Origin of the sequence: Candidatus Tisiphia endosymbiont of Stenodema calcarata, assembly GCF_964030695.1 — a bacterium.
GTDB lineage: Bacteria > Pseudomonadota > Alphaproteobacteria > Rickettsiales > Rickettsiaceae > Tisiphia.
The window spans coordinates 519042-576712 of record NZ_OZ034911.1 but is presented as its reverse complement, the minus strand read 5'-3'; the positions used below and the strand labels follow the sequence as shown (position 1 = coordinate 576712).

Annotated in this window: 45 protein-coding genes and 8 pseudogenes (2 of these 53 cut by a window edge); 26 read left to right on the top strand and 27 right to left on the bottom strand. The window is 32.7% G+C overall.

Features of this window, described 5'->3' with window-relative positions; genetic code table 11:
• The 3 genes in view from infB to ACQH1W_RS02635 are tightly spaced (at most 7 nt apart) and all read left to right on the top strand, a layout consistent with a single transcriptional unit that may run on beyond the window.
• Positions 1-1148, top strand: partial view of a translation initiation factor IF-2 gene (infB, locus tag ACQH1W_RS02645; protein WP_425361144.1) — the 3' portion only. Its footprint begins 1351 nt before the window's first position; only the last 1148 of its 2499 coding nucleotides appear in the window; its start codon lies off the left edge, out of view; its stop codon occupies positions 1146-1148.
• Positions 1149-1544, top strand: coding sequence for a 30S ribosome-binding factor RbfA (gene rbfA, locus ACQH1W_RS02640; RefSeq protein WP_341763196.1), 396 nt, complete (start codon positions 1149-1151; stop codon positions 1542-1544).
• Positions 1545-1551: 7 nt separating this feature from the next.
• A complete protein-coding gene (locus ACQH1W_RS02635) occupies positions 1552-2022 on the top strand; it encodes a GNAT family N-acetyltransferase (RefSeq protein ID WP_425361143.1) in 471 nt (156 codons plus the stop codon).
• Positions 2023-2043: 21 nt separating this feature from the next.
• On the opposite strand, the gene ACQH1W_RS02630 is transcribed toward ACQH1W_RS02635, so the two are convergent.
• On the bottom strand, positions 2044-3222 hold the full coding sequence (locus ACQH1W_RS02630; RefSeq protein ID WP_375332966.1) for an ATP-binding protein: 1179 nt from the start codon (positions 3220-3222) through the stop codon (positions 2044-2046).
• 242 nt (positions 3223-3464) lie between these two features.
• Here ACQH1W_RS02630 and ACQH1W_RS02625 point away from each other — a divergent pair.
• Positions 3465-3664, top strand: a pseudogene (locus ACQH1W_RS02625) (DDE-type integrase/transposase/recombinase); the annotation flags it as partial.
• 87 nt (positions 3665-3751) lie between these two features.
• On the opposite strand, the gene ACQH1W_RS02620 reads toward ACQH1W_RS02625, so the two are convergent.
• The gene (locus ACQH1W_RS02620) at positions 3752-4105 is read right to left on the bottom strand and encodes a hypothetical protein (RefSeq protein ID WP_341763193.1); all 354 of its coding nucleotides are present in this window, start codon (positions 4103-4105) and stop codon (positions 3752-3754) included.
• Between the two features lie 335 nt (positions 4106-4440).
• Here ACQH1W_RS02620 and ACQH1W_RS02615 point away from each other — a divergent pair, with 335 nt between their 5' ends.
• From ACQH1W_RS02615 to ACQH1W_RS02605, 3 genes are read left to right on the top strand one after another with little or no spacing between them, the layout of a single operon-like run.
• Complete coding sequence (locus ACQH1W_RS02615) at positions 4441-5202, top strand: hypothetical protein (protein WP_341763192.1); 762 nt, start codon at positions 4441-4443, stop codon at positions 5200-5202.
• 43 nt (positions 5203-5245) lie between these two features.
• Complete coding sequence (locus ACQH1W_RS02610) at positions 5246-5977, top strand: LuxR C-terminal-related transcriptional regulator (RefSeq protein WP_375332964.1); 732 nt, start codon at positions 5246-5248, stop codon at positions 5975-5977.
• A 31-nt stretch (positions 5978-6008) separates the two neighbouring features.
• Positions 6009-7250, top strand: coding sequence for an MFS transporter (locus ACQH1W_RS02605; protein WP_341763190.1), 1242 nt, complete (start codon positions 6009-6011; stop codon positions 7248-7250).
• Between the two features lie 313 nt (positions 7251-7563).
• Here ACQH1W_RS02605 and ACQH1W_RS02600 read toward each other — a convergent pair.
• Positions 7564-7829: pseudogene (locus ACQH1W_RS02600) on the bottom strand (transposase); the annotation flags it as partial.
• A gap of 451 nt (positions 7830-8280) precedes the next feature.
• Positions 8281-8535 (bottom strand): RC1041 family protein, encoded by a 255-nt coding sequence (locus ACQH1W_RS02595; RefSeq protein WP_341762142.1) that lies wholly within the window; start codon positions 8533-8535, stop codon positions 8281-8283.
• 228 nt (positions 8536-8763) lie between these two features.
• Between ACQH1W_RS02595 and ACQH1W_RS02590 the strand changes: the two genes are divergently transcribed.
• The gene (locus tag ACQH1W_RS02590; protein ID WP_425361142.1) at positions 8764-9471 is read left to right on the top strand and encodes an HD domain-containing protein; all 708 of its coding nucleotides are present in this window, start codon (positions 8764-8766) and stop codon (positions 9469-9471) included.
• Here ACQH1W_RS02590 and ACQH1W_RS02585 read toward each other — a convergent pair.
• From ACQH1W_RS02585 to ACQH1W_RS02560, 6 genes are all read right to left on the bottom strand, one after another.
• Entirely contained in the window at positions 9431-10759 is a 1329-nt protein-coding gene (locus tag ACQH1W_RS02585; protein WP_375332962.1) for an MFS transporter, read from the bottom strand. The two genes, ACQH1W_RS02590 and ACQH1W_RS02585, sit on opposite strands and share 41 nt — an antisense overlap.
• Positions 10760-10806: 47 nt before the next feature.
• Positions 10807-11751, bottom strand: coding sequence for an MFS transporter (locus ACQH1W_RS02580; RefSeq protein WP_425361141.1), 945 nt, complete (start codon positions 11749-11751; stop codon positions 10807-10809).
• Entirely contained in the window at positions 11714-12169 is a 456-nt protein-coding gene (locus ACQH1W_RS02575; protein ID WP_425361140.1) for an MFS transporter, read from the bottom strand. Before ACQH1W_RS02575 ends, ACQH1W_RS02580 begins: the two co-directional genes overlap by 38 nt.
• A 46-nt stretch (positions 12170-12215) precedes the next feature.
• On the bottom strand, positions 12216-13577 hold the full coding sequence (locus tag ACQH1W_RS02570) for an MFS transporter (RefSeq protein WP_425361139.1): 1362 nt from the start codon (positions 13575-13577) through the stop codon (positions 12216-12218).
• 575 nt (positions 13578-14152) lie between these two features.
• Entirely contained in the window at positions 14153-14869 is a 717-nt protein-coding gene (locus tag ACQH1W_RS02565; protein ID WP_375332960.1) for a hypothetical protein, read from the bottom strand.
• A 23-nt stretch (positions 14870-14892) separates the two neighbouring features.
• The gene (locus ACQH1W_RS02560; protein ID WP_425361138.1) at positions 14893-16221 is read right to left on the bottom strand and encodes a hypothetical protein; all 1329 of its coding nucleotides are present in this window, start codon (positions 16219-16221) and stop codon (positions 14893-14895) included.
• A gap of 338 nt (positions 16222-16559) precedes the next feature.
• Here ACQH1W_RS02560 and ACQH1W_RS02555 point away from each other — a divergent pair, with 338 nt between their 5' ends.
• Positions 16560-17894, top strand: coding sequence for an MFS transporter (locus ACQH1W_RS02555; RefSeq protein WP_425361137.1), 1335 nt, complete (start codon positions 16560-16562; stop codon positions 17892-17894).
• On the opposite strand, the gene ACQH1W_RS02550 is transcribed toward ACQH1W_RS02555, so the two are convergent.
• Positions 17788-18525 (bottom strand): HD domain-containing protein, encoded by a 738-nt coding sequence (locus ACQH1W_RS02550; RefSeq protein WP_375332957.1) that lies wholly within the window; start codon positions 18523-18525, stop codon positions 17788-17790. The genes ACQH1W_RS02555 and ACQH1W_RS02550 overlap by 107 nt on opposite strands.
• Before the next feature lie 417 nt (positions 18526-18942).
• On the opposite strand from ACQH1W_RS02550, the gene ACQH1W_RS02545 reads away from it, so the two are divergent.
• The gene (locus ACQH1W_RS02545) at positions 18943-22083 is read left to right on the top strand and encodes an N-6 DNA methylase (RefSeq protein ID WP_375332956.1); all 3141 of its coding nucleotides are present in this window, start codon (positions 18943-18945) and stop codon (positions 22081-22083) included.
• A 204-nt stretch (positions 22084-22287) separates the two neighbouring features.
• On the opposite strand, the gene ACQH1W_RS02540 is transcribed toward ACQH1W_RS02545, so the two are convergent.
• The 6 genes and pseudogenes from ACQH1W_RS02540 to ACQH1W_RS02515 form a co-directional block, all read right to left on the bottom strand.
• Positions 22288-23238 carry an IS110 family transposase gene (locus ACQH1W_RS02540; protein ID WP_425360965.1) on the bottom strand — a complete coding sequence of 317 codons (951 nt, stop codon included), beginning with the start codon at positions 23236-23238 and terminating at the stop codon, positions 22288-22290.
• Between the two features lie 195 nt (positions 23239-23433).
• Positions 23434-23532 (bottom strand): annotated as a pseudogene (locus tag ACQH1W_RS02535) (IS5/IS1182 family transposase); the annotation flags it as partial.
• 29 nt (positions 23533-23561) lie between these two features.
• Positions 23562-24650: pseudogene (locus tag ACQH1W_RS02530) on the bottom strand (IS481 family transposase).
• A 290-nt stretch (positions 24651-24940) separates the two neighbouring features.
• Entirely contained in the window at positions 24941-25150 is a 210-nt protein-coding gene (locus ACQH1W_RS02525) for a type II toxin-antitoxin system VapC family toxin (protein WP_341763178.1), read from the bottom strand.
• A 201-nt stretch (positions 25151-25351) separates the two neighbouring features.
• Positions 25352-25492, bottom strand: a pseudogene (locus ACQH1W_RS02520) (type II toxin-antitoxin system VapC family toxin); the annotation flags it as partial.
• A 2-nt stretch (positions 25493-25494) separates the two neighbouring features.
• Positions 25495-25749, bottom strand: coding sequence for a type II toxin-antitoxin system Phd/YefM family antitoxin (locus ACQH1W_RS02515; RefSeq protein ID WP_341763177.1), 255 nt, complete (start codon positions 25747-25749; stop codon positions 25495-25497).
• Positions 25750-26165: 416 nt separating this feature from the next.
• On the opposite strand from ACQH1W_RS02515, the gene ACQH1W_RS02510 reads away from it, so the two are divergent.
• On the top strand, positions 26166-26315 hold the full coding sequence (locus tag ACQH1W_RS02510) for an Rpn family recombination-promoting nuclease/putative transposase (protein ID WP_375332954.1): 150 nt from the start codon (positions 26166-26168) through the stop codon (positions 26313-26315).
• 229 nt (positions 26316-26544) lie between these two features.
• Here the strand turns inward: ACQH1W_RS02510 and ACQH1W_RS02505 are convergent, their stop codons facing one another.
• The 3 genes from ACQH1W_RS02505 to ACQH1W_RS02495 form a co-directional block, all read right to left on the bottom strand.
• Positions 26545-27471, bottom strand: coding sequence for a S49 family peptidase (locus tag ACQH1W_RS02505; protein ID WP_341761233.1), 927 nt, complete (start codon positions 27469-27471; stop codon positions 26545-26547).
• A 3-nt stretch (positions 27472-27474) separates the two neighbouring features.
• The gene (locus tag ACQH1W_RS02500; RefSeq protein ID WP_341763174.1) at positions 27475-28182 is read right to left on the bottom strand and encodes a TlpA family protein disulfide reductase; all 708 of its coding nucleotides are present in this window, start codon (positions 28180-28182) and stop codon (positions 27475-27477) included.
• A gap of 183 nt (positions 28183-28365) precedes the next feature.
• Entirely contained in the window at positions 28366-28992 is a 627-nt protein-coding gene (locus ACQH1W_RS02495) for a dioxygenase (RefSeq protein ID WP_375332953.1), read from the bottom strand.
• Between the two features lie 209 nt (positions 28993-29201).
• On the opposite strand from ACQH1W_RS02495, the gene ACQH1W_RS02490 reads away from it, so the two are divergent.
• The 9 genes and pseudogenes from ACQH1W_RS02490 to ACQH1W_RS02450 all read left to right on the top strand — a co-directional run bounded on the left by ACQH1W_RS02490 (position 29202) and on the right by ACQH1W_RS02450 (position 39065).
• Positions 29202-29726: a DUF3576 domain-containing protein gene (locus ACQH1W_RS02490; protein WP_375332952.1), complete on the top strand. Its 525-nt coding sequence runs from the start codon at positions 29202-29204 to the stop codon at positions 29724-29726.
• A 38-nt stretch (positions 29727-29764) separates the two neighbouring features.
• Positions 29765-32275, top strand: coding sequence for a leucine--tRNA ligase (gene leuS / locus ACQH1W_RS02485; RefSeq protein WP_375332951.1), 2511 nt, complete (start codon positions 29765-29767; stop codon positions 32273-32275).
• 6 nt (positions 32276-32281) lie between these two features.
• Positions 32282-33310, top strand: coding sequence for a DNA cytosine methyltransferase (locus ACQH1W_RS02480; RefSeq protein ID WP_425361136.1), 1029 nt, complete (start codon positions 32282-32284; stop codon positions 33308-33310).
• Positions 33311-34231: a HaeIII family restriction endonuclease gene (locus ACQH1W_RS02475; RefSeq protein ID WP_425361135.1), complete on the top strand. Its 921-nt coding sequence runs from the start codon at positions 33311-33313 to the stop codon at positions 34229-34231.
• 18 nt (positions 34232-34249) lie between these two features.
• Complete coding sequence (locus ACQH1W_RS02470) at positions 34250-34783, top strand: NUDIX domain-containing protein (RefSeq protein ID WP_375332948.1); 534 nt, start codon at positions 34250-34252, stop codon at positions 34781-34783.
• Positions 34784-34948: 165 nt separating this feature from the next.
• Positions 34949-35287, top strand: coding sequence for a hypothetical protein (locus tag ACQH1W_RS02465; RefSeq protein ID WP_425361134.1), 339 nt, complete (start codon positions 34949-34951; stop codon positions 35285-35287).
• Between the two features lie 921 nt (positions 35288-36208).
• Positions 36209-36322, top strand: a pseudogene (locus tag ACQH1W_RS02460) (AAA family ATPase); the annotation flags it as partial.
• A gap of 951 nt (positions 36323-37273) precedes the next feature.
• Positions 37274-38284 carry a DEAD/DEAH box helicase gene (locus ACQH1W_RS02455; protein ID WP_410521125.1) on the top strand — a complete coding sequence of 337 codons (1011 nt, stop codon included), beginning with the start codon at positions 37274-37276 and terminating at the stop codon, positions 38282-38284.
• 529 nt (positions 38285-38813) lie between these two features.
• Positions 38814-39065, top strand: coding sequence for a hypothetical protein (locus tag ACQH1W_RS02450; protein ID WP_425361133.1), 252 nt, complete (start codon positions 38814-38816; stop codon positions 39063-39065).
• A 67-nt stretch (positions 39066-39132) separates the two neighbouring features.
• On the opposite strand, the pseudogene ACQH1W_RS02445 reads toward ACQH1W_RS02450, so the two are convergent.
• The 3 genes and pseudogenes from ACQH1W_RS02445 to mutS all read right to left on the bottom strand — a co-directional run.
• A pseudogene (locus ACQH1W_RS02445) lies at positions 39133-40409 on the bottom strand (class I SAM-dependent methyltransferase); the annotation flags it as partial.
• A 141-nt stretch (positions 40410-40550) separates the two neighbouring features.
• A pseudogene (gene recJ / locus ACQH1W_RS02440) lies at positions 40551-42425 on the bottom strand (single-stranded-DNA-specific exonuclease RecJ); the annotation flags it as partial.
• A 27-nt stretch (positions 42426-42452) separates the two neighbouring features.
• Positions 42453-45116 carry a DNA mismatch repair protein MutS gene (gene mutS, locus ACQH1W_RS02435; protein WP_425361132.1) on the bottom strand — a complete coding sequence of 888 codons (2664 nt, stop codon included), beginning with the start codon at positions 45114-45116 and terminating at the stop codon, positions 42453-42455.
• A gap of 435 nt (positions 45117-45551) precedes the next feature.
• Between mutS and recF the strand changes: the two genes are divergently transcribed.
• Entirely contained in the window at positions 45552-46634 is a 1083-nt protein-coding gene (gene recF / locus ACQH1W_RS02430) for a DNA replication/repair protein RecF (protein ID WP_375332943.1), read from the top strand.
• A 13-nt stretch (positions 46635-46647) separates the two neighbouring features.
• Here recF and ACQH1W_RS02425 read toward each other — a convergent pair whose 3' ends face one another.
• Positions 46648-47688 carry a hypothetical protein gene (locus tag ACQH1W_RS02425; protein ID WP_375332942.1) on the bottom strand — a complete coding sequence of 347 codons (1041 nt, stop codon included), beginning with the start codon at positions 47686-47688 and terminating at the stop codon, positions 46648-46650.
• 31 nt (positions 47689-47719) lie between these two features.
• Complete coding sequence (locus ACQH1W_RS02420; RefSeq protein WP_375333203.1) at positions 47720-49168, bottom strand: UDP-N-acetylmuramoyl-L-alanyl-D-glutamate--2,6-diaminopimelate ligase; 1449 nt, start codon at positions 49166-49168, stop codon at positions 47720-47722.
• A gap of 189 nt (positions 49169-49357) precedes the next feature.
• Here ACQH1W_RS02420 and ACQH1W_RS02415 point away from each other — a divergent pair, with 189 nt between their 5' ends.
• The 4 genes from ACQH1W_RS02415 (at position 49358) to ACQH1W_RS02400 (ending at position 54628) form a co-directional block, all read left to right on the top strand.
• The gene (locus ACQH1W_RS02415; RefSeq protein ID WP_425361131.1) at positions 49358-50551 is read left to right on the top strand and encodes an MFS transporter; all 1194 of its coding nucleotides are present in this window, start codon (positions 49358-49360) and stop codon (positions 50549-50551) included.
• Positions 50552-50573: 22 nt separating this feature from the next.
• Positions 50574-51827 carry an MFS transporter gene (locus tag ACQH1W_RS02410; RefSeq protein WP_341761247.1) on the top strand — a complete coding sequence of 418 codons (1254 nt, stop codon included), beginning with the start codon at positions 50574-50576 and terminating at the stop codon, positions 51825-51827.
• A gap of 166 nt (positions 51828-51993) precedes the next feature.
• Positions 51994-53766 carry an ABC transporter ATP-binding protein gene (locus tag ACQH1W_RS02405; RefSeq protein ID WP_375332940.1) on the top strand — a complete coding sequence of 591 codons (1773 nt, stop codon included), beginning with the start codon at positions 51994-51996 and terminating at the stop codon, positions 53764-53766.
• A 142-nt stretch (positions 53767-53908) separates the two neighbouring features.
• Complete coding sequence (locus tag ACQH1W_RS02400; protein ID WP_341763158.1) at positions 53909-54628, top strand: HD domain-containing protein; 720 nt, start codon at positions 53909-53911, stop codon at positions 54626-54628.
• Here ACQH1W_RS02400 and ACQH1W_RS02395 read toward each other — a convergent pair.
• Together ACQH1W_RS02395 and ACQH1W_RS02390 are read right to left on the bottom strand one after the other, a co-directional pair.
• Positions 54555-55886 (bottom strand): MFS transporter, encoded by a 1332-nt coding sequence (locus ACQH1W_RS02395; protein ID WP_341763157.1) that lies wholly within the window; start codon positions 55884-55886, stop codon positions 54555-54557. The genes ACQH1W_RS02400 and ACQH1W_RS02395 overlap by 74 nt on opposite strands.
• 107 nt (positions 55887-55993) lie before the next feature.
• Positions 55994-56281, bottom strand: a complete 288-nt coding sequence (locus ACQH1W_RS02390) for a hypothetical protein (RefSeq protein ID WP_341763156.1) — start codon at positions 56279-56281, stop codon at positions 55994-55996.
• Between the two features lie 649 nt (positions 56282-56930).
• On the opposite strand from ACQH1W_RS02390, the gene ACQH1W_RS02385 reads away from it, so the two are divergent.
• Positions 56931-57671, top strand: the 5' portion of a protein-coding gene (locus tag ACQH1W_RS02385) for an MFS transporter (RefSeq protein ID WP_375332937.1). 585 nt of this gene lie beyond the right edge of the window; only the first 741 of its 1326 coding nucleotides appear in the window; the start codon lies at positions 56931-56933; its stop codon lies beyond the right edge, outside the window.

The following is a 57671-nucleotide window of genomic DNA, read 5'->3' as shown; positions in this document are numbered from 1 at the left end:
AAAATGATCTATTAATTTATGATTTAGTTAGTGAAGAGTTGGGAGGTGATACTATAATTGTACCAATTTCAGCTTTAAAGAAAACTAATTTAGATAAGTTAGAAGAGGCTATATTATTGGTTGCAGAAATGCAGGATCTTAAGGCTAACTTTAGCGGACTCACTGCTGGGGTAGTCATAGAGGCAAGAGTTGATAAAGGTAAAGGAGCGGTTGCTACTATATTGGTACAACGTGGTATTCTAAGAAATGGAGATATAGTAGTTGCTGGAACGAAATATGGTAGAATTAAGAGGATGAATAATGATAAAGGATTAGATCTTACCGAGGCAGAACCAACTTTACCAGTAGAGATTTATGGTTTAAATGAAGTTCCGCGAGCAGGAGATCAGTTTAATGTAGTGCAGAATGAAAAGCAGGCTAGAGATATTGTAGAGTATCGTGAACGCCTTGCAAAAGAAAAGAAAATTTCTGTTACCCAAAGATCAACTCTAGAAGAATTATTCCTAAAAGCCTCCGGTAATAGCGGTATGATAAAAGAGTTACCGATAATTGTTAAAGGTGATGTGCAAGGTTCAATTGAAGCAATTATCACTAGTCTATTAAAGTTGCCAAATGATGAAGTTCGTTTAAAGATTTTACATCATGCAGTAGGTGGAATATTGGAGTCAGATGTTACTTTAGCTAAAGCATCCAACGCTATTATTGTTGGTTTTAACGTTAGAACTAATAATAATGCTTTGGCTATGGCAGAAAAAGAAAAAGTGGATATTAGATATTATTCCATTATCTATAATTTGTTAGATGATATTAAATCAATAATGAGTGGTATGCTTTCACCAATTATTCGTGAACAATATATTGGTACAGCAGAGATTAGACAGCTATTCACTGTCTCAAAAGTTGGTAAAGTTGCAGGTAGTTATGTTACCAAGGGTACTATTAAAAGAGGTGTTGGAGTTCGCTTGTTACGAGATAATATTGTTATTCACGAAGGAAAACTTAAGACTCTAAAACGTTTTAAAGATGATGTCAAAGAAGTTCACGAGAATTTTGAATGTGGTATCGCTTTTGAAAATTATGATGATATAAAAGAAGGTGATATAGTAGAAGTCTTCGAAATTATTGAAGAAAAAAAACAGTTATTGTAAATGCAAAAACTTTCTGATAAAGACAAGTCACAAAATAGGTCACAAAGGCAAAAAAAAGTGGCAATATTAATAAATGAAGCATTAGTGGAAGTACTAAGGCGTGGTAAGATGTTAGATGAACGTCTGATTAATTGTCCAGTAACTATTACTAAAGTCTTAGTTACTTCTGATTTAAAAGTAGCAGATTGTTACTTTTTACCATTTAATACTACTTTTAATGAGATACAACTTACTGAGTCTTTAAATAATTCGAAATATGCTATAAGAAACTTTATAACTGCTAAAATTAATTTAAAATATTCACCAGAAATTCGTTTTCATTATGATCACGGATTTGATAATGCTTACAAAGTTGAGGAGTTATTGAAGCAAGTTGAAACTAATCGAGTGAACTAGGATTACAATGAATCAAAACCTTACCCATCGCAAAGCCACAATTGCTGATTTAAGAACAATTTTTAACCTTCTTTTAGAAGATGAACTTGGACAAACAAGAGAACAGTTTTCAGCAGAATTGGATCAAGCTTATATTGATGCGTTCTACAAGATAGATAGTGATCCAAATCAATATTTGATGATAGTTGAAATGAATAAAGAAATAGTTGGCACTTGCCATTTGACTATCATGCCATCGCTAACTTTCATAGGTTCAACTAGGATGCAAATTGAAGCTGTTCGTATCTCAGAAAAGTATAGAGGACAACATTTTGGTGAATGGATGATGAGTATTGCAATGAAATATGGCAAATCAAAAGGTGTCTCCATTGTTCAGCTTACAACTAATAAAAAACGTCCAAGAGCCAAACAGTTCTATGAAAGACTTGGTTTTGAAGCAACACATGAAGGGATGAAATTATATAACTCTAATGAATAATAGTGTTATTATTTTAAATATTCACTTAAAAATCTCATGATTCCATAATTTTTTTAAAAACTCTTCTATTGGCAGTATATTTATTTCTCGATTATCTAGGCATATTTTCCTTGAATTATCTTCTAAGCAAACTACATATCCTTGATCCACTTGATGCTCTTCCATAAAAGATTTTATACTTTTTATTTCAGTTTTATGAACATTCGAAGATATTTTTACTTCAATTGGTAATGGCTTACCAGTAATAGTGCTAATTATAAAATCCACTTCTACGCCTGTCTTAGTACGCCAATAATTTATACGATGATCTAAATCATTTAGGTTTATATATGCTTGTAACTCAGTAAACACGTAATGTTCTAAAGCCCTTCCTGCTTCTGATCCTTTGGTATTATTAAAATGATTTTGCCTAATACTACTTGCAACGCCTACATCAAAAAAATAAAATTTAGGATTAGATGATATAATTTCTCTACTAATTTTTTTTTGATAGGGATAAACTAAATATCCTACCAAACTATCAACCAATATTTGGTAATATTCTTTAACTGTTTTAGCATCAATAGAACAATCGCGAGCTATGTTAGAATAATTCACTAGTTCGCCAGAGGAGAAAGCCGTGCTATCTATAAATCTACTAAACGCTGTAATATTTCTTACCAGTCCCTCAGCCCGAATCTCATTAGTTAAATAATCCTCAACATATGCTTTTAGTAATTTACGAGGATTATTACTGATAAAATGCGATGGAATTAAGCCATTATTAAATATTTTTAAAAGATCAAAATCCTCCTTCACCTCAGGGTATACTAATGGAAAAAAATTATATTTTATTGCTCTACCGCCTAATAAATTTGTACCATATGCTCTTAATTTTCTACTACTTGAACCACATAAAATAAAATAACTATCAGTATTTTCTATGAGCCAATGTATTTCATCAAGTAACGCTGGAACTTTTTGTATTTCATCTACTATTATAGGAAGATCAAGCTTAGCTGAGTGTAGTGCTAATACTTCTTCTCTAAAATTTGATGGTTGTTTTAGATACTTAAAATATAAGTCAGTTTTTAATAGATCATAATATATTGAATTAGGGTATAGGTTTTTTAAGTAAGTTGATTTTCCTACTTTTCTAGCTCCCCATAAGAAAGCTGTTTGCTTGTGATTTAAGTTTAATTTGAAATATCTTGTATACATATAGGTTTACTATTTAGGATTTTATTCCTAAATAGTAAACCCATTTAGGAGTAAAGTCCATATTTATTGATCAATCTTAATTTCTCTAATCTTTTATATCTTCCATTCTTGCAACTATACTCAAATGATTTGAAGAATTGGATTTGAAAATGAATGGTGAGAAGGCATAGCGTACATATGGTATAGTTACGCATGCGAATCCATGATATTTTCAAAAAACAATTCGTAGGAGCAGAAGAGTATATCTGAATAATATAGTTGAACAAGACCACCGCTTTATCAAGAAACGAGCTAAACCAATGCTTGGTTTAAAATTTTTTGTTCTGCTGCGGTTACTATCACTGATATAGAAAATATTCGTATGATTCAAAAAAGACAAATTACTGAAGCTAATAATAATTTTTCTACTTTTGAAAATTTTGTTATGCTCATGGCATCATAATGTCCAAAATCTGAGGTTTTACGATTCTCGCTAGACCACGATTTACAGATGCGACAGAATCAACTGGGATTAGTTAGTTAATGTTAATTATTTTTGTTCCTTGGTCTGTGACGTAGTATTGCTAGAGCTAGTAAATACTTTACACTCGTCAAGTAGTGTTTTAAGATTGACATTTATGTCTTCTAACTGAAAGGTAGCATGTAATATATGATGTTCTTTCTTAACTGTACTATTAGCTAGCTCTGTACTCTTTTGATATAGAGCTACTATTTCATCTTGTGCTTTGATGTAGACGTTAGAAAAATTATTGCAAATAACCTTGATGTCACTACAGGTTGATCTGATTTGATTAAGCCATTTGACCGAGAGTAGTATTAATAATATCTGTCCGATGATTAGGCTAAATACTCCAATGACCAAGGCTAATATTTGGTAATTCATGTTCTACTTCCTTTATTTGCTAATGTTATGTTTGTCCGCATAGCCTGTTGTAAGCCTAGATAAGGTCGGCTGATTGATTGCTACTATAAATATTTATTTTAATCATTTAGTAAATCCTATTTATTACTTTACTTAATATTAGAAAAAATATTATTATAACTTTATAATCATAATTTCACGGTAAATAATAGTCTGATTTTTTACTGTGGAGTTATATACTGATGTATTAATTACTACAGTATTTTTTACGGTATTGATTTGAGTTGATTTTTTACATATTATTTATGTATAAAGTTAGTCATCCGATAATTAAAAAATAATTTTGAGGTATAATTATGGAATTTCAAGTACAGGATTTATTAGGAAAATGCTCTATGTCATATGCAACTGTTAGGAGTTTAATTAAAAAGTCATTCTTCTTTTTTGTTATAGTTTGGCTTGTACTTGCTTATAGTAGTGGAACATTAGCAGCAGGAAAAAATAATAATATAAAAGAATATGGGATTGTTATATTACCAGAAGAAAAATGTGTAAGAGTAGCTGAAAAACTAAATCAGGATATTGCAAAAATATTAAGTCATTTAAATAATGTTAAAAATTATTGGCATGTTACCTTATATCACGGAGCATATGAAACAAAAGATTTACAACAAATATATGACAAAATTAAAGGACTAAAACTCCAACCTTTTACCTTAAACTTTAGTAAAATTTACTCTACTGCAGATAGGTGGATAGACTTAGGGGCAGAAAAAACTAAATATCTTCAGGAATTACACGCATCAATCGTTCATTTAGCTAGCCCTTTCCACAAACATCCGTTAGCTCGCTCTAAAGATGTTTATAAAGATATGTCAAATGTTCAACGTGAACAAGTCGATAATTATGGCGTTAGTGGAGTTTTGGAGTTATATAATCCTCATATGACGTTGTTTTACCAATACCCACCAAGGCTTGAATTACAGGATACTGCAAAGAGAGTAGCAGTCTCTTTCAAAGAAAATATGGTATGTAAAGCCTCCAAGATTATTATAGGAGAACTAGGATATAATGGTAATATTGAAAAAATAGTTTATAGTGTAGAGGTGTCCAACTAAGTGTCCAGCTAATTATAACAACAAAATATTCGTGTAACAAATTATGTTGAAGCCTGTCCAAGATAAAAGCTCAGTACAAAATACATCAATAATTTGTAGTAAACAAAACGATTTAAAATCTGAATTTGCTTCTATAGTAAATGTACCTGGCTTTGTTATCGCTAAAGACATCAATTCTAAGTATTCCGTTATTAGTAAAGATTATTCTCTACTACTGGGTTGGAAGAGTCCAGACCACTGCGTTGATTTAACAGATTTTGACATACCTTGTGAAGCCGTAAAAGCAGCTGAGCAATTTATAACCCTTGATCAGAAAGTTATCGAGACTGCTAAGGCAATATTAAGCGTATATATTTGCAATTATTCATCTGGCTGGAAAACCTTAATGAGTCATAAGATCCCCATACAACAAGAAGATGGGAAAATCACTGGGATATTTGGTCAAGTTATGGACATATCTAACACTAATATGTTTAATTGGTATCTAGCATTAAATCAATTTGATAAAAAATTTATAAATTCGCAGGATAAACCTATAATTTATATTTTAAATCAGGAGCATTCTCCTCTTCCTTTAAGCAAAAAACAACAAGAATGTGTATTCTTATTGTTACGTGGTAAATCCATGAAAGAAATCGCCACTATATTAAACCTGTCAGTACGTACTGTGGAATCATACTTTGCGATAATCAAATTAAAGTTAGGGTGCAGTAATAAATCTCAACTTATAGAAAAAGCAATTAATAGTGGTTTCCTACATTACATTCCAAATTAGTATTATTCTTGTGTCTAAAAAATAAGTTTCTATGAAAAAAATTGTTTTAACCTGTATGATTGGCAACGCATTGGAATGGTATGATTTTATTTTATATGCTCAGTTTGCTTATATACTAAAACAAAAATTTTTGCCAGATAGTTCTATTAGTGAAATACTGACTTTTGCAATATTTGCAGCTGGGTTTGTGGTAAGACCGCTTGGAGGAATTATTTTTGGTAATATTGGTGACAAATTTGGGAGACGTATTTCCTTGGTTATAGGTATTTTGACAATGGTAGTTCCCACTACCATAATAGGATTACTACCTAGTTATAATTCAATTGGTTTAGTTGCTCCAATAATTTTAACTATAGTACGGTTAGTTCAGGGATTTTCATTAGGTGGGGAATTTAGTGGTTGCGTTATTTACCTTACAGAACATGCACCAGCAAATAACAGGGGTATAATTGGAAGTATTGTATATATTAGTCAATGCTTAGGAATGTTGTTAGGGATAATAATTGCTTATTTACTCAGTTCCTTGTTATCAAAAGAAGATTTATGGTCTTTTGGGTGGCGATTACCTTTTATTAGTAGTTTTTTTGTTGGTATGATAGGAATGTACATAAGAAATAGCATTTCAGAAACCCCAATATATGCCAAGGTAAGAGATTGTGGACTAGTCTTACAATACCCTTTGCGAGAACTACTATTAAACTATAAGAAAAAACTTTGGTTAGCAATAGGTCTTTATATTAATGTTACAGCACCTTTCTATGCTGCAACTATTTTCATTCCAAACTACATGTTGTCCCTTGGATATAGCCAAACTGAATGCTCAACATTAGGAAGCTTAACTTTAGTTACCATGATCATTACTTTTCCTATTACTGCCTACATCTCAGATAAGATAGGACGCAAACCTGTAATTCTTTTTAGTTGCCTAGCACTTATAATACTCACCTACCCAATTTTTCTCATGATAAATACTAAATCTTATTATCTTGCAACTACAGCACAAATTTTATTTGCTGTAATAGTAGCATTTCATATGGGTGCAATACCAACGATTCTAGTAGAACTATTTCCAACTAGTGTTCGTTTTACAGGAGTAGCACTATCATGCAACATAAGTGCAGCAATATTTGGAGGGACAGTCCCTATGATTGGTGCTTGGATATATCAGGTTACAGGAGATAGATTAGCGATGTCTTATTATTTAACCTTCCTAGCTATTTTAGCTATTTTTATAATATTTTTTTACAAAGAAACATATAAAAATATAATATAAGTTTTAACGATACCGTCAAGTTAACTGAAAAACGCCAATTTTAACAAAATTTTCGGTCTGTAAGCAGCATAGTATCGTTCACAAAATACTCATTTTTTGTTAAATTCAAGTTAACTTGACGGTGGGTTCTGATACTGTCTTAAGAGTCAAGGGCTAAAATAGGATTAAAGATAGAATTATTTTTAATTATTCCAAAGACAATAGACTTCTTTCGAAACTCGCTTATGCTGAGGGATTTGAAGGAGACGCGGAACGCAGAACCGCAGCGTACTCTAATGTACGTGAGGATTCGAGTACCGCATCGACGTACAAATCACCAGCAAAAGTAGAGTTTCGAAAGAAGTCTAATATGTAATAATTTACGCATAATAGCAACAATAATAACCTTAGTAGGTTTACCCTTACTAGATAGCTTTTGGGTAAATTGTTTAAATATAGGGTTATGATTTTTAGCTACTATAGCAGGAAAGTATAGTGCTTTACGTAGTTTAGCTGAACCAATCTTTGATATAGCACTTTTCCAGATACTCTATGTTTAGGTGTAAGTCCTGCATAAGTAGCAAACTCCCTAGTACTATCTAATTCTTTACTTTCATGAATTCTCACTAATAAATGATCATCAGGTATCATGCACCTTAAGCTAACTCTATCACATCTCACACCTTCTTGATCAGATTTATAATCCTGCATCTTTACACCTGCATTTAAGCATAAAAATACATCTTATTCCTTATCTTAACTTTCTTCCACTTCTTCTTATGACTTTTTCAACAGCCCGGAGTTTAATCTTACATATTACTAACCATCATACCCTAAAACTAGACTAAAACGTTCTATGGATGGATCATCTATGGAATAGTTAGCGTTCTTGGTAACTTTGCAATTTTTACTTTTTTCCTAAAAATACCATCTGATTTAAAGCGTTTCTAAAGTAACAAATTTTAAATCCATATAACAACTGTATCACTTCTTAAAACAGCCTTATGTTATGCCTTTCAACCAATAAACTAATTTTTTTAGCCAAATCCACCTATTTTGCTGAGCTATTTGGTGTTGATATATTTTGACTTGTTTGTTCTTTTAGTAGTTTACTTTTTTCTTCTATTGAATTAAGAAAGAAATAAGTGAAGGTTAGGAAAGCAACTAAAAGAGGTATAAATACAAAGAGAATTGCCTTTAGTTTCCTAGCTGATTCTTCACGATCCAGTCGTTTTTCTCTTTCTTCTTCTGTTTCAACAAATTTACTATCGGTATTTCTGCCAGTATCTAAATTATCTTTTGACATTTCTATAATCTAAAAATCGCATTAGTTGTCTAGTATTATAACATAGTAGCATAATATTATTATTTCTCAAAATGTTTTCTACATTTTTTTTTGTTTATCCTAAAAAGCTGATAATATTTGTCTAGTCACTTATAGTTTACACTTTTTCAAAAAAATATAATAAATTCCTAGTAATATTCTAATTTTTAGTTTAACTTATATATTTAAAATATAGAGTATGGTTTTTTTATGGAAGAAGAAGAGATCAATTATTGGGACAACTCAAAGTATGCACCTTGTCAATATGCTACTAGGTTACTGGACAAATTACGTAAGATGAATGAGGAAGTAAACAGGCCAATAGATATTGATGAGGTTAGAAAGGCTATTTATTACGCCAAGAAATATCATGGCAGCCAAATGAGGCAGTCAGGTGAGCCTTATTACTCCCATCCACTAGAGGTGGCTTATATGATTTCTGATTATCTTTTCCGCACTGACATTATTGTTACCAGCATACTGCATGACACCATCGAGGATACAGAACTTACCGAAAAGATGATTGCTTATATTTTTGGGGAGCAGGTTGCTAGTCAAGTAGAAGACTTAAGCAGGAACAAGCCTCATGGCAAGATTAGCTCGGCGGAGATGATGGAATCGCTATATAGACAAAAGAAATATGATACCTTAATTATTAAGATATTTGATAGGCTTCACAATATTGAGACTCTAGAAGCTAAGTCTCCAGAAAAAGCGAAGAAGATAATTGAAGAAACTTTAAAGTATTCTTTAATTTTATGTGAAGTAGTAGAGCTACCATGGCTTTGCGATATCCTATATGAGAAATGTCATAAGCATAACATAAGATTGGGAGTTATAAAAAATAACGCTGATATTTTTACTAAACTATCTCAAGTTATTGCTTCTCCATTTTCTCAAAATAAGACACTCCTATAAAAAATCCTATGCCCACAGGTACTAGAATTAAAAATAATCCCCAATAACCTAAGTATTCTGTAGTGAATACTAAACCAAACGATGTTATAAAATAAGTGAGTAATTTGGCTATGGCACTTAACATGCTAGTATATGTAAATCTTTTGAAGATAGGAAAATATTTATAAAATATTGGTGATGCAGGTACATGATCAAACACAAATAAAGCAGCTAAACATTGAAAAATAAAAATATAATTCGAGTTTAGGCTATAGGATAACACCAAGGGAAATAAAATAATTGAAGCAAAAAATAAATAGAGCTTTGCTTTAAGTATCTTTAAAGGATGGATTATATAACTAAGATAAGCTAGCATAACTATTCCAAATAAGTCTACTAAAGATACCCAAAAATTTTGATTTATAACCTCATTAGGCGAAAAACCACATTTTTGTTTTAATATGTCCCCACAATATATATAAACGAAATAAAAGCAAGGAGGTCTAGCACATTGAATCAAAAAATATGCGATTGAAGTTGAAATTGGCACTGGTTGGTTGATAATTTCTTCATTCAGCTTGTTAAATTCAATTTTATTGTCTATAAACCTATTTTTTAACATTTTTTTCTTATTCATGAATTCATTGGCTTCTTTTAAACTGGTTCTAGCAACAGAACCAATTAACGCAATGCCAGCCCCAACCCAAAAAGCTGTACGCCAGCTGAATGCATTCTGATAAATATGTGTACTAGTAAAAATTGAAGCAACTCCAAGTGCTGCTGTAGTTCCTATGGCTGAAAACACAGTTATTAAGGTAACTAATGAATATTGAATAGGCGGGCTTGAACTTTCAGTTAAATAAATTTCTGCTCCTCGTGCTTCAGCAGTTGCTGCCAAACCTTGTATCATACGACAAGTTACAAGTATCCAAGACGCAGTAATCCCTATTTGAGCATAAGTCGGTATAGTTGCAATAATAACACACGAAATACCCATCAAAAAAGTAGTTATAATCACGACAGTCTTTCTACCTAAATAATCGCCAATATAACCAAACAATAACGCTCCAAAAGGCCTTAATATGTAAGTGGAAGAAAAGGCAGCAGCCGAAAGCAATGAAGTGGTAAAAGGATCATATTTGGGAAAGAATAATTCATTTAGTAATACTGCTAAATGTACATATAACATCAGATCAAAATACTCTAGGAACGTCCCGATCGACAGCAACCCAACAGCTTGTTTTTGTTCTCTAGTAAGGCTGGTCTGAGTATATATAACCCTGCCATCTGCTTGGATAAATTTGCTCATATTAGTATTTAAACCCTTACTTTATGTTATCAATATTTACCTATATATTATCCAGCCTTTGCTGCCAATTTAACATTTGGCTGAGGATAATTCCCAGCCATTTTCTCCAACTTTTCAAAATGTAATAGCCCGTATGCGAAACCCACAATTGTAGGGATCATAATAACCCATAATCCCCAATAGCCAAAATGGTTAACAAGATAAGTAAAGCCAAAAGCAGTAATAACATACATCAAAGCTCGAGATATAGCGAATATCATACTAGCATAGGTAAAACGTTTAAATACCGGAAAGTTTTTGTAAAAAATTGGCATAGCAGGACCTAAACAGTCCTCCAATAAAATTATAATAAATTGAATCAAAAATAACTCGTAAGGAGAATGAAGATTATTCAGCCAATACGGACAAAATACTATAAAAACAGAACATATTATGAGTATAATTCTCACGGTTAATAACGGATACACTTTTAAACTTAAACGAGATAATATTAATACTGTCAAAAACTCTATTATACAGATAATAAAATTATGATGAATAACCTCGGATATTGTATAACCAAAGCTAGCTTGTAAAATATTACCACAATATACATAGACAAAATAAAAACATACCGGGGGAACACATCGTAATGAAAAGAAAGCTAGTACTGTTTTTTTATTAACCTTTTCTGTCCAAATAGGATGGTTTTCTAAAGTACTGGTATCTGTATTAGTTTTTGCAAAAACTTTTTTTAGTTGACGTTTGGCATCAGCAAATTCTGGTGTTTCTCGTAGCCTCGTTCTTGCAACAGAACCAATCAATGCCACTATTGCACCTAGCCAAAATGCTGCACGCCAATTAAAATCATAAGCAATAACAAGTGAAGCAACTCCTAAAGCCCCTACCTCTCCTAAAGAAGAGAAAGCCCACATCAATCCCACACCTACATATTGGGCTGGTGGGTTAATCGTTTCAGTTATATAAAGCTGTGCTCCTGTTATTTCTCCCATAGAAGATATGCCTCATAATACGGCAGATGGTCAATATCCAAGCTGCCATACTGCCTATCTGAGCATAGGTAGGGAGATTAGCCATAACAAGACAGGATGCAGCCATCATGAAAGTTGTGATGATCACTGTTGATTTACGTCCTATATTATCGCCTAACCAACCAAATATTAACGCACCAACTGGTCGAAAAACAAATGTGGAGCAAAAGGCAAAAGACATCATTAAAGAGCTAGAATGAGGATCAGTCGGTTCAAAAAATAACTCATTAAGAAAAGCCGCCATATGTACATAAAGCATCAGATCAAAATACTCTAAGAATGTTCCTATTGACAGCAACCCAACAGCTTGTTTTTGTTCTCTAGTGAGACTGGTCTGAGTATATATAACTCTGCCGTCATCTCGTACAAATTTGCTCATATTAGTGCTTAAACCCTTACTTTATGTTATCAATATTTACCTATTATTACCTAACCTTTGCTGCCAAATCAATTTTTGGTTGAAAATAATTTTCTCTCTCCTTCTCCAACTTTTCAAAATGTAATAGACCGTATGCGGAAGCTATAATTGCAGGAATCATAATAAACCATAATCCCCAATTGCCAAAATGGTCAGTAAAATAGACAAAACCAAAAGAGGTAATAACAAACATTAAGGCTCTAGATACAGCAAATGTAATGCTAGCACAGGTAAAACGTTTAAATACCGGGAAACTTTCATAACAAACGGGAAGAACAGGAGCTAAACATTCACATAAAAGTATAACAAATTGCATCAAAAATAATTGATAAGGAGCATTAACATTATTCAATAAATACGGACAAAATATCATAAAAATAAAAGATATGATCAGTATAATTTTCATTGTTAATAATGGATATATTTTTAAACTTAAATAACACAATGTTAATATGGTTACGAACTCCATTATACAGACAATAAAATTATGATGAATAACCTCAACCGTTGTATAACCAAAGCTAGTTTTTAAAATATTACCACAATGTACATAAATAAAATAAAAACTTATCGGTCCAAAACATTGTAAAAAAAAGAAAGCTAATATTGTTTTTTTATTAACCTTTTCTGCCCAAATAGGATTTTTTTCTAAAGTATTGGTATCTGTATTAGTTTTTGCAAAAACTTTTTTTAGTTGACGTTTGGCATCAGCAAATTCTGGTGTTTCTCTAAGTGTTGTTCTAGCAATAGAACCGATTAATGCCACTATTGCACCTAGCCAAAATGCTAGACGCCAATTAAAACCATGCGAAGTTACAAGTGACGCAATGCCTAAAGCACCTATGCCCCCTAAGGCAGCAAAAGCTCCTAATGATCCCACAGTTGCATATTGGATTGGTGGCTTAAGCGTTTCCGTTAAATAAAGTTCTGCCCCTGTCACCTCTCCCATAGAAGATATACCTTGTATGATACGACAGATGGTTACTATCCAAGTAGCTGTTACTCCTATCTGAGCATAAGTAGGTAGATTAGCCATGACAAGACATGAGGCAGCCATCATAAGAGTTGTGATGATCACTGTTGACTTACGTCCTATATTATCGCCTAACCAACCAAATATTACTGCCCCAACAGGTCGGAAAACATAAGTGGAACAAAAAGCAAAAGACATCATTAAAGCGGTTGTCTGAGGATCAGATGGTTCAAAAAATAACTCATTAAGAACCCCTGCCATATGGACATATAGCAGCAGATCAAAATATTCTAGGAACGTCCCGATCGACAGCAACCCAACAGCTTGTTTTTGTTCTTTAGTGAGACTGGTCTGAGTATATATAACTCTGCCGTCATCTCGTACAAATTTGCTCATATTAGTGTTTAAACCCTTAAGTTATATTGTCTAGAGTTGTATATAATTAATTGCTTACAAACTCACCTTACGCATAACCCCCACAACTGTCGAAAGTTCAAAAATCGTCATTGCTAAGTGCTGTTGTAAGACTTAAATCGTCTATTAGCGAGCGAACGTACGTGAGCGTGGCAATCCATGAAGTTTGTCATATGGATTGCTTCGTCGGCCTTACAGCCTCCTCGCAATGACGTTTGTTGAACTTTCAACAGTTGTGCACATAACCCCCACAACTGTCGAAAGTTTACAAATACCTATACCACAGCGTCTATTAGCGAGCGTAAGCGAAGCAATCTAGGAAACAATCTATAGATAAATGATGTTACTGGATTGCTTCGCCACCAAAGTGGCTTCTTGCAATGACTCTAGGCTATTCTCCCTATGGCTTTTAAATGCCATGCGTAAGGTGAGTTACAAAGTAAAAACGATGTCGTTCCTGCTTCAGTGCGGAATCTAGAAGGTTTAAAGCACCCTTTCTGTCTGTTTCTTTAGATTCCGCACTGAAGCAGGAATGACATCATCTTTACCATTACAACCTATGATATAACACAACCACAACAAGAATGGGAACTAGAATCTTCCTGCCCTAGTGCTGCAACATCTAGAGGCACATCTTCACCTACTCCAAGCAAACTGGGATACAGACTCTCTGCTGGTTCTACTAGTGCGACAAAGTCAGCATAACCTTTTATCTCACCCTCTTGAATATTGTCTGCAAATGTTGGTTTAGCATTAGCAGACAATATTTTATCAACTAGTTTACCGTAGCCTATAGCTTCTTCATAGGTAATTTTTTTACTTCCTACTTCTCTTGCGTTTTTGTTAATCTGTACTACACACTTGTCTGCTAACTGCTTAGCATCCTGTGGGATAGGCTCATTACCAGCCAGTTTAATTGATTTCTTGTCACCTAGTTTAATACCTATTGCCATAGATAAATAAGCTAAGAATTCATCTTTTGTTGTACCAAATACCTCCCAAAAACTTGATGCCAAATAAAAAGCTGCTTCTTTTACCCCTATTGATAAATATAAAAAGAACTCCCATGCAATATCTTTATCACTTGATATTGTTAATTCTCGTAAGTGAACATTAGTATTATATGCTTCCGTTTCTTCTGTCTTTCTATGTTGCTCATACAACTTTTGTGAGGTAGTAAACATTCCCTCTTTATTATAGGTATCCGTCAAGTAATTATCTATTGTCTTCCTTTCCCCTGCATTATCAGGTAAATTTACTCTTTTAGTTTTCATAATAATCTCCTTAATTTATGTTATTATCTACCACCATGTTCTGCCATCATGGCTTTTCGTCGTTGTGCAAACTTAGCACTAGCACTTTGGGTTTCCCCTTTGGCTTGTGTGTGGTTTACATTTCCCGCTGAGCTAACTTTTTTGGATGATGCTTGGTGTTTTAAACTTTCTTTGATAGCTAGGGCATGTTCTATAGGATTTTTGGCAACTGGATGCTTGATAGGTTTAGGCTTATTCTTCACCGAAGAATCTTTTGTATTTTGAGGAGTTGCAACTAATTGTTCAACGGAATGCTTGATAGGTTCAGGCTTATTCTTCACCGAAGAATCTTTTGTATTTTGAGCAGTTGCAACTAGTTGTTCCTGTACCGGATATTTCGGTTTAGGTAACCCTAATTTTTCATGACCACCTAAATTCATAATCATTGAGTGCAGCTCATGATATCCTTGGTGTTTTGGATCTTGTTGCCTTGCTTCATTATATTCTTTCCCATGACGATTATGATGCTTTTTTACCTCTTCTATCGCTAATTCAGGTTGGCTGCTATTGACTAATGTAAGAATTGCCTCTCTACGTTTTTCTCTTTCTTGTTCTTTTGGCGCAAGAACCTTTAAATTTTCTTCATGTTCTTTGATTTTTTGATTATGTACTGCATTATCTTGACGAGCCTTATCTTTTTCTGATTCAGGAACATCAGAACGGTTAATTATTGCCTCATTAACTTTAATTTGGTCTTTTCTATAATTGATGGATTTATTAGCTTTATCTTTAATAGCGTAATGCTTTCCCCAATACTGGCTTATTTCTTGTTGTTTCTTTTCAGCCTTTTCTTTTTCTTTTTCACTTGCATATTGCCCCATTAATTTGGCTTTTTCTTGAGTAGTTAAAGACTTCGGATCATTTGCTGCTTTTTTTACAAGATCATCCTCTTCCTTTAATAGTTCATCAAACTTGTCTTGAAATGCTTTATATTCATCAAAGTGTTGCTTTAACTCTGCCTCTCGTTTTTCGTTTGCTGCTTCTTCTAAACGTGCTATGGATTCTTGTAACTTAGCTTCTTCTGCTGCTTCTCTGCTTTTTTCCTCTTGACCGTAAAGCATATACTGTTCAGCACGTTCTTTCCTTTCGTTCACAATAGCTTGTATTGTTTTCAAGCTCTCTAGTATCTTTTCCGGGATGTTACCAGTTAAAAAACTATCTATATCACGACTGAGCCTCTCTAACTCAGCTGGGTTAGTGGAATGCATTTGAGATTTGATATTATTAATAATATTCTCAAGTTGAGCTGAACCTGCCACCTCTTCTTTGCCTTTATCCCCGTCATCAAAATCATCAGCCATGTTATTTTTCATTTGTATTAATAAGTTTATTTATATTACCATAATTTAATTAGAATCAATTCTAAAATATTAGTCAACTTATTTTTAATGAAAATTAATTATTTTTTATAATATAAACAATATCCAATATTCTACTCACATAACTATATTAGTCCTGATATTTAACATCCTTTGATCTCAGCCTATATTCTTACCAATCTCTCTTTTTCCCCTTCTAATTTGTTTATAGAATTGTGATATTGTTACAACCAAGATTTATTATTTCAATTTTCTATATTATTTTTTCTTGCTATCGTTCAACCAAATCATCAATATCTAATTAGTATTAATAAATATATTAAGGTGAGTAAATGATAGGATATCAGCAGGAACAAAGAAGCCTAACGAAAGAACAAAAATCAGCTATTGGATTGCTTTCAATTGGTACATTCCTAGAGTATTTTGATCTATTCCTCTACGTACATATGGCTGTACTGTTAAATGAGTTGTTTTTTCCAAAATCTGACCCTCATACTACCGCTCTTTATTCAGCTACAGCTTTTTGCTCTACCTTTGTTTTTAGGCCTATTGGTGCAGTAATATTTGGATGGTTAGGTGATAATATAGGGCGTAAGACTACCGTTATCATCATGGCTTTATCATGTATTACCATGGCTAATCTCCCTACTTATGCCCAAATAGGTATTACAGCCTCTTGGTTAATCACCATATGCCGTATACTACAAGGAATATCCTCTATGGGAGAGGCAGTAGGAGCAAAACTTTATTTAACTGAATCTACAAATCCACCAATCCAATATCCAACTGTTTCATCAGTTGCGATTTTTTGTACTTTAGGAGGAGTTGTTGCTTTAGGCATAGCATCTTTAGTGACCTCCTATGGATTTAATTGGCGTATAGCATTTTGGATGGGAGCAGGCGTAGCATTGATCGGCACAGCAGCTCGAAAGAGTCTTAGAGAAACGCCGGAATTTGCTGATGCCAAACGTCAACTAAAAAAAACTTTTGAGCAGCCTTCAAATGTTGGCAGCATAGATCTCAAAAAACTAGAAAATAATCCAATATGGAAGGAAAAAGCTAATAAAACAACAATTTTAGCATTGTTTTTAATAGAATGTATGTGTCCCGTATGTTTTTATTTTGCTTATATTTATTGCGGAAATATGTTAAAAACTTCTTTTGGCTATAGTGCTGAACAAGTCATCCATCAAAATTTCATTATCTCCATATTTTCCTTCTTAAGCACTTTGGTATTAACATATTTAAGTTATAGGATATATCCGTTAAAAATTGCAAAAACCTTGTTATTAATATTTTGTCTATTTGCTTTAGCTTGCCCTTATTTATTAAATAATATTAATAACTCATTTGATATATTTTTAATGCAATTATTCGTTATGTTATTTGTACCTACCGGTCCTGATATAGGACATCCAATCTTTTATAAACATTTTCCTGTCTTTAAACGTTTTAGCTGTGCTAGCCTTACATTTGCCATATCTCGTGCCTTAATGCATGTAGTTACCTCTTTTTCAATTGTTTACTTAACTGAATATTGGCATCATTGGGGGATAATGATTATATTGCTTCCAGTTTGCATAGGTTTTGCATTCGGACTATTTCATTTTGAAAAGTTGGAGAAAGAGGTCGGGAATTATCCACAAAAGCCTTATGTAGAGGTATAGATAAATGTTGACAACATAATGTAATAATTCGTTTTGTTACTGTTGGTATTTTTAAATGCATAGCTAAAGTTAAAAAATGTATTACAGTTTCTTCTACTATCTTTTTAGCTTTTTCCAGCGATTTAGCTCCTAGCGTTTCTAAATTGTGAATTCTATCAAAAAGTTTAATCAATGCTACATCATATTTTTTTTGTTGAATTAATAAATCTAGTGTTTCCGCCGAGCTAATCTTGCCATGAGGCTTGACCCTAGTCAAGTCTTGCACTTGACTAGCCACTTGACTGCCAAAAATATAGGCAATCATCTTTTCGGTAAGTTGTGTATCTTCAATGGTGTCGTGTAGTAACGCAGTCACAATCATGTCGGTTCTAAACAATCGTGGAATTTCTAGGGCTGTGTACTGGGCAAGCATATAAGCCACCTCTATTGGGTGTGAGTAATATGGCTCACCAGACTGCCTCATTTGACTGCCATGATATTTTTTAGCATAGTAGATGCCCTTTTTGACTTCATACATGTTTATTGGTTGCTTTACTTTTTCATTTAGCAAAATTAACTCCTTAAGCAACCTCTCAGCATATGCACAATACTGGTATTTTGAATTATCCCAATAGTTATTAACATCTTCCATAAGAAACCATGATATTTTAATTATAAAGTTATTATAAACTAAAATTTTGACTATTTAAAGCATTTATTGCTTTTTATTTTTAAAAAGATGCATATTTTCTAACCTATGTTGTATAAATTACAGTTTACCCGAATTCGCGTTATTGGACAATTTCATAAGATTAGTAAAAAATATCTTAAATATCTATTGTCGATGAGTTTTGTTTTGGATATAATAAGGGACAATAATACTACTTTTGATTTGTTATTAGACCTCTTGCGTAATTCTACTTCTGCTGGTAATTTGTGCGTGATACCGGTACTCAAATCCTCACGTACACTAGAAGTACACTGCGGTTTTCCGTTCCGTGTCTCCTACAAATTCCCTAACAGAAGCGAATTTCGCAAGAGGTCTATTGAATAATTGTGTGATTTAATTATGAGCGAAGAACTTCTGCAACGAGATTTTATCAAGAATCCTCAAAAAATAGGGACTTGGAATTTTTATAATATTGGTGCAACAACTATTAGTGCTTTAAAACAAGCTGATATAATAAGAAGTATAGATTATGGGGATATATCAAACAAGAGAGTTGATGCCATTATCACAAAACAAAAAGAAGTTATTGCTATTGTGGAATTTAAACTACCTGAAAACTTTAATACCAAGGATAAAAAAAATAATGCCATTTTGCAAGAAATTGAGGTTGCCAAAAAACTAAAAACAAAATTAATTATTGCAACTGATACCCAAGAAACGGTATGGATTAATGTTGCTACTGGTAATAACGTAAAAAACGAAAAAGGTGATGATTTTAAGTATCTTTTTAACTCCACAGATACAAACTTGCAAAAAGTTATCAATGAAATAGTACAATCAATAAATGAAAAAAATGATAAAATCTTACCAAAAAAACTAATCAATCCAACCGACTTAGCAAAACAAATATGGCAAGATGTTTGGAGTGTTAGTGGTGCAACCCCTGAGAATTGCTTATACACATTTGTTGAATTATTTATATTCAAATATCTAAGTGATTTAAAAATATTGCAAGGTACTTATAATTTTTATACTTTACTCAGGATGTATGAAGAAGGCAATGAAACTAACACAGTTTTGCAACATTACGCAAATATTATCAGACCACAGATAAAAGAACTGTTTCCTGAAAATGCCTTAGACAAGACCACCATAATAAATGGTAGCATATTTATCAGTAAAGAACAAAAAGCTGTAGATGGTTACGGAACAGTCTTTAAAAAAGTTTTACAAAAATTTAGAGATTATGGAAAACTTGAGCATGTTGACCATGATTTTAAAAGCAAGCTTTTTGAAAGTTTTTTGAAAGAAAGTATCAGTAAGAAGAATTGGGGGCAATTTTTTACTCCAATTAAAGTTGTTCGTGCTATCAACGAAATGGCAGAAGGTGAACTAAAAGATGGGATGACTATTTGTGATCCAGCATGCGGAGTAGGTAAATTTCCATTAGAATTTATAAAAGACAATCTTTATAAGCTGTTTAAAGTTGAAAACAATAAAATAATACAAAAAGTTAAAATAGTTGGCTTTGATAAAGGTTTTGATAAAGATGAACAAAAAACCATCATTTTAGCAAAAGCCAATATGCTTATTTATTTTTGTGAACTGATAAAAGATAATATTGGACTAACTAGAGAATTTGCCAAAATATTTAATGAGAGTTTTATTTTAAAAACAAACTCAATACTTGGTACTCTTTCTGATGTTGCAGAAGAGAAATATGACTTAATTTTAACAAATCCTCCTTATGTTACTAGTGGGAGTAGTAATTTAAAAAAAGAAATATCTAAGAATCTTACTTTAAAAAATCACTATAAAATCAATGCCATGGGTATTGAAGGGCTTTTTATGGAGTGGATCATTAAAGCTCTAAAAAAAGGTGGCAAGGCTTTTATAGTTGTACCTGACGGTATCTTTAATAGACAGAATGATAAAAATTTAAGGCAATATATTTTAGATAGTTGTTATATTGACGCAATTATTTCTTTGCCATTAAAGACATTTTTTACAACACAAAAAAAGACCTATATTTTAGCAATTACAAAAAAATCTGATATTTCTGATATTCAAACTGATCCTGTATTCACTTATTTGGTCAGTGAAATAGGTGAAAGTAGAGATATCTACAGATTTGATATTGAGCAAGATGACTTAAAAGAAGCTGTTAATTTATATAATGCTTTTAAGGGCAATAAGAAGTATTTTGCAACTCTTAATCATGATAAGAGGTGTAAGATAGTTTCGATAAATGAATTTGACAGTGATAAAAATTGGTCTGTAGAAAGATGGTGGAGTAAAGAAGAAAAAATTGAATTAGGCATTGAAGGAATAGACCAAGTAGTTTCAATTAGTGAGTTTAGTGATATAATTAGCGATTTAGTAACGAGCTGTAATGAGTTTACTACATCTTTGCAAGATATTGGATTTCATAAAATTAATGACGAAATTAAATATTGCCAAAATGTAAAAATAGAGGATATTTTTAATATAAAAAAAGGAATGGCAAAATACACTAAGACTTATATAAAGGAACATAAAGGTTTGTATCCTATCTACTCAGCAAATACAAAACAAGATGGTGTTTTAGGTTATATAAATCATTTTGATCATGATGTTGAATCTATCCAGATTACTACCAATGGATATTATGCTGGCACAATTTTTTATAGGTTAAAACATAAATTTAGCATAAATGGAGATGCAAGATTGTATATCCCAAAATGTGATAATCTTGATTGTTTATATCTATCGTTTGAATTACAAAAAGTATTAGATAAAAATAACTTTAACTGGGAATATAAGCCAACCATAGAAAGAACAAGAAATATTGAAGTCAAAATCCCAATTACTGCAACAGGTGAATTTGATTTACAAAAGCAAAAGGAGATAGCAGAGAAATATCAAGTAATCTCTGGAATTAAGCAAGAAGTTGAGGAATATAAACATAAAATAGATCAACTTGTTATCAAAATTGATAATGAAACCGAATATTGCCAAAGTATCACAATAGATAATCTTTTTGATTTATCTCAAAAAACAAATAGCAGTAAATTTACAAAATCCTTTATTAAAAAAAATAAGGGCAATATTCCTGTGTATAGTGCTTCAAAAGATGAAAATGCTATTGATTATGGTTATATTAAAGATAATCTAAAAGGGGTAAAATATTTTGAAGATTGTCTAACTTGGAATATTGATGGTTCAATTGGTAAAATCTTTCTAAGATTAAATAGATTTTCTTTGTCCGAAAAAGTTATACCTCTAATTTTACGAGATAAATTTAAAGATTGTAATAAACTATACTTAAAATATACCATAGAGAATGAATTGACTACTAAGAATTTTGGATTTGCAAATAAAGCCGGAAAAAGCAAAATTAAAAATATTGAAATCAAAATCCCAATTACTGTAACAGGTGAATTTGATTTACTAAAACAAAAGGAGATAGCAGAAAAATATCGTAAAATCGAAGAAATAAAAAATAATATAAAAAGAGAACTTGAAAAAATAGAAAATATAAAAGTTGATATTGGTTTATAATTTTAATCTATACTCAAATGATTTAAAGAATTGGAACGAAAAACAAGGAGTGAGCAAGCTCAAGAAGTGCAATGAACTACGCAAGCATACCAATTATTCGTGCAAATATTTGCAGAGTCAATTTGAGGGGGCAGAGGATTGCTGTTAGGCTGTGAACAGCAATTATCTTTTATCTAAATTTTCAAAAAAATAAAAAATATTTATCTAAATAACAAAACAACGTTTTTGTTGAATAAGTTTATGGCACACTTCAAGTAGTTTACGCATGCACGCAACTATAGCAACCTTTTTAGGTTTAAAATTGTTAACAAGCCTATCATATAAAGCTTTTAAATATTGAAAACTATTTTTGACACCATTTTTCCCCGCCAATACCACCATGTATAAAGCATCTCGTGGTATTTTCCTGCCACCTCTAATAAATCTTCGTCCTTGCTTATTACCACTATCACGAGCATAAGGAGCTATCCCCACAATTGCTGACAATTCGTTACTACTATAATTTTTATTTCCTAATTCAGGTAAAAAACTAATTAGTTTTTTAGCTACGCATTTACCAATACCAGGCACACTCTCTAATATTTTTACCTTCTCTTTCAACTCTTCTGATTCATCTATTACCTCATTTAATTTCTTATCAAGCTCAGCTATTTCATTCTGTAAAAATTTAATGAGTTTTTCTATACTCTCTTTATCAATGCCATCAATACTATGATGTAGCCTCTTCTTTTCATTGCTAAGCATTAATACTAAATCTTCTCGCCTTTGCTGATATCTCTTCAAAGTCTCTGATTCAACTTGATATAAATAATTAGCTGTAAGTTGCATCTTATCGCCATAATATGCTAATTTAAATGCGTCCTTCTTATCAGTTTTACACAAATTCACCGATTTACTAAATGAATTAAAACTATAGGTATTGACCTTATGTATTTGTTGCTTATTATTATACAATTCTTGGCAAATCTCTGCTTCATAACCTCCAGTAGGCTCACATACTATTATCTTAATTTCTTGCTCTTTTATTAATTTTATCAGTTCTTCATGCCCTAACTTATCATTGGAAAAACGATTATATATCGGTTTATTGTTAGACTCATATAAACATATATCTAACCATTTTTTACTTACATCTAGACCTATTATTTTACTCATGATATAATCTCCTTCATCTTATTGTGCAAGGCTGCTGCTTCCAGCACCTTCTGCAATTTGTTCAAAGCAAACCTTGTAAGAGGGTACTTATTCTGTGCACGATTATTTCAATCAAGAACCTATCAAGTCACCCTCTTACAATTACTTATATCATAATTTAAAGATATAAGAACCTAGGTTCTGTTGACAAAAATTTTAACGTAACCATATTAAAGTTCCAACGAAATTTAGAAAAGCTAAAAAAGTGGCTGGGGCTTTATCAAATCTAGAAAATATACGCCTAAAATGTACTAGTTACGACTTAATCTGACAATAAGTAATAATCAGGCAGCTTGATAAGTAATAGCCAAGTTGTCTGATATTCTCTCTATATTACTAATATTTTTATCTTTAGCAATATAAAGTGAATCTCTAAAAGTTTGCATTGGTGTTTTACCAAAACAATGTTTACCTGAATGAGACCTTTCGTTATTATAATTTGTAAGCCAAGTATCTATATCAGCTTGTAACTCATCTAATGTATTATAGAGCTTTTTACGGAATAGAATGTGATAGCACTCTTCCTGCATAGTTTTGTGAAAACGCTCACATATACCATTAGTTTGAGGGCTATATGCTTTAGTTCTAGAATGATCTATATTCTCAATACCAAGATATAGTTGATAAGCATGATTCTCAGGTTTACCACAATATTACGTGCCTCTATCTGTAAGTATTCGAAGCAAAGGGATATTATACTTTTCAAAAAATGGAATAACCCTATCATTCAAATGGTCTGCTGTAGTAATAGCTGTTTTCTCGGTATAAAGCTTACAAATAGCTACCCTAGAATAAGTGTCTACAAAGGTTTGTTGGTAGATACGTCCTATGCCTTTAATGTTTCCAACATAATAGGTATCTTGAGAGCCAAGGTAACCAGGATGCATGGTTTCAATCTCACCAGTTGCTTCACGTTTATTCTTGATTTTCTCAAGTGCAACAAGTTGTGCATCACTCAAAATAATACCAGCATTTGCAACTTTAGCATCCAATGCTTTTAGACGTTTTTTGAAATTCTCTAGATCATGACGTAGCCAAACAGACCTTACTCCACCTCCAAAGATAACGATACCTCTCCTACGTAATTCATTAGCAGTACGTTCCTGACCATAAGCAGGAAATTCAACAGCTATATTAACTACTGCATCCTCGATATTAGATGGAACACGATTCTTCAAACATGGCTTCTTTCTAGTCATCTCAAACAAAGATTCTGCTCCACCTTGTTCATGCAGTTCCTTATAGGTTGCACGGTAAAATGTATCTCTGCTATAGCCCATTACTTTACAAGCTTGCTATACGTTTCCTAGTTGTTCTGCTAATTGTAATAAACCAATTCTTGGTTTTATGATTTTTTCTTGATATGTTGTCATCTGACAGTCTCCTTAATAAGAGGTTGTTAAAATTTGCTGGGTACGATTTTATTCCATATTTTCGTACCCAACAACTCCAAACTGTCAGATCAAGTCTTTACTTTTACAATTTTTTCTGCTACCTCGCTTTGAGTCATATTAGCCTTTACTCTTGCTAATATCAAAGCATAAGCTACCTCATACTCCAAAGCTGATGCTTCATATTCCTTCTGTACTTCAGGATTTAAGAGTAATTTTTTCTTAAAGATTCATATTTTATCATAATCTATATGTAATAGCTTTATGGTAGCCTATATAATAACAATTCCTCTAGCTTGACTAGCACGCTTTAGTAAGTTATCAGAGGTCGCTAGTGGTAAGTTATAATGTAATGCTAATTCTAAATAACTAGCGTCATACAATGTTAATCCATGATACTCTGCTAATTCCATTGTTTCAAACCAAGCATGTTCTAACCTTGTTTGATCAACTTTTATTGGAAGATCTTTTAAAATATACATTGCTTGTTTACGTTGAGTTACAGTAATACGCTTAGCACGCTCCGCACATAATAGACTTCTTTCGAAACTCTACTTCTGCTGGTGATTTGTACGTCGATGCGGTACTCGAATCCTCACGTACATTAGAGTACGCTGCGGTTCTGCGTTCCGCGTCTCCTTCAAATCCCTCAGCATAAGCGAGTTTCGAAAGAAGTCTAATAAAACATTACCTATTTCAAGTAACCAAATAGTTGGAACAATTGCACCTTCTTTCACAGTTTTTTTTAATAAATCTAAAGAGGCTGTCTCGTTAGGCATAAACCACGAAAGGGTAGTTGAAGAATCTAAAACAAAAGATGTCATAGTTACTTTTTTCCTACATCTCTATATTTTTTCCATTCTTCTAAGTCAGATGGTTGTAAATTAATTTCTTTAGCAAGTTTTCTAAGTCTTACAGCTGCCATTTCTGCAATTTCAATATCTTGTATAGTATTAATTGGGACAATCTTTGCAGCAGCTTTTCCTCTCCTTGTAACCAATATTTCCTCACCCTTGCTAGCTCGGTCTAATATTTTAGAAAAATGAGTTTTAGCATCAAAAGCTGTAATTGAATTTTGCATAAAAGGAATTACCTAGTTTATTGTCTAGTTTTATTATAATTAGTACTTTAAAAAAATGCTATAATACATGTACGAAATTAGAGAATATTATTTTTATAGTCAGCAAAGTACATCAATATGAAAAGCTGCTATATCATTTTCACTTAGCTTATTAATAATATCGGCTATTTTACGTAAATCGTTAGTATCTTGAGATTGCATATTTGCTATTTTAGTTCAGTTGTAATGGATTTGTTTTTTAAATAATATTATGGTAGTCTTTAATGCTAACAAATAACAATAAGCTTGTCAATTGCTAGTAAATCATATATTGAATAAGTAATAGGCAATTATACCTACTGAAAGTAAACATATACAACCTAATTTGTTTGGTACTCAAGCATAGCAAACAAAAAAACTAATAATAAATTATCATAATGGTCTCAAAGAAATCCAAAAAATCAAAGAAGCCGAAGCATGATGAAATTGTTAAAGTAGCAATGGAAAATCCTAGAGTAGCTTATGATTTTCTTAAAACTCATTTGCCTAAGGATGTGCTGGCTATAATTGATATTTCTTCTTTATAAAGTAGAAAACGCAAGCTTTATTGAACCAAAGCTTACTCGCAATGACGGTTTTTTGGCTGAAACCTTTCCAGTTTAGCTATATGACAAGCTTCATGGATTGCCACGCTCACGTATGTTCGCTTGCAATGACATGTAGATAAGGTGTATTTACTAATATTAAAGCCAATTAGGGATAAGAATTAACTAATTCTTATCCCTAACTCGGTGAAATTCAGGTTAACTTTAAAAGTTACCGTATATTAAACCTATCATAAGTAATCTTATTCTCTACCGATTCAATCAATGTATCAGAGAATTCTTGCACAAAATCTTGCCTTACCATACCCAACCTCTTCTTAAGCCACGATTGTTTAGCAGATATATATTTAATAGTTACATCACCATATTTCTGTTTTATGAAACTATACATATCATCTATACCATCAATTAAACCAAAATCAATAGCAGTTTCCCCGGACCAAAATGCTCCATTAAATAAAATATCATCTTCTTGTGTTAACTTACCAATACGACGCTCTTTAACATAATCTATAAAATGCCCGTGAATCTGTTTTTGTATATGCTTAATAATTTTAATATCCTCCTCTTGCACTGGTTGAAATGGATCGAGAATAGATTTATTTTTACCTTCTGCATAAACCCTCCTTTCTACTCCAAGCTTATTGATAGCAACAGGAAAACCAAAACCAGCCGAAACTACCCCTATACTACCAATAATTGAACTCTTAGATGCATATATTTGGTCACCAATGCAAGCAAGCCAATATCCACCAGATGCTGCTACATCTTCTACAAAACTATAAATTGGTATTTTCTTTTCCCCAGCTAATGACCTTATACGTTTGCTAATCAGTTCAGATTGTACAGGTGAACCACCTGGAGAATTGATAGTTAAACACAAAGCTTTAAGATTTTTGATCTCAAAAGCTTTGTCAATTAACTCATGTAGCGATTCTATGCTAAGCCCTGATTTTACTGAGCTTACTTTACCTATAACCCCACTAAGGCGAAGAACAGCAATTACCGGCTTTGATGCCTTAGAACCTACTCCAGGTAGCAATGAAAGTAATTGCTCTAACTTACCTATTTGACGTTTAGCAATTACCTGATCAAATTTTGCCTCAGCAATTGAATTTTTATTATGTTCTATGTGCATTAGTTACTCCTTATTATCGTTTTTAGAAGCATTATTAGAAACATTATTTTCCTCATTATTCTGTTGTATTTTTGGTTTTTCATCTTTGTTTTCCTGCTCTTCAGGCTTTAACTGTTTATTAACCGGTTGATTAAGGGTTTGTTCCCGGTAACTATTTTTAGGTTCTGGGTGGTTTCCAGGAATATTTGACAAAATAATATTGCGAATTTCTTCATCATACCAATTAATAGTACCAACAAAACTTACTAACATTTTTCCATCTGGATTAATTAGAATAGCAGTTGGTAAACCAACTATTGAAAAAGCTTTAAATAGTTGATTCTTAAAATCATGGTAAATTGGCAAATATCTTATATCATAATCTTTATAATATTTTTGGATAATTTCTATTCCTTGGTAGTCTTGTGATACAGGAATTATCGCAAATGGCAACTTTCTAAAATCTTTTTGCAATACATCCAAATCCGGCATTTCTTTAATACAAGATGCACACCATGTCGCCCAAAATACCAATAATATCGTTTTTCCTTCAAAATTATCAAGAGAATATTTTTCTCCTTTATCATCAAAGAAAACTACCGTATCAGGAACACTAGATAAATCAAGCATTTTAACACCTGATTTGATCTGATCTAATGCAAAACTATTAGTGCTGATCAACAAGTATGTTACAATCAAAAAAAATCGTTTACTATATTTTTTAATATGCATATAAATAACAAATATATTTCCAATTAATTTATTGATCATCATGAAAAACAATATTTTTTTATCTCTAATATTACTAAGCTGCTTAATCTTAACTTCTTGTGGATTAAAAAAACCATTAGAAAACCCACCTTCAGGAAATCCAGTTGCAGAAGATTGTTGCGGAGGGTGTGAAAACTCAAAACATTAATATCTTTTGAAAGTTCGTCCCGACATTACTACGTCAAATTCATACGTTTTAATGCCATCTAGTGCAGTGGACAAAGCATGACTAACTTCTCCGCAATTTTCTAAATTAACCCTTGAATTAGATAAATATAGCTTTGTTTGTAGCTGTCCAAGATATAGGTGGTCAACTCTAATGTTTACATTAGGCGTTTCACGCGAAACTCTACTAGGATATATAGTAATAAAATAAAATTCTCCTTTATTATTAGTAGTAGCGATGCCAGATCCGGTAAAACTTGATTTACTTACAAGGTTTAGCATTTTTTTATTGATACGAGTACGAAGTGGTATGTATGGATATTTTCCGTCACTTCCAACCTGCCATAAATATATTTTTGCATCTGCTACTGGAACGCAATCTTGGTCTAATAATCTACCCTTTACTATAATTTTTGTACCACGATAGACTGCTTGTTGTCCTGTCTTTCTAAGTAAGTTATTGGATAATTGGAATTCTTCCGGTTCGTAATCATTCATTGCACTCTTAGTGATCTTACAACAATTAAGCTTATTAGGGTAAAACTTAGATTCACTGGCTATAGCAATAGTGGAATACAAACAGATTAAAAATAACAAATTTTTCATTTTTTACCATTTTATGTTTAATAACTTCTATTAGAAGATGGATATTCCACATTTTCTTATAGAGATTTAAATTATCGTATCCTTTATTCTTTTACAACTATATTATATTTATTTTATTAATTAAAGAACGGGGCTATCCTTTACATCACGTGGTTCTTATGGTACACTAAAGCTAAACTACTTGAAATAGTAAAAAAATAAAATCATTTATGAAAACACACTTAAAAAAAACTATTATTGGCACAATGTTAGCTTTATTTCTTTTTCCAACTTCCACAATTGCAAGGAATGGAGACTATCCCAAAACTGTGCAAGAAAAAAAGATGGATGAAATGGGGTCGATAGTTGGAGGAGAAGGTTTGGTGTTTAGACCAAGTAGAATCAAAAATGAATCTACCAAAACTGTAGGCTGTAACGTTAATAAATATTTATGGCAAGCTTCTATAGAAACTTTAAGTTTTGCACCTCTTGCTTCAACCGATTCAGTCGGTGGAGTCATTATTACTGAATGGTATAGTCCAAAAGGACAAACAAATTTTCGATTTAAAATAAATATTTTTATTAAAGATAACGTTATTAGCCCGGATGCAATCCAAGTAAAAATATTTGAACAAACACTTAAAAATGGTAATTGGCTAGACAATCATACTACTTCGGACCTAGCTAATAGCATAGAAGATAAAATTTTAAGAAAATCTAGAGAATTATATATTAGTGCTGAAAGAAAAGAATGATATACTTGCTACAATAAGGATAGTTTACAATACAAATTATGAGAGATATTGAAAAGAAATGGCAAAAAATTTGGCTTGAAGAAAAAGCTTTTGCTGCAACAAACGATAGCGACAAGCCTAAATATTACGTACTTGAAATGTTACCCTACCCTTCTGGGAAAATTCATGTCGGACATTTACGTAACTATTCTATCGGAGATTGCATAGCCCGTTTTATGAAATCACAGGGCTATAACGTATTACACCCTATGGGTTGGGATGCTTTCGGCTTGCCAGCAGAGAATGCTGCCATCAATAATAACTCTAACCCTAAGGACTGGACTTACTCAAATATCACAACTATGCGAGATCAGCTAAAATTAATTGGTTTTTCATATGATTGGTCGAGAGAAATAACAACTTGTGATCTGGATTATTATAAGCATGAACAGAAATTTTTTTTAGAACTTTATGAGAGAGGCTTAGTATATCAAAAAGAATCTTTAGTCAATTGGGATCCTGTAGATAACACTGTTTTAGCTAACGAACAAGTAGTAGATGGTCATGGATGGCGTTCGGGTGCTTTAATCGAAAAACGACAGCTAAAACAATGGTTTTTAAAAATCACTAATTATGCTGAAGAATTGTTAAATGAAATTGCAAAACTAGGCTCTTGGCCTGATTCTGTTAAATCTATGCAGGAAAAATGGATAGGCAAATCGGAAGGAGTAAATTTTAGTTTTAAAATACAGGATCATGATGCCAATATTGAAGTGTTTTCTACTAGACCAGAAACTATCTTTGGAGCAAGCTTTGTTGCGATAGCCTATAACCACCCAATAATTGAGCAATTAGTAGATAAAAATGACGCTATAATATCTTTCATTGAGAAATGTTCGCAATTAGACAGTAATGTTGTAGTAGATAAAGCTGAAAAAGAAGGGGTATGTACTAACCTTTTGGCCATTCATCCATTTGATCCTAGCATTATTATCCCTGTTATAATAACAAATTTCGTACTAATGGATTACGGTACTGGAGCGGTCTTTGGATGCCCAGCACATGATGAAAGAGATCATGAATTAGCCAAACAAATGGCATTACCAATAAAGCAGGTAGTAATTAATGAGGATGTTCAGGTGAACGTATATTTAGAACCTTATACAGGTGATGGTATCATGATCAATTCAGACTTTCTGAATGGTCTTGCTGTCCAAGATGCTAAGCAAAAATCTATAAAAGAACTTGAGAAACGTGGTTTAGGCAAACGTACCATTAACTACCGACTAAAAGACTGGGGAGTGTCTAGGCAAAGATTTTGGGGCTGCCCTATTCCAATAATCTATTGTTTAACTTGTGGAATCACACCAGTACCTAAAGAACAATTGCCGATAATCCTACCAAACGATGTTACATTTGATGGGCATGGCAATCCTCTTGATTCACACCCTACTTGGAAACATACTAATTGCCCAAAATGTCAGAAACCAGCTATTCGTGAAACTGACACGTTAGATACATTTTTTGAGTCTTCTTGGTATTTCACCCGCTATTGTAATGTAGATACAAAAGATATGACTGACAAACAAGCCTGTGATTATTGGTTACCTGTTGATCAGTATATTGGTGGAATTGAACATGCAGTAATGCATCTTCTTTATGCAAGGTTTTTCACTAAAGTAATGAACGAACAAGGCTATCTTAGTATTCGTGAACCCTTTACTAGTTTGCTGACTCAAGGTATGGTATTACATGCTACCTATAAAGATACCAATAATAATTGGTTGTACCCAAATGAGATAACAAAACAATCTAATAAGTGGGTTCATAAAAATACAGGGGAAGAAGTATTTCAAGGACGAATAGAAAAAATGAGTAAATCCAAAAAGAATGTCGTGGATTTAGAATCAATATTAGCAAACCATGGTGCAGATGCTATCCGGCTATTTGTACTCTCTGATAGCCCACCGGAGAAAGATTGTGAATGGTCGGCAAATGGTCTTGAAGGGTGCAGCCGTTTTATTAGTAAGTTAGAAAATATGGCTGAGATACTAATTAATAGTGAAATAACAGAGACTCCTAGAAATAAACTAACAAAGCTTACTCATCACACTATTAAGCATGTTACCAATGAGATAAGGGAATTTAAGCTAAATAAAGCCATAGCAAGGATGCGGGAACTATTTAATGCGTTGTCAGATGAAATATCTAAGGGCAAGGAAGGTGGTATTGATAGCATTAAAGAGGGTTTCAGCATCTTGATTATATTACTTAACCCATTTATTCCACATATTACAGAGGAAATTTGGCAAAAATTAGGTAAAAAGCAAAGATTATATCAAACCCCTTGGCCTTCTTTCAACGAATCATTCTTAGAACTAGAATCTTATACTATGGCCATCCAAGTTAATGGTAGGCTGAGAGCTACGCATGAATTTGCTGTTGTGGCTAGCAATATTGAAATTCAGAACACAGTAATGCAATTACCCGAGGTGCAAAAATACCTAAGTGGCAAAGAACCCAAAAGAATTATCATAATACCCTCGAAAATAGTAAATATTGTGGTGTGAATAAGGATGAAAGACAATGTCAATAAAAATGCTACAGTTAAAACAGCAAAACAAAAAGAATCTGCCTCAAACATTACTCTTATTTCATTATTTGCCGGTGCAGGTGGTATGGATATTGGTTTTGAACAAGCTGGATTCAAGACAATTTGGGCAAACGAGTATGATAAAACAATTGCCCCTTCTTATCAAAACTACTTTCCTGAATCAAAGTTTGATGGGCGTTCTATTTTGGATATTCCAAATGAAGATATTCCACTTGGTGCAACAGGTGTTATTGGTGGACCGCCATGTCAATCATGGTCAGAAGCTGGTGCTAGGCGTGGACTTGATGACTTAAGAGGTCAATTATTCCACGAATATATCAGGGTTATTAGGCATGTACAGCCAAAGTTTTGTGTTGCAGAAAATGTTCATGGAATAATCCATTCAAGAAATATTGAATCCTTTATGAATATCATAGATATGTTCAAAAAAGAAGACTATGAGGTTAGTTGGAAATTGTTAAAAGCAAGTGACTACGGTGTAGCCCAAGATCGCGAGCGAGTTTTTATAATTGGTTATCACAAATCTTTGAGCAAAAAATTTGAATTTCCTAAACCTTTGGAAACCAAAATCACTTTAAAACAAGCGATAGGTAACCTAGCTAATCTAAAAGTTGGAACAACTATAAAAGTTAAAAATCATGAGCTAATTGATTCAGGCTATTCCCCAATTTTTATGTCGAGAAATCGAGTGCGAGGTTGGGATGAACAATCATTTACTATTTTAGCAACAGATAGACATATTCCATTTCATCCACAAGCTCCTAAAATGATAAAAGTTGATGGACAAGAGTTAAGAAAATTCGCTCCTGGTCATGAAAACAAATATCGAAGATTAACAGTCCGAGAATGTGCACGAATTCAGACGTTTCCAGATGATTATGAGTTCATTTATACCAATATCAGAAACGGCTATAAAATGATTGGTAATGCTGTACCAGTAAATTTGGCGTACTGGGTAGCCAAATCAATTAGAAAAGACTTGGGGGTATAAATGGCTACGCAAACAAATAATGGCAGAGCTTTTGAGTGGGCGGTAGGCTTAGCACTTAAATTACAAACAAATATGTCAATTGAAGAAAATGCCTATTCAGAAATTAATGAGAAAGCATTTTATGAAATAGCAAATAGGGACAAATCTGATTTCCTGAATGCAGCTACTATAGCCATCGAACATATTATGTTGAAAGAAAAGGGCTTCTTTGAATCCGGTAACAATGGATTAATTTCATTTAACAGTGATACTGCAGGTAAGCAGGGTGATGTACGAGATGTGTTGATAACAATAAATGGCAAAACATTCGGCATATCTTGTAAAAATAATCACAAAGCCTTAAAACATCCAAGGTTATCAAGAACAGCTAACTTTATTAAAGAATGGAGTATTGATGACTTTGGCTGTAGTGATGAATATTGGCTCATTGTCACAACAATCTTTGATGAGTTAACTAAAATTAAAAATGATTCTAATGGAACTGCATTATGGAGGGATGTTATTGATAAACCATCTCGCTTTTATTGGCCGATATTGGATGCGTGGAGCAATGAAATAAGTAGAGTGTGTGCCATCAGCGAGATAAAAGAGATTGAACTTTGCAAGACAATTATATCTTTTATCGTTGGACGTTTTGATTTTTACAAAATCATTAGAGAAGGAAAAAAACGGGTTATTGTACAAGGGCTTAATTTAAATAATACCTTATCTATCAAACGTACAAAGCACCCAACATGTATTAATGCAATAAACAATAAGAATGGTGGTCAATATTCAAAAACCATCATATTTAACCGTGGTTATAGCATCAACTTTAGAATCCACAATGCAGAAAGCAAAGTAACTCCATCTCTTAAATTTGATATAACTGCTATAGGTTTACCAGCAAATGAAATTTACCAGCAAACCTTTGATTTATAATTATATTACAGGAGAACTTTGGCAAAAAGGAAAGATTATCATAATACCCTCGAAAATAGTAAATATTGTAGTATAATGCTTAGTGCAGGTAAAATTTATGTTATAGTTAGAGCTTATATAAGAGAGGGAGATTATGTATTAGTAGCAAATAGTGGTAGCCATCTCTTTCTCCTAGGAGGACATGTTAGATATCAGGAAACGGTTTATCAAGCATTATCACGAGAACTAGCAGAAGAAATTGAAATATCTAACCCTATAATCGACGATTTTATAGGAGTGATAGAAAATCTTTGGGATAATAATGGGAAACCATTTCATGAACAGTCTTTTGTATTTAAAGTACATTCACATAGCCTATCTAAAAATAAAGAAGTAATATCAAAGGAACAACATTTAACTTTCCATTGGGAGAAATTTAGCAACCTAGCACATAAAAATTTTCTGCCAATCGGTATGTATGATTTCTTAAAGGAATACGAGGAACAAAAACAACCAAAGTTTTTTTCCCTTATAAAGGATCAATTTACTACCAAATTATTAAGCAATTTGTAATTGAGACTATTTTGTAACAAAAAAAGCTCTCCTTAACGTTTTCTACTAATATTCCTCCCAAAAACTTGAAAAATAACTTAGTGATCTCAGGTTTTAGTAATACACTAAGAATGGACTGTGTAATATAAGAAGTTTAATACAGAAACTTGGAAAGCGATTAGAGAGATGAGTGAAAAAGTTCAAGAAATTGTAAATGCTGCTTTCCAGTATATCTTATTTTTCATATTTGAAGTGTGGCAAGTAGTCAAATATTTTATACGACGACTATATATTTGGCATATATTTTCCGTACGCAATAGGTGGTATCTTAGTAGAAATGGAAATTACTATAACCCAATACTAGAAGCTACCGTTTATCCATGGTCACCAGGATGGAATATAGCAAGATTTGGTATCCACTACCAAGGATATACCTCTAAAATACATGCTCAAGAATCTGCATTTAAAATGTGGATGAAAGAACGATTTCATAAAAACAACTCAACAAGCTTCTTAGAACATTAAATTGCTAATAAAATGAAAAAATTAACTACGCAAGAAGCATGTGACGTTTTATCAGCTTGGACTGTCTTGGAAATATTAACACCTCAATCATTTAATAAACCAGAAGACCTAGTAGGAGGAAATAAAGAATTAGTTGTTTTATTAGATAATACACTACCTTGGGAGAATGGCGGCGAAAAATTGCCTCCTTATCGCCAATTATTCTATCAAATAATAATAGGTTCAATTAATCTTAAGAATGTATTTTCCGCTCTAACTAAAAAGTATGGTGACACAAATGTAGAAGCAAAATATGTATCAGGGGAAGCCATTATGGGGGTAATTATTGTAGATCAATATGGTCATCTTATTAAAAACGATAGTTCTGTTAATATTTCAAGTTTTGCATGGGGTGCTCCTCAAGCTTTAAAAGGAAATCTTAAAAACTTAGGTAAATGGTCATCAACTGAAAAAGATACCGAAATAGCTCTTGAAGCAATCTTGTGTAAAAGAGATAAAAATGGTCAAAAGCTTCCCTTGAATAAAATAGTAATAGATGAGGCTCATAATTACCTTACTAATACTTTTGAGATACCAGCAGAAATGCTAATAAATAAACAATTTGCTATCAAAACTTATGAATCAAGTAAAAAAGATACCCCTACTAAAACTTTACTACTTAACAGCTTTTACCTAAATGATCTAATTAAAGCTAGTAATTTAATTCAAAAGCCAAATGTTCAAACAAACCTCTTGCAGTATTTAGGTGTGAATATCCCATTAAAGCGTTATAATATCCTAGATCCTTCTGTTTTACAAAGTATTCTTTCTCCCAAAAACATTCCTACAGCAAGATGGCCTGGATTAGGACGACATCCTTTAGTATTACTTCAACAAGCTGTAGTTAATTTATCCATGACTGAACTAAAAGACAGTGGAATTCTTGCAATTAATGGACCACCAGGAACAGGAAAAACAACTTTATTACGTGATATTGTTGCAAAATTAGTTACAGAGCGAGCAGAAGCGTTACTGAAGTTTGCTGATCCTGAAAAAGCTTTTACCGATTCAGGACACAAAATAAAAGCGGGACAGAGTTGGTTAAATCTTTATAAATTAGATAAGAGTCTAAAAGGTTTTGAAATATTAATTGCATCCTCTAACAATAAGGCTGTTGAAAATATTAGTGCTGAATTACCTAGTTTAAAAGCTATTGCAAACGATGCGAATGATTTGCGTTATTTTACAGTTCTATCTGATTTAGTATTTGGATGCAAAAGTTGGGGTTTGATTTCAGCAGTACTTGGAAATATTGCTAATTGTAATAATTTTAGTAAAAATTTTTGGTGGAATAATGATCTTGGGCTTTTAACATATTTAGCAGAAGCAAGCGGAATACCACAGATATTTGAAATTACAGATCCAAAAACCGGCAAAATCCTTGAACGTAGAAAACCGAGAATTATTGAAGAAAGTGATCCCCCACATAATCACAGTGATGCTTTAAGACGTTGGAGACAAGCTAGTACAGATTTTAAACATGTATTACAAGCAAGCCGAACTAGACTTGCTGAATTACAGGAAATAAAAAATCTAGTTCAAGATTTAGCAAATCTAGAAAGCGGATCAGAACAGGAGCAAACGTTAGAAGAACTTTTATTAGAACATTATAAATCAAAACCACATGTTATTTGGCGTATTCTAAATACTCCTTCATTTCGTGCTTGGCAAAAAGAAGGGCAAAGGATCGCCCATAAAGAAAGCCAAAAACTTGTTCATTTTGATTATGTAAAAAGAATTGTACCTAGATTTTCTAACAAACTTGGATCTCATTTTATTGATAATAATTTATTTTCAAAATCCCATGAAGAAAGACATATAGTTTCCCCATGGTGTGATACGCAAACACAATCCTTACGCGATGAGGTATTTATTTCTGCTATAAAGCTGCATAAAGCTTTTATAGACGCAGCAGCAAAACCTTTACGTCACAATCTTGGAGTTCTGATGAGAAATTTTGGTGGTTCTTATAGTGAAATAGATAAAAAAACCGTGGAACTTTTGCCAGATTTATGGTCATCTTTTTTCCTTGTAGTACCTAGTGTATCAACAACTTTTGCATCTGTAGGAAGAATGTTAAAGGATCTCCCTACAAATTCTCTTGGATGGCTTCTTATTGACGAAGCTGGACAGGCTTTGCCGCAAGCTGCTGTAGGAGCTATAATGAGAACAAAACGTGCTATAGTTACAGGTGATCCTTTACAGATAGAACCAGTGGTTACGTTGCCTAACAATTTAACAAAAAGTATCTGTGAACAATTTTTGGTAGACCCAAATCGTTTTAATGCACCAAAAGCATCAGTTCAAACCCTATCAGATACTGTAACTTCATATTTTTCGGAATTTAATACCAAAGACGGAAGTCGTTTAGTCGGTGTACCTTTATTGGTTCATAGGCGTTGCGCAGATCCTATGTTTAGTATTTCCAATGCAATTGCCTACGGAAATTCAATGGTACAAGCAAAGAGTCCCAACAATTCTCCAATACGTAACTGTCTTGGTCCTTCTATGTGGTTTGATGTTCAAGGTCAAGCACTAGATACATGGTGTCTAGAAGAAGGAAAAAAGGTAGTTGAACTATTATATAAATTAAAGAGTGCTTCAATATTCCCAAACCTATATATTGTAAGCCCTTTTAAACTTGTTGCAGGTAATTTACGCAAAATTATAAAAGATCATCATATTTTAGAGTCTTGGATAACTACGGATACGAATCTTTGGCTTAATGAACGAATTGGAACAATACACACTGTACAAGGACGAGAAGCTGAAGCAGTAATTCTAGTATTAGGGGCTCAAGCACCAAACCAAAATAAAACTCGGATATGGGCAGGTAAATCTCCTAATATCTTAAATGTAGCAGTTACACGTGCTAAAGAAGTTATCTATGTTATAGGAAATAAGAGCTTATGGAAAGAAACAGGAGTATTCAGAGAACTAGACTGTAGAATAGATTGATGTGTTCAGCCCATCAGCTCCAACTTGTTGCTAATTGATAGTTGTTTTTAACGTTTGACTTTAGATTTTTAGATTTAAATGTTGTATAATGAACTTTGTGCAAAATCCGTTTCAAACGGATTTATATTAATTTATAATAACCTCAAGTATCTATGTAATAAATTAATAGTAGGCTCAAGTAATCATCACCATTAGGGGTGATGTCACCACAACTGTCGAAAGTTAGAAGAGGAAGCGGTTTTAGAACTCATTATGGCAGTTTAAAAGTTGTAGAAAAATAACCAAGGTCATTGCGAGGAGGCATAAGCCGACGAAGCAATCCATTTTTGGTTACTTTTATTGCTTCGCTTACGCTTGCTAATAGACACTGTGGTATAGGTATTTGTAAACTTTCAACAGTTGTGGGGTAACACCGAAGATGCAGAAAGTCTAATAAAGAATTTATTAATTCATCTCCTAATTAACAGTTGATATTATTTGTATAACGTGTATAATGTGCTTCTTAAAAATTAATAAAGGACAATTATATATGATGAATTCCCACGAGAACAGACCTCTCGTTAAAGACATTAATTGCACAGCTGACTTAAAACGTGACTCAGCCTTTACTACACAGCCTACTACCCTTGGTAATGCCTTACAGTTTCCTGTATCTAATGCTACTGATAACACCTTACAGCCTTCCTTAATTACGTCTAATTCAAATGCTACCTTACGGTTCACTGATGAGCAGGATGTTCGACCAATATTAGGAGACGACAGCGAAGGCTCTCAAGAATAAAGCACAAACCTACCATTTCAAAAGCTGTTTTTACAGCTTTTGAAGTTAGCTATAAATGTCAAATTAGTTAAAAAAGTTTTACTGATTTGTCATGAAGCAACATAATTCCCGTAGTGAAAAACGGAGCAAATATGTTCTTTACTTCCAATAACAAGGTTTCATTACTAATTTCTTGTTGTAAATCTTCTCTGATTAAATCAAAGATTTCCTGTAAACTTTTACCACCATCTATCATTTGTTTAAAAACATATTTGGTATAATTAGAAATTGGTATAGTAATATTGATATCCTTTAATAATGAATTATTTAATGTAAAGTTAACAATATTGCCAGCTACTAAAGCATTAGTTTCTATATGATCATAAATTTGTTTAGAAATAACCCCAGTAATACCATAAAAATATGGTATATTATCCAAATTATCAAGACTAGCAATAGTATCTTTTTGATTAGAAACAAAAAAACTGTGTTTAATAATATTTCCAACAATTAATTCACAAATTGCTTGCTGTGTTATGATATCTATCCTCTTAATTTTCTGTAGAAGAGAAAAATCACTAATATAATTTTCGATCCTTAGAGCTAATTTTTCGCTAACATCAGAAAATTCCACAAAATTTAAAGCTGCATTATGAATAAATTCGTATAATTCGGGAATAGAATAAGCCCTATCCTGTTTATGCAAAAACATGTCTATAAACCTACATCACCGAAAATAACATGGTCACCTAGCAGTTCTTGCCCACGTATATACCAATTAGTTGCAGGGAAACCAGCCATAACAGACTTGGTATTCATTATTTCTTCTACCCTATTGCTAACACCTTGGTTTACCATTTTCATGATATCTTGTACCTGATATAATCCAGTACGACCATATTTAGCATAAACCATTATGTTAATTGCTCCCTGATCAGAGAGAGAATCCTTTAATATCTTTAAACCATCTGGAGGGCTTTTCAAATGGTGTAATACTCCTATACAATTAATATAATCAAACTTACCTAAATTAAGCTTTGGAATATTTAAAATAGAATCATATACCCATTTAATATTGGTAAGACCACGTTTTTCAGCACGTTTTTGGGCAATTTCCATGCTTGGCTTGCTAAAATCTAAATACACCACTTCAGCATTTTTATCTTTTAGTTGCTCTGCCATATATATAGCAGAATCACCAGTACCACCACCGGCAATTAGCACCCGAAAACCTGAATTAAAATCTTCTTTACCTTTATATAAATAATGATTTAACTCACCCAAAAATTCACCGCTAATTACCAGTAATCTTTTTGTTTCATCTTCAGTATCTCTATAAGGATAGGGGTAATCTTGATAATGCTCTTAAACTACAGCCAAATCACCAGTTCCCTCAATGGGAACATGGCTATTTGTTTTAACTTGTTTAGATTTTGACATAGGAAATTTACATTATACTTGGAGTTGATAAAAAATTTATAATCATAGCAAAATAGCTAACAAATATCATATTATCAAGTCCTTTATTTGTAATTGTATAGTATGACGTTCTTGCCAACTATTCACTTTTAATGAACCAATTACAGAAATATTATGTGACTTAATATTAAGTAAAATATTTTCTATAGGACTAGATACACTATTAAACGCAATCGCATGAAGCGGTTTAGAACCAAAAGCTTCCTTAGAAGGAGCAAGCAAACATCTTATATGTTTACCACCGACTATGTCAGCTTTTAACACAAAAAGATTAGAGAATTTAAATATTGGCTCATAATTTCCTTGACCAAATGGTTCGAGTTTACTCAGCTCATCCATTAGCGGCAAATTTACACTACTTGTAGTAAGTTCCGCATCATATTCTTCATAGGCAATGTCATTTTGATTACTAATATCAATCTTAAAGGCGTGATTTAAGAATTCTTGTAACTCTTGTAATTTCTCTTCCAATACTGTAAATCCAGCTGCCATTGCATGTCCCCCGCCAGCTATGATTAAATCTTTAGCCTTGGCATTGATAATTTTACTACCAAAATCAACATTTTTGACAGAACGGCAAGAAGCCTTACCGATTGCATCATTTAAAGCTATAACTGAAACCGGTTTATTAAATTTTTCCTTTAATCTGCCAGCGACAATGCCGATAACACCGGGATGCCACCCTTTACCAACTATAAATAATGAACTATCATTTTCTTGAGTTAAAGCTATTTTAGTAGCTTCCTCTATCATTATCAGTTCTATTACTTTTCGCTCATTATTATGTTTCTCCAACTCTTGTGCAAGTAGATTTGCTTCTATTGCACACTCGGTAGATAAAAGACTAGCACCCAAGGATGATTTACCAACTCTTCCACCGGCATTGATCCTAGGACCCAACACAAATCCCAAATGATAACAGTTTGGTTTTTCATTTAAACCAGCAACATCACATAAAGTCTTCATACCTAAATTTTTTCTTTGACCAAGGATTTTTAATCCTTGAGCAACAAAAGCACGATTTAAGTGAATAAGTTTCATTACATCGCATACTGTTCCAAGTGCGACTAAGTCTAAATATTGCATTAAGTTGGGTATAGCCCGTAGCAAACTGGCGTCATTGCGAGGAGATGCTTCAGCAGCGACGAAGCAATCCAAATGCTTTCTTTTATCACCATCTTTCTTGATTGCTTCGTCGCAGCGAAGCTGCTCCTCGCAATGACGATCAGCAAAGAAATTTTGTTTTTTTAAGTCGGATAATAAGGCGGTAGCAAATAAAAATGATACCCCTACAGCTGCTAGGTACTTATATCTACTGGTCTCATCGATACGATTCGGGTTAACAACAGCAACAGCGTCAGGCAATATATCACTACTAATGTGATGATCGATAACTATTACATCAAGCTTTACTTGTGATGCATATTTTAGAGCCTCATGTGCCATTGCTCCACAATCAACAGTAATCAGTAGCTCAGTAGCATTATCCTTAATTTTCTGCATAGCAGCTGGAGTTGGTCCATACCCTTCAGCAATTCGGTCTGGAACATAAATATCAGCTTCTTGCCCCAAATCTCTAAATAGATTCTTAAGTAGTGATGAAGATGTAGCCCCGTCAACGTCATAATCAGCAAATATACAGATTTTCTGTTTATTTATAATAGCTTCTATAGTCCTATCTACTGCTTTTTGCATATCAAGTAAATGAAAAGGATCTGGCAGTAAATTCTTGAGCTTAGGTGATAAAAAATCTATAGCTTGTGACAAGTTCTCTAAGCGAGGAAATAGAACCCGTGCTAGAAAATCACTGATTCCTACAGAACGACAAAGTTCTGAAACATCATCCTCGTTTACTGATCGCTGTTGCCAAATTTTTCCATTTACTGAACGTTTGGGTTCTAGTGGTATTATCATGTAAGGCAACCCTATTTAAAAAATTAGTTCCTTTAACTTATAAATCAACTCTAAGGCTTGTTTAGGGGAGAGCTGATCAGGATCGATTTTAATAAGTTCTTCTTCTAACTTATTAAATTTTATTTCTTTTTTACTTTCTACTGGCAGACTAAATAAACTTAAGTTGTTTGATTCAGTGTTTAATATATTTTTGCTTTTGTACGTTGCGGTTTTTTCTAATTTTGTTAAAATGTCATTCGCCCTAATTATAACAGATTTTGGTAGACCCGCTAAGTAGGCTACATGAATTCCATAAGATTTATCAGCTATACCTGCTATAATATTATGCAAAAATAATATTTCTTTCCCTAATTCCTCAATAGCCACCGTATAATTTTGCAAGGCTGGCAAAAAATTACTCATGCTGGTTAATTCGTGATAATGCGATGCAAATAAACATCGACATTTGAGATTATCATGAATATATTCCAGCACCGCAAAAGCAATTGATACACCATCATAGGTAGAAGTTCCGCGACCAACCTCATCTAATATGACTAAAGAATTTTTAGTAGATTGTGCTAAAATAGCTGATGTTTCAAGCATTTCCACCATAAAAGTCGATTGGCCTGCTTGTAAATCGTCCCCTGCCCCTATCCTACTAAATATCTTGTCTACAATACCTATTTTGGCACTTTTAGCCGGCACAAAACTACCAATTTGAGCTAATATGGCTATTAGGGCATTTTGCCGTAAAAAAGTACTTTTACCTGACATATTAGGTCCAGTAATTAACCAAATTCTATGAGTTTCCGATAAAGTACAGTTATTGTGAATAAAGCTTTTTTTATCATTTGATAAACTTTGCTCAACGACTGGGTGACGCCCTTCAATAATCTCAAAACTCAAATCATTGCTTAAGCTAGGCTTGACGTAATTATATTCATCAGCAATATAAGCAAAATTACAAAATACATCAAGTTGACTCAAGGAACAGCTAAGTAATCGTAAGAATATAGCTTTATCAATAACTTGCTGGCATATTTTATTATATAATTCTAGTTCAAGACTAACCGCTAAACTTCTGCTATTAACCATATCGCTTTCTAACTTTTGTAATTCAATAGTAGTATAGCGACTAGCATTAGAGGTTGTTTGTCGGTGAATAAATTTTGAAGCGTACATTTTATCACTATGTCTTAGGGTAACTTCAATAAATAAGCCAAGTACATTATTATGAGATATTTTTAGGGTGTCGATGCCAGTATCAAGGCGATATACATTTTTTAATTTTTCTACATGTGCTTTGCCATTGTTAATTAAGTCATATAATTCTTGTATTTTAGGATGATAATGATGATTTATTATCCCACCTTCATTGATAGTATTAGGTGCATCCTCTCTAATTGCTTGATCTATTAATGAATATAACTGTTCATCTCCAGATAGAGGTTTAATTAACTTCTCTATATAATCTAGCAAATTTAGCCCATAATGGGCAATAAACTCTCCTTTTATTTCCAGTGCAGCATTTAACGTATATTTAATATTTAGCAGATCTCGCCCGCAGCCACGATTCATGGTAATTCTAGCCAAGCAACGTTCTAAATCCCCAGTTTTCTTGAGTAACTTTTTAATATTCCCTACTAGTTCAATATTTGAATAAAAAAATTCTGTGATATTTTGTCGATAATTTATTTCGTCAATATCTATTAGTGGTGTAGATAAAAAGTGATATAGTAAACGACTACCAACCTTAGTAACTGTATGATCAATAGTGGCCAGTAAACTACCCTTGGTTTTTCCTAATAAATTATTAGTAATTTCCAAATTCCGCCGAGTCGCCGAATCAATAATCATAAAATTATGGTAATTGACCAACAAGGGCAAAGGTAGCGAGGGTATATTTTGCTTTTGCGTTAGCGATAAATATTCTAAGATACTACCAATACTACTTGTTTGACATTCAGATATTTCCCCTATGGCTTTTAGATCATTGATTTTGTAAAAATCTAAAATAATTTTATGGCATTTTTTAGGAGCAAAAAAACTATCAACTTGATACGAGACACGAAAATGTAATTGGTGCTGAATACTACTAGCTAATTGTTCTCCCTGCAAATTTTCGCTAAGTAAAATCTCTTTAGGCTTAAGACGTGATAGTTCATTTAGAATCTCATCCTGCGGAATCTCTATAACTGAAATTTCTGAAGTGGAAAGATCAACATAACAAATTGACGCCCTGTTTTTTAGCAAAACTAAGCTTGCCAGATAATTAGGTTCGCATGACGAAATTAAAGATTCCTCGATAATAGTACCTGGGGTGATAATACGCGTTACATCCCTATTTACTACAGCTTTATAGCCACCACGTTTCTTTGCCTCTTCCGGTGTTTCTAGTTGATCACAAATAGCAACTTTGTAATTTTCTTCAATTAATTTATTTAAATATGTCTCAAGAGCATGATGGGGTACGCCGCACATAGCAATCTCAGAGTCTCCATTAGATCCTCTTTTGGTAAGAGCAATACCTAAAACTTGGCTGGCAAGAATTGCATCATCAAAAAACATTTCATAAAAATCGCCCATCCTAAATAATAGAAGACAATCAAGATTGGCAAATTTGATGTCTAAATATTGTTGCATCATCTTTGTTGATTGATCATAATTATATTTATGGCGAAATTCTTCTAAAGTCATGGATATATTTAGTTGTTTGAATTAGATTTGAGTATATACTCAGGTAGAACTTCAAGAATTAAGGTCATTGTATACTCTTCTGCTCCTACGAATTGTTGTTTGAAAATATCATGGATTCGCAGGCTCATGTACTATATGTACACCTAGCATGCTCACCATTCATTTTCAAATCCAATTCTTCAAATCATTTGAGTATACCATAAAGATCACAACTGTTGAAAGTTAAAAAATCGTCTATTAGCGAAGTGCTGTTGTAAGGTTTAAGCCGTCTATTAGCGAGCGAACGTATGTGAGCGTGGCAATCCATGAAGCTTGTCATATGGATTGCTTCGTCGACCTATGGTCTCCTCGCTAATAGACGGTTTTGGCTAAAATTTTTTCAATTTAGCTATAATTGGGTTGATTCGGTTTTTCTCTCACTATTTCAAATAAGTTATGCATAATATTTACCTACAAAAATTAAAATTACTAAATTATCGTAATTTTCAGAATTTAGATATTAGTGCTGGTAATAATCCTGTTATACTAATAGGGGGGAATGGTAGTGGAAAAACTAACATTTTAGAATCAATATCACTATTTTCACCTGGTAAAGGCTTGAGATCAGCCAAATTAGATGATATTTGTCAAAGGGGAGCAGATCATTGCTTAGCTTATACATTATTACACAGTAAACTTGGCTTAGTTGAAATTTCAACGAATTTAAAGCGTGAATCTAATAGACGTTTTACGGAATTTAATGGTGTTAAAATACAAAATAATGAACTAAGTAAGTTCACTGCTATGATTTGGCTTACACCCCAAATGGAAGGTATTTTTTCTTCCGGTATTAGCGATAGGCGTAAATTCTTTGACAGGATTGTTTATAACTTTAATCCATCGCATGCAGGAATAGTTAGTAAATACGAATATTACATGTATGAACGTAGCAAAATACTAGCACAAGACCAAGTGGATACAAATTGGCTAAGAGTGGTTGAAGAAAAAATGGCGGAATTATCAATTGAGATTGCTATTAATAGGCTAAAAATTTTAGAACATATGCAAAAAGCTATCTCAGATTTGGATAATGATTTTCCTAAAGCTATTTTATCAATTAATGGGGTTATAGAAGATATAATATTAAGAAATTCTGAAATAGATATTGATTTTATAAAAAATGAGTTAGTGGTGTCTCGTGTTCATGATAAGATATCTAATAGAACTAATTTTGGAGTGCATAAAAGTGATTTTGTAGTTATTCATAAAGAAAGAAACGCCTTAGTTAAACACTGTTCCACCGGTGAACAGAAGGCTATGCTCATTGCCATAATACTTGCCCAAGTTAATTATTCTATTAAAGAAAACATTGCTATGCCTATTTTACTGTTAGATGAGGTTTTTGTACATCTTGATAACAAAAGGAGGCAGTACTTAATTGATTTCTTCCTAGAATTAGGATTACAGATATGGGTGACTGCAACTGACTTAAATGGCATAGAATCTTTAACAAAAAAAGCAGAATTAATAAAATTATAGGATGAAATTTCTCTTATTTAATTTTAAGGCAATACCTTAAAACTTGATCACGGCGTTCTAATATAGAATTAAGGTAAGAATTATTTAAAAAATCAGAACCTTTTGCTGCTATAAAAATCTTTCTAAGAAGAGGTAAGTCTAATTTTTTTATAGCTTTTATAGTGTCGTCATAACATTGTGTTGGATAAGATATTATAAAACTCTTATCAAATGCATGATACTGAATCCATAGGCTATTTTGATAAATAACAAACCGAAAAGGGTGGTTATAAGACTGAAAATTTTTGTAAAAGGTAGGAGGTATTTGTTTTTTAAATCTTTGTTTTAGCTTTTCTTCATTAGGGAGATCAATAACCTCTGCTTTATCAAAAGGAAATGGTTTATCCCAATCATTGGTATTTAATTTATCACTATACAGTACTCTAACAAAAGGAAGTTCACCAAGCTTAACATATTGGCGATTACGAATGCCTGAATTATCTATTGCAATAAAATATGTTTTATTAATATCTTTAAATATTAATAAATTATGTGATCCAGAGTCCCACTGTCCAAAAATAAAGTAAAAAGTTCGTAGGTTCATTTGATCTTTTATGGAAACCTCTTGAAGAGCTTTTTCATACTCTTCAGGTACTAAAGGATCAATTTTAGTATCAATGTAGAGTTGCAATGATCCTGTCATTCCATTAATTTTACGCATTACTGTTGGAGGAATATGAGGGAAACCTAGAATTAGAGAAGCTTGATACGCTGCTACTTCAGCTTGTGCATCTCCTAAATCATCTGCAGGTAATTTTTTAAAGACAGCTTTTACCTGATCATCTAAAGTAACTAAAAAAACTTCTCCATTGAATTCGACTTTTTTACCTTTTTCCGCAAGAAACTTTCTCATAGGTTCTATATGGTGTATTGTAGATGTTTTAAGCAATTTTGAGATCTCAACTTTTTTCCATGTTTCTGGATGGTTAAATGGGCTGGCATATGCAAAATGTATAGTTAATAAGGATGGTAGAATTATATAGAAGGAGACTAAGAATATTCTAGAAACTTGCATATAATTTTATTATTAGTTGATATTTTTTAATTCAAAATCTTTTTCTACTTTGTAGAGCTTCTTTGGCTATATCGAAGTCGCTAAATGGTAGTTTTTTATTACCGATTATTTGATAATTCTCGTGACCTTTGCCGGCAATCAGCAAAATATCATCTTCTTGTAAATTATTTATTGTTTCAGTAATTGCAATTTTTCTATTATTTATTTCTATATATCTATTAGTGATAGATATAATACCTTGTATAATTTGCTGCCGTATGAATTTTGGCTCTTCATTCCTCGGATTATCGTCAGTGATAATAACTCTATCTGCAATTTTTGCAGCAACTTGCCCCATTAATGCTCTTTTACCACTATCTCTATTCCCCCCACAGCCAAAAATTACTTTTAATGATCCCCTATTTGAGTATATTTCTGATTTTATTTTTTTTAGTTCTAGCAAGCTTTTTTCTAAGGCATCTGGAGTGTGAGCGTAGTCAATAAAAATATTGCTATTAGCTACTCTCTCTAAACGTCCTTTAACTGCTTTAATTTGTGGTAATTTCGACATGACTTGTTCAAAAGGAAAGCCAGTCAAATGCACCATCATAACGGCAATTAGTAAATTGGTTGCTTGAAAACTACCAACTATATCGGTAGTAAAATTATATTTCTGCCCGTTATAACTACAAATTGTGCTGTCGATAATTTTCAGATCACCATTCATACCAACGGTTAAAAATTTTATATTACGATCCTGTAAATAACTTTTGATATAATCTAATTGTTCTATTTCCGAGTTTAATACAGCAACTCCTGCCTGCGATAAATTATCTGTAAATAGTTTTAGCTTAGCTAAAAGATAATTATCCATATTCTTATGATAGTCAAGATGATCTTGACTAAAACTAGTAAAGCAGGCAGCATCTACTTTTAGACCATGTAATCTTTCTTGATCTAGACCATGGCTGGAAGCCTCAAAAGCTACATATCTTATATTATTCTCAGCTAGATTATGTAAAATATGTCTGAAAGTTACAGGATCAAGGGTAGTGAGGGCAGGAAACTTATCTGAAATCTCTTGGATGGTTGTTAAATCCAAATTCTCAGGACATTCTATACCGATAGTACCAATAGAACAGCTGGGTACTCCTAGCAATGTGTATAGCTGTCTGCAATAGGATACTACCGAGGTTTTACCGTTAGTACCAGTAGCAGCTACCATATATTGTGGTAATAAAGGGTAAAGAATATTAGCAGCTTGGCTCAGTGCCACCCGTGCATCACTCACAAGCGTTATATGTACACCATTAGCGATAATGTTAGGGTTTTTCAAACTTGCAGCATCATCGGTAACAATGAATTTCACTCCTTTGTTTATTACATCATCAATAAACTTATTACCATCCGAACTTGCTCCTTTAATGGCGAAGAATAGACTAGTTGATTTAACTAGTCTAGAGTCGCAACATAAAATTTTAGGTTCAATATGAGAGGTAATTTTTAAATAGTCAAATAATTTTTGCAATTTAAATATAGCCTAATTAGTTTTTATGTGTATGTTTAGCACGTATATACTCAAATGATTTGAGTATACTACGTCTACCAACTCTTGAAATCATAGTAGTATAAAGTAGTAGCCCATGTAAAGCTAGTAGATAGTTTGTTAACAAGAAATTTAGGGTTTCTTATGCAAAAAAAAGATATATCAATTTTAATAGGTAATGCTCTAGATCATTTTGATACGGCTATTTATAGTTTTCTTGCTCCAGTTTTATCAATGATCTTTTTTCCCAAAGATGATCCTATAGTTGCTTTAATCTTAACCTATAGTGTGCTAACAACTTCAATCGTTACTAGACCAGTTGGCTCGATAATTTTCAGTATAATTGTCAAAAAACGAGGACCAACTCTGGCTCTATCCTATTCATTAATAGGTGTTGCTATTACTACTATGTCAATAGGATTTATACCAACTTATCAAATGATTGGCTGGTTTTCACCATTGATGTTGCTCATTATTCGAATGATGTTAGCAATTTTTGGCGAAGGAGAACACTGTATTGCCAAATTATATATTGTAGAAAATAAGACGCAGATTCAAGGAGTGAAAGCATCTTATCTATACGAGTTATCAACAATGTTTGGCATTATTATTGCCTCTTTTATAAGTAACATTCTAATTAGTTCTAATCACCATGAATATTGGCGTTTATGTTTTATATTAGGAGGGAGTACAGGGATTGTCGGGATTTATCTTAGACGTTATTCTAATACGTCTCAAAGAGCAATAGAACAGAAATCCTCTACATCAAATGTGATATTGAATAATAAGTGCAATATTCTACGTGTATCTATAGTTAGTGGTTTTTCCTATATGACATATGTCATACCTTTTGTCGTGATGAATAGTTTTGTCCCTCTTATCACTTCTATATCTTTGGAGGCGATGATGAGTGTTAATACTATTTTATTAATCATAGATGTAGCAATGATTCCATTAGTAGGGCATTTTATTAAAAAATATCGCCCTGTGGATGTAATGATCGTAAGCACTAGCATTCTATTTATTAGCATAGTACCATTATGGTTATATATTACTGATGCTTCTGTATGGTATATTAATTTTGTTCGTTTATGGATTATTACCTTAGGGATAACTTTTGCATGTCCACTAAATTATTGGCTTAATAGCTTATTCCGTAGTTCAGATAAATATATGCTAGTTAGTATTGGTGATGCTTTAGGTAATTCAATATTTGGACGATCTACCCCTGCAGTGTGCATAGCTATTTGGCATTTTACTGGCTCTTCTATAGCCATAGGAGTTTATATTGCAATGATTACTTTAGTTACCATATGGGCGGTGAAGAGTATACCATGAAAAACATAATAGATATAGATGTATGACAAGACCGGCATTCCTAATTGCTTTTTTTACGACAATCGTGCGTTATTATGATTATGCTCTTTTTGGTCTCTCGGCAGCAGCTCTATCCAAGAATTTTTTACCTCTAGGATCAAATGATAGGCAGATATTATTATTTTTTGCTATATTCAGCATAGCTGTAATAGCTCGTCCCATAGGCTCGATCATTTTTGGTTTTATCAGTGATAAATATGGTAGAGTTGTATCAGTTAAAATCTCAGTATTTTTGGCTACTATCTCTACAATTCTTATAGGATTAACCCCTAATTTTGATAAAATTGGTATGTATGCTACAATAATTTTAATATTTTGTCGTATGACATTTTTAATGAGTTTGGCAGGGGAGAGCGATGCAATAAAAATTTATGTTGTCGAAAAGGTGGGTATGAGGCACAAAAATTATACTTATGGTATCGTGTCATTTTGTACTCAGGTTGGGGCATTGCTTGCTGCAACAATTTATCATTTTTCGACAAAGTTTGAACAAATGTCTCATTTATGGCGGGTCAATTTTATTATTGGTGGAATTTTTGGTTTATTTATCATAAGTCTAAGGCACTATTTTCGTGAAAGTGAAGAGTTTTTAAAGTCTAAAAAGGATCATAAATCTATATATTACAACTTTTTTGATTTAGGAAAGATTATAAAAAATTCATTTGGCAGATTTATCATAGCAATATTAATAAGTGGTTGCATAGGAGGTATTTACCATTTTTTAATTATTTTTTGGGGAGTCTTTGCAGCAAAAAGCGCGTTGCTTATGAATAGCAATCAAGCTCAAATTATCAATATAGTCTTAATAACCATTTACGCTATTATGTCAGTGTTTTCTGGTTTTTTAGCCGATAGGATTTATCCTAAAAAACAAATTATTACATCGTTATCATTAAGTTTGTTAGTTATAATTATTGTACAGTTTCTATTATATAAAGAAATCTTTGTGATTTACTTCCCCATCATTCTTATAGCCCTTGCTCCATTTTATGTAGTACCATTACAAGTTATTGTCCAATCTCTATTCATTACTAATATTAGGGCTAGAATGTGTAGCATATCGCATTCACTTGGTGGCATGATATTTTCGTCAACAACACCATTTTTTTGTATGTTATTGTGGCAATATTTTAATTCAATATTCTTAGTGCTAGGATTTTTCCTGATATTGTTATTAATATTGTTCAGTACAGTAATTTATCTGTATAGTACAAACGTTATAACAAATTATAGCTAACCCGAATAGTATTACTCCGTCATTGCGAGGAGTGCGTAAGCACGACGAAGCAATCCAAATGGATTGCCACGACCACTATGTGGTCTCGCAATGACGCCAATTTGCTATGGATAAATACTAACCTTGGTTAGCTATATAACAAATTACCAAACTGAAGGAGAGAATTTTGCAAAAAAAACATAATCTAATAAAGTATGACTACAGTGCCTATAATACTTTAAGAAGGTTAATAATTGATCATATAAAACCCTATCTAAAGCAGATCGGCATAGCAGTATTTTGTATGGTAGTTGCAGCTATGTGTGCTGCTTATAGCGTTAATTTAGTGCAACCAACTATTGATCAAATATTTTTAACAGGCAATCGTCAAATGTTATTATTTTTACCGTTAATGGTAGTAATAACATTTACTATTAAAGGGATAGCTGAATATTATTCAAATTATTTAATTAAATTTCTTGGTCAGAGGATTTTAACCGATCTGCAAATTAAGATGTATGAGCATCTATTGTTTGCCGACATTCTCTTTATTCAATCTCAATCATCGGGGCGTTTAATATCACGTTTTACTAACGATATTTCCATGATGCGTGGTGCTGTGTCAAATTTACTAGTAGGATGTGCCAAACATTTTTTAACAGTAATAGGTCTTATCATAGTGATGTTTAAGTTAGAACCTGGGTTGTCTTGTATTGTTTTTCTAGCATTTCCCCTAGCAATTTATCCAATACAGAAATTAGGGAAAAAAATTCGTAGAATATCAGGTCAAGCTCAAGAGGAATTAGCTAATTATACTTCTAGGTTAGATGAAACTTTTCAGTCAATTAAAATTGTTAAGTCTTTCTTAGGAGAGAGAATTGAAAGCAATCGAGCTTTATTGCTCTCTAGTAATATTTTACGTTTTCTAAAGAAAACTGCAAAACTGGATGCATTGGTTTCACCAATCATGGAAGTATTAAGTGGTATTACAGTTGGAGGGCTTATTTGGTATGGTGGGTTGTTAGTCATAAAAGGAGAAACTACACCAGGAGCATTTTTTGCTTTTATTACTGCATTTCTTGCAGCTTATAGACCTTTTAAAAGTTTGGTTTCTTTAAATGTAAACTTACAAGAGGGTATTGCTGCAACAAGAAGAGTTTTTAATATCCTAGATACTGAGCCTATTATCAAAGATAGTGTAAATGCTCAAACTGTTCAGTTAGTTAATCCACAAATAATTTTTAACAATGTCGAGCTAAAATTTAATAATAAAGTAGCTTTAAAGCTCATTAATCTAAAAATAATGCCAGGGAAAACTACAGCTTTTGTTGGACGTTCTGGCAGTGGCAAAACCTCGTTATCTAATTTATTAGTAAGATTCTATAACCCAACTAGCGGACAAATTTTAATTGATAATTATGATATTAAAGATATAAAGATTGACTCTTTAAGGCAGCAAATTTCTTTAGTAACTCAAGATACTACATTATTTGACACTAGTGTTGCAGAAAATATTGCTTATGGTAATCCAAATGCAACTCGTGATCAGATTATTATAGCAGCAAAATATGCTGATGCTCATCAATTTATCTCAAATCTGCCTGCAGGGTATGATACGATCATTGGTAATCAAGGTTCAACACTTTCAGGTGGACAACGTCAGCGTTTAGCGATAGCTAGAGCTTTTTTGAAATCAGCAGCAATTTTAGTTTGGGATGAGGCAACAAGTTCGTTAGATCAAAATTCTGAGCGATTAATTTTAAATTCTTTAGTAAATATTCGTGAGAATAAAACCACCCTAATTATAACACATCGTTTATCGAGCATTAAGGATGTTGATCATATAGTTGTTATGAAATCTGGTATGATATTTGAACAAGGAACTCACTCACAACTTATGGACAATAAAGCGGAATATTATAAATTATATAATAAGGAATTAGAGGAGGGGGATAAGTGAACATAAAGGGAGTAGCTGTCTATTTACACAACAACAAAATACAAAAATATTCATCTTTTTTAAAAATAGATAAAAAATCCTTGGTAATAATTTATATTTTAGTTTAATCTATAAATTGAATATAAAAATATTTATGGTTTTTATGGAAGAAGATATTAATTATTGGGACAACTCAAAGTATGCACCTTGTCAATATGCTACTAGATTACTGGACAAATTACGTAAGATGAATGAGGAAGTAAACCGGTCAATAGATATTGATGAGGTTATAAAGGCTATTTATTACGCCAAGAAATATCATGGCAGCCAAATGAGGCAGTCAGGCGAGCCTTATTACTCTCACCCAATAGAGGTAGCATATATGATCTCTGATTATCTTTTTCGTACTGACATTATTGTTACCAGCATACTACATGACACCATTGAGGATACAACACTTACCGCAAAAATGATTGCTTATATTTTTGGGGAGCAGGTTGCTAGTCAAGTAGAAGACTTAAGCAGGAACAAGCCTCACGGCAAGATTAGCTCGGCAGAAACATTAGATATATTACTTCAACAAGAAAAATATGATGTGGCATTGATTAAATTATTTGACCGAGTTCACAACTTACAAACTCTAGGAGTTAAATCACCTGAAAAAGCTAGGAAGATTATTGAAGAAACCGTAAAAAATTTTATAATCATTGCTATGCATTTAAAAATACCAACAATAACACAAGACTTAACTGCATTATGTTATAAAAATTTATCCATACAGCAGTTTGATCAACATAATCATCAAAATTCTATGGATAATTCCCCGCCACTTTCTCCAACTTTTCAAAATGTAATAGCCCGTATGCGAACCCCACAATTGTAGGGATCATAATAACCCATAATCCCCAATAGCCAAAATGGTTAACAAGATAAGTGAAGCCAAAAGCAGTAATAACAGACACGAAAGCACGTGATATAGCGAATATAATGCTAGCACAGGTGAAACGTTTAAATACAGGAAAATGTTTATAAATAATTGGCATAGCAGGACCTAAACATTCGTTAAATAAAATGATAAAGAGTTGAATTAAAAATAACTCAAACGGAGAATGAAGATTATTCAAAAAATATGGACAAAATATGATAAAAATAGAACATATTATGAGTATAATTTTCATGGTTAATAGTGGATATATTTTGTAACTTAAATAAGATAATATTGATACGACCAAGAGCTGTATTAGACATAGAATAAAATTATGATGAATAACCTCAGCAATTGTATAACCAAAGTTAGTTTGTAAAATATTACTACAATATATATAAATAAAATAAAAACCTACAGGTAAAGCACATTGTAAGAAAAAAAGAGCTAATATTGTTTTTTTATTAACTTTTTCTGTCCAAATAGGATTTTTTACTAAAGTACTGGTATCTGTATTAGTTTGTGCAAAAACTTCTTTTAGTTGACGTTTGGCATCAGCAAATTCAGGCGTTTCTCGTAGCTTCGTTCTTGCAATAAAACCAATCAATGCAATTACTGCACCTATCCAAAATGCTGCACGCCAGTTAAAGCCATAAGAAGTAACAAGTGAGGCAATAGCTAAAGCACCTAATGCTCCTAGGGAAGCAGAAACTCCTAATGATCCGACAATTGCATATTGGGCTGGTGGGTTAATCGTTTCCGTTATATAAAGTTCAGCACCTACTATCTCTCCCATAGAAGATATACCTTGCACAATGCGGCAGATTGTTACTATCCAAGCCGCTGCAACCCCTATCTGGGTATAGGTAGGAAGATTAGCCATGACAAGACATGATACAGCCATCATAAAAGTTGTGATGATAACGGTAGATTTACGTCCTATATTATCGCCCAACCAACCAAATACTAATGCCCCAATAGGTCGAAAAACGTAGGTTGAACAAAAGGCAAAAGCCGCCATTAAAGAGGCTGTGTGAGAATCAGTGGTCTCAAAAAAAATCTCATTAAGAAGTACTGCCATATGAACGTAAAGCATTAAGTCAAAGTATTCTAAGAACGTCCCAATTGAAAGTAATCCGACGGCTTCTTTTTGTTCTCTCGTTAGGCTGGTCTGGGGATAGATAACCCTGCCATCTGCTTGTACAAATTTGCTCATATTAGTGTTTAAACCCTTAAGTTACATGTTATCTAGAGTTATATATAATTGTGTTAAAAACTCCCTATACCAATTGGCATAGGGGATGACGATTTATGGAATTGATACTACATAATTTCACAACACATATGGAGTTTAACAGTTTCAGCTAGTGCTGTATCGTCTTCCGAGTCAGATGTACTAGGGCAAGTTTCGTACGAAGCATTATGCTGGGAAGAAGATGCCCCCTGATATGAGTGAAATTGTTGACAATGCGATTCTAATTGTTTATCAGCCCAAACTGCAGCAGACACAGAAATTTCTGCATTCTTGTTAGGATATTGTAGTGATTGTCTTAATAGCATTAACCCATTGCCCCACCTCTGAAAAAACATCAGTATAGACTCGTGTAGCATCCTTCTTAAATATTCCTAAACTGCACTCTTAAACAGATCAAGACTTACCTTGTCTTCTTCCTTCCCGTTACCTTTATCCCTATCATCAAAATCATCAGCCATTTTATATTTTGCCATGCTATTAGGTTGATTTATGTTGCAATATTTTAATTAGAATCAATTCTAAAATAATAGTCAACTTAATTTTTAATAAAAAAATTAATTAGTTTTTCATATATAAACAATATCCAATATTCTACTCGTATGCGATACGATTTTGATAATCAACATCTCGTTGATCTCAGCCTATATTTTTACCAAATATCTTTTTTCCCCCTTCTAATTTGTTCACCTTATGTATGGCATTTAAAAATTGTAGGAAAGTACAAGATGTCATTGCGAAACCACGTAGTGGTCGTGGCAATCCACATTCATTCAATTGCTTCGTCGCTGCGTTGCAGCTCCTCGCTAATAGACGCTAGGCTGTTTTTCCTATGACTTTTAAATTGCCATGGGGATTATGCGTAAGGTGAGTAATTTGTTTATAGAACCGTGATATTGTTACAACCAAGATTTATTATTTCAATTTTCGATACTATAATTTTCTTGCTATTAATTAACCAAATCTTCAGTATTTATAAATACTAATAAATATATTTAAGGTGAATAAATGATAGGATATCAGCAGGAACAAAGAAGCCTAACGAAAGAACAAAAAGAAGCTGTTGGATTGCTTTCAATAGGGACTTTCCTAGAGTATTTTGATCTGATGCTTTATGTTCATATGGCGGTATTGTTGAATGAGTTGTTTTTTCCAAAATCTGACCCTCATACTGCAGCAATTTATGCTGCTTTTGCTTTTTGTTCTACTTATTTATTAAGACCATTTGGGGCTTTGCTATTTGGCTGGATAGGAGATAATATTGGACGTAAGGCAACTGTTATTATTACAACTTTTATGATGGCTTTATCCTGTTTTGTGATGGCTAATCTTCCAACTTATGCTGAAGTTGGACTCATTGCTACTATATTAGTTACAATATATCGAATTCTTCAAGGCTTATCATCTATGGGAGAATTTATAGGTGCACAATTATACTTAACTGAAATAACAAAACCACCTATCCAATACCCAGTAGTAGCATTAACCTCTGTCTTTTCTATATTAGGTGGTACATTTGCATTAGCTATTGCATCTTTTACAACCTTACATAATTTAAATTGGCGTATAGCATTTTGGTTTGGAGCAGGGGTAGCTATAATAGGTGTTATAGCACGAACAACTTTAAAGGAAACTACTGATTTTGCTGACGCAAAAAGACGGGTAAAAAATATTTTAGGTGACTCAAAAAAAGACTTAAAATCTAATCCTATATGGAAAGGAATTGTAGAAAAAAATAGTGATAGGAAA

Bases quoted from the DNA above. Each gene is read 5' to 3' on its own strand.
- ACQH1W_RS02465 (WP_425361134.1), top strand. From the start codon at position 34,949: ATGAGTGAAAAAGTTCAAGAAATTGTAAATGCTGCTTTCCAGTATATC.
- ACQH1W_RS02630 (WP_375332966.1), bottom strand. From the start codon at position 3,222: ATGTATACAAGATATTTCAAATTAAACTTAAATCACAAGCAAACAGCT.
- ACQH1W_RS02560 (WP_425361138.1), bottom strand. From the start codon at position 16,221: ATGAAAAATAACATGGCTGATGATTTTGATGACGGGGATAAAGGCAAA.
- rbfA (WP_341763196.1), top strand. From the start codon at position 1,149: ATGCAAAAACTTTCTGATAAAGACAAGTCACAAAATAGGTCACAAAGG.
- recF (WP_375332943.1), top strand. From the start codon at position 45,552: ATGCATAATATTTACCTACAAAAATTAAAATTACTAAATTATCGTAAT.
- ACQH1W_RS02415 (WP_425361131.1), top strand. From the start codon at position 49,358: ATGCAAAAAAAAGATATATCAATTTTAATAGGTAATGCTCTAGATCAT.
- ACQH1W_RS02475 (WP_425361135.1), top strand. From the start codon at position 33,311: ATGGCTACGCAAACAAATAATGGCAGAGCTTTTGAGTGGGCGGTAGGC.
- ACQH1W_RS02515 (WP_341763177.1), bottom strand. From the start codon at position 25,749: ATGCAAAATTCAATTACAGCTTTTGATGCTAAAACTCATTTTTCTAAA.
- ACQH1W_RS02510 (WP_375332954.1), top strand. From the start codon at position 26,166: ATGGTCTCAAAGAAATCCAAAAAATCAAAGAAGCCGAAGCATGATGAA.
- ACQH1W_RS02555 (WP_425361137.1), top strand. From the start codon at position 16,560: ATGATAGGATATCAGCAGGAACAAAGAAGCCTAACGAAAGAACAAAAA.
- ACQH1W_RS02410 (WP_341761247.1), top strand. From the start codon at position 50,574: ATGACAAGACCGGCATTCCTAATTGCTTTTTTTACGACAATCGTGCGT.
- leuS (WP_375332951.1), top strand. From the start codon at position 29,765: ATGAGAGATATTGAAAAGAAATGGCAAAAAATTTGGCTTGAAGAAAAA.
- ACQH1W_RS02525 (WP_341763178.1), bottom strand. From the start codon at position 25,150: ATGTATATTTTAAAAGATCTTCCAATAAAAGTTGATCAAACAAGGTTA.
- ACQH1W_RS02575 (WP_425361140.1), bottom strand. From the start codon at position 12,169: ATGAGCAAATTTGTACGAGATGACGGCAGAGTTATATATACTCAGACC.
- ACQH1W_RS02565 (WP_375332960.1), bottom strand. From the start codon at position 14,869: ATGAAAACTAAAAGAGTAAATTTACCTGATAATGCAGGGGAAAGGAAG.
- ACQH1W_RS02505 (WP_341761233.1), bottom strand. From the start codon at position 27,471: ATGCACATAGAACATAATAAAAATTCAATTGCTGAGGCAAAATTTGAT.
- ACQH1W_RS02620 (WP_341763193.1), bottom strand. From the start codon at position 4,105: ATGAATTACCAAATATTAGCCTTGGTCATTGGAGTATTTAGCCTAATC.
- ACQH1W_RS02610 (WP_375332964.1), top strand. From the start codon at position 5,246: ATGTTGAAGCCTGTCCAAGATAAAAGCTCAGTACAAAATACATCAATA.
- ACQH1W_RS02580 (WP_425361141.1), bottom strand. From the start codon at position 11,751: ATGGGAGAAATAACAGGAGCACAGCTTTATATAACTGAAACGATTAAC.
- ACQH1W_RS02400 (WP_341763158.1), top strand. From the start codon at position 53,909: ATGGAAGAAGATATTAATTATTGGGACAACTCAAAGTATGCACCTTGT.
- ACQH1W_RS02495 (WP_375332953.1), bottom strand. From the start codon at position 28,992: ATGAAAAATTTGTTATTTTTAATCTGTTTGTATTCCACTATTGCTATA.
- ACQH1W_RS02615 (WP_341763192.1), top strand. From the start codon at position 4,441: ATGGAATTTCAAGTACAGGATTTATTAGGAAAATGCTCTATGTCATAT.
- ACQH1W_RS02425 (WP_375332942.1), bottom strand. From the start codon at position 47,688: ATGCAAGTTTCTAGAATATTCTTAGTCTCCTTCTATATAATTCTACCA.
- ACQH1W_RS02595 (WP_341762142.1), bottom strand. From the start codon at position 8,535: ATGTCAAAAGATAATTTAGATACTGGCAGAAATACCGATAGTAAATTT.
- ACQH1W_RS02450 (WP_425361133.1), top strand. From the start codon at position 38,814: ATGATGAATTCCCACGAGAACAGACCTCTCGTTAAAGACATTAATTGC.
- ACQH1W_RS02635 (WP_425361143.1), top strand. From the start codon at position 1,552: ATGAATCAAAACCTTACCCATCGCAAAGCCACAATTGCTGATTTAAGA.
- ACQH1W_RS02540 (WP_425360965.1), bottom strand. From the start codon at position 23,238: ATGAGTAAAATAATAGGTCTAGATGTAAGTAAAAAATGGTTAGATATA.
- ACQH1W_RS02570 (WP_425361139.1), bottom strand. From the start codon at position 13,577: ATGAGCAAATTTGTACGAGATGACGGCAGAGTTATATATACTCAGACC.
- ACQH1W_RS02605 (WP_341763190.1), top strand. From the start codon at position 6,009: ATGAAAAAAATTGTTTTAACCTGTATGATTGGCAACGCATTGGAATGG.
- ACQH1W_RS02585 (WP_375332962.1), bottom strand. From the start codon at position 10,759: ATGAGCAAATTTATCCAAGCAGATGGCAGGGTTATATATACTCAGACC.
- ACQH1W_RS02500 (WP_341763174.1), bottom strand. From the start codon at position 28,182: ATGCATATTAAAAAATATAGTAAACGATTTTTTTTGATTGTAACATAC.
- ACQH1W_RS02590 (WP_425361142.1), top strand. From the start codon at position 8,764: ATGGAAGAAGAAGAGATCAATTATTGGGACAACTCAAAGTATGCACCT.
- mutS (WP_425361132.1), bottom strand. From the start codon at position 45,116: ATGACTTTAGAAGAATTTCGCCATAAATATAATTATGATCAATCAACA.
- ACQH1W_RS02545 (WP_375332956.1), top strand. From the start codon at position 18,943: ATGAGCGAAGAACTTCTGCAACGAGATTTTATCAAGAATCCTCAAAAA.
- ACQH1W_RS02490 (WP_375332952.1), top strand. From the start codon at position 29,202: ATGAAAACACACTTAAAAAAAACTATTATTGGCACAATGTTAGCTTTA.
- ACQH1W_RS02390 (WP_341763156.1), bottom strand. From the start codon at position 56,281: ATGCTACACGAGTCTATACTGATGTTTTTTCAGAGGTGGGGCAATGGG.
- ACQH1W_RS02455 (WP_410521125.1), top strand. From the start codon at position 37,274: ATGAGAAATTTTGGTGGTTCTTATAGTGAAATAGATAAAAAAACCGTG.
- ACQH1W_RS02480 (WP_425361136.1), top strand. From the start codon at position 32,282: ATGAAAGACAATGTCAATAAAAATGCTACAGTTAAAACAGCAAAACAA.
- ACQH1W_RS02550 (WP_375332957.1), bottom strand. From the start codon at position 18,525: ATGGAAGATGTTAATAACTATTGGGATAATTCAAAATACCAGTATTGT.
- ACQH1W_RS02395 (WP_341763157.1), bottom strand. From the start codon at position 55,886: ATGAGCAAATTTGTACAAGCAGATGGCAGGGTTATCTATCCCCAGACC.